Origin of the sequence: Janthinobacterium leeuwenhoeki (assembly GCF_051380795.1) — a bacterium.
Lineage (GTDB): Bacteria > Pseudomonadota > Gammaproteobacteria > Burkholderiales > Burkholderiaceae_D > Janthinobacterium.
Window position 1 is genome coordinate 1 of sequence record NZ_JBNYXT010000003.1, and the last position, 55,980, is coordinate 55,980.

At 61.1% G+C, this 55,980-nt stretch carries 55 protein-coding genes (1 of these 55 only partly in view); 21 read left to right on the top strand and 34 right to left on the bottom strand.

From position 1 onward, the window contains the following. Positions 1-516, top strand: a 516-nt coding sequence (locus ACQ4WS_RS03320) for a group II intron maturase-specific domain-containing protein (protein WP_436473648.1), incomplete at its 5' end; no start/stop codon positions are given. A gap of 57 nt (positions 517-573) precedes the next feature. On the opposite strand, the gene gluQRS is transcribed toward ACQ4WS_RS03320, so the two are convergent. The 14 genes from gluQRS to ACQ4WS_RS03390 form a co-directional block, all read right to left on the bottom strand. Further along, entirely contained in the window at positions 574-1,515 is a 942-nt protein-coding gene (gene gluQRS, locus ACQ4WS_RS03325; RefSeq protein WP_436473650.1) for a tRNA glutamyl-Q(34) synthetase GluQRS, read from the bottom strand. Positions 1,516-1,635: 120 nt separating this feature from the next. Then, entirely contained in the window at positions 1,636-2,010 is a 375-nt protein-coding gene (locus tag ACQ4WS_RS03330) for a hypothetical protein (protein ID WP_436473652.1), read from the bottom strand. Between the two features lie 266 nt (positions 2,011-2,276). Next, a complete protein-coding gene (locus tag ACQ4WS_RS03335; RefSeq protein ID WP_436473654.1) occupies positions 2,277-2,486 on the bottom strand; it encodes a hypothetical protein in 210 nt (69 codons plus the stop codon). A gap of 52 nt (positions 2,487-2,538) precedes the next feature. Beyond that, positions 2,539-2,928 carry a VOC family protein gene (locus tag ACQ4WS_RS03340; protein ID WP_436473656.1) on the bottom strand — a complete coding sequence of 130 codons (390 nt, stop codon included), beginning with the start codon at positions 2,926-2,928 and terminating at the stop codon, positions 2,539-2,541. 69 nt (positions 2,929-2,997) lie between these two features. Next, positions 2,998-3,198 (bottom strand): hypothetical protein, encoded by a 201-nt coding sequence (locus ACQ4WS_RS03345; protein ID WP_436473657.1) that lies wholly within the window; start codon positions 3,196-3,198, stop codon positions 2,998-3,000. Positions 3,199-3,255: 57 nt separating this feature from the next. Beyond that, a complete protein-coding gene (locus ACQ4WS_RS03350) occupies positions 3,256-3,678 on the bottom strand; it encodes a hypothetical protein (RefSeq protein WP_436473659.1) in 423 nt (140 codons plus the stop codon). Between the two features lie 403 nt (positions 3,679-4,081). Next, entirely contained in the window at positions 4,082-4,561 is a 480-nt protein-coding gene (locus tag ACQ4WS_RS03355; RefSeq protein WP_436473661.1) for a hypothetical protein, read from the bottom strand. Then, positions 4,558-9,567: an RHS repeat-associated core domain-containing protein gene (locus ACQ4WS_RS03360; RefSeq protein WP_436473663.1), complete on the bottom strand. Its 5,010-nt coding sequence runs from the start codon at positions 9,565-9,567 to the stop codon at positions 4,558-4,560. The genes ACQ4WS_RS03355 and ACQ4WS_RS03360 overlap by 4 nt, the downstream gene beginning before the upstream one ends. Then, positions 9,557-10,861, bottom strand: coding sequence for a DUF2169 family type VI secretion system accessory protein (locus ACQ4WS_RS03365; RefSeq protein WP_436473664.1), 1,305 nt, complete (start codon positions 10,859-10,861; stop codon positions 9,557-9,559). Before ACQ4WS_RS03365 ends, ACQ4WS_RS03360 begins: the two co-directional genes overlap by 11 nt. 2 nt (positions 10,862-10,863) lie before the next feature. Then, positions 10,864-13,005, bottom strand: a complete 2,142-nt coding sequence (locus tag ACQ4WS_RS03370) for a type VI secretion system Vgr family protein (RefSeq protein ID WP_436473666.1) — start codon at positions 13,003-13,005, stop codon at positions 10,864-10,866. A 77-nt stretch (positions 13,006-13,082) separates the two neighbouring features. Next, positions 13,083-14,135, bottom strand: a complete 1,053-nt coding sequence (gene tssG / locus ACQ4WS_RS03375) for a type VI secretion system baseplate subunit TssG (protein WP_436473668.1) — start codon at positions 14,133-14,135, stop codon at positions 13,083-13,085. After that, complete coding sequence (tssF, locus tag ACQ4WS_RS03380; RefSeq protein WP_436473670.1) at positions 14,099-15,946, bottom strand: type VI secretion system baseplate subunit TssF; 1,848 nt, start codon at positions 15,944-15,946, stop codon at positions 14,099-14,101. Before tssF ends, tssG begins: the two co-directional genes overlap by 37 nt. Before the next feature lie 78 nt (positions 15,947-16,024). Beyond that, positions 16,025-16,837, bottom strand: a complete 813-nt coding sequence (locus ACQ4WS_RS03385; RefSeq protein WP_436474091.1) for an outer envelope protein — start codon at positions 16,835-16,837, stop codon at positions 16,025-16,027. Between the two features lie 221 nt (positions 16,838-17,058). Beyond that, positions 17,059-17,232, bottom strand: a complete 174-nt coding sequence (locus ACQ4WS_RS03390; RefSeq protein WP_436473672.1) for a hypothetical protein — start codon at positions 17,230-17,232, stop codon at positions 17,059-17,061. A 43-nt stretch (positions 17,233-17,275) separates the two neighbouring features. On the opposite strand from ACQ4WS_RS03390, the gene ACQ4WS_RS03395 reads away from it, so the two are divergent. The 6 genes from ACQ4WS_RS03395 (at position 17,276) to ACQ4WS_RS03420 (ending at position 24,594) form a co-directional block, all read left to right on the top strand. Continuing rightward, entirely contained in the window at positions 17,276-18,790 is a 1,515-nt protein-coding gene (locus ACQ4WS_RS03395; RefSeq protein ID WP_436473674.1) for an ABC transporter ATP-binding protein, read from the top strand. After that, positions 18,783-19,859 (top strand): ABC transporter permease, encoded by a 1,077-nt coding sequence (locus ACQ4WS_RS03400; protein ID WP_436473676.1) that lies wholly within the window; start codon positions 18,783-18,785, stop codon positions 19,857-19,859. The genes ACQ4WS_RS03395 and ACQ4WS_RS03400 overlap by 8 nt, the downstream gene beginning before the upstream one ends. Next, positions 19,852-20,781, top strand: coding sequence for an ABC transporter permease (locus ACQ4WS_RS03405; protein WP_436473678.1), 930 nt, complete (start codon positions 19,852-19,854; stop codon positions 20,779-20,781). The genes ACQ4WS_RS03400 and ACQ4WS_RS03405 overlap by 8 nt, the downstream gene beginning before the upstream one ends. Before the next feature lie 21 nt (positions 20,782-20,802). Continuing rightward, positions 20,803-21,888, top strand: a complete 1,086-nt coding sequence (locus tag ACQ4WS_RS03410) for a BMP family ABC transporter substrate-binding protein (protein ID WP_436473680.1) — start codon at positions 20,803-20,805, stop codon at positions 21,886-21,888. A gap of 121 nt (positions 21,889-22,009) precedes the next feature. Then, positions 22,010-22,846: an HDOD domain-containing protein gene (locus ACQ4WS_RS03415; RefSeq protein WP_099379493.1), complete on the top strand. Its 837-nt coding sequence runs from the start codon at positions 22,010-22,012 to the stop codon at positions 22,844-22,846. Between the two features lie 137 nt (positions 22,847-22,983). Beyond that, positions 22,984-24,594, top strand: coding sequence for a M28 family peptidase (locus ACQ4WS_RS03420; RefSeq protein WP_436473683.1), 1,611 nt, complete (start codon positions 22,984-22,986; stop codon positions 24,592-24,594). 43 nt (positions 24,595-24,637) lie between these two features. Here ACQ4WS_RS03420 and ACQ4WS_RS03425 read toward each other — a convergent pair whose 3' ends face one another. Both ACQ4WS_RS03425 and ACQ4WS_RS03430 read right to left on the bottom strand, forming a co-directional pair. Continuing rightward, positions 24,638-25,861, bottom strand: a complete 1,224-nt coding sequence (locus tag ACQ4WS_RS03425; RefSeq protein ID WP_436473685.1) for an MFS transporter — start codon at positions 25,859-25,861, stop codon at positions 24,638-24,640. A 172-nt stretch (positions 25,862-26,033) separates the two neighbouring features. Continuing rightward, entirely contained in the window at positions 26,034-27,032 is a 999-nt protein-coding gene (locus ACQ4WS_RS03430) for an LLM class flavin-dependent oxidoreductase (protein WP_436473686.1), read from the bottom strand. Positions 27,033-27,610: 578 nt separating this feature from the next. On the opposite strand from ACQ4WS_RS03430, the gene ACQ4WS_RS03435 reads away from it, so the two are divergent. Then, entirely contained in the window at positions 27,611-28,738 is a 1,128-nt protein-coding gene (locus tag ACQ4WS_RS03435; RefSeq protein ID WP_436473688.1) for a M24 family metallopeptidase, read from the top strand. A 179-nt stretch (positions 28,739-28,917) separates the two neighbouring features. Further along, the gene (locus ACQ4WS_RS03440) at positions 28,918-29,205 is read left to right on the top strand and encodes a hypothetical protein (RefSeq protein ID WP_436473690.1); all 288 of its coding nucleotides are present in this window, start codon (positions 28,918-28,920) and stop codon (positions 29,203-29,205) included. An 18-nt stretch (positions 29,206-29,223) separates the two neighbouring features. Here the strand turns inward: ACQ4WS_RS03440 and ACQ4WS_RS03445 are convergent, their stop codons facing one another. The 5 genes from ACQ4WS_RS03445 to ACQ4WS_RS03465 all read right to left on the bottom strand — a co-directional run bounded on the left by ACQ4WS_RS03445 (position 29,224) and on the right by ACQ4WS_RS03465 (position 32,953). Continuing rightward, positions 29,224-29,649, bottom strand: a complete 426-nt coding sequence (locus ACQ4WS_RS03445) for a VanZ family protein (RefSeq protein ID WP_436473692.1) — start codon at positions 29,647-29,649, stop codon at positions 29,224-29,226. A 545-nt stretch (positions 29,650-30,194) separates the two neighbouring features. Then, positions 30,195-30,959 (bottom strand): SDR family NAD(P)-dependent oxidoreductase, encoded by a 765-nt coding sequence (locus ACQ4WS_RS03450; RefSeq protein WP_099379484.1) that lies wholly within the window; start codon positions 30,957-30,959, stop codon positions 30,195-30,197. Positions 30,960-30,982: 23 nt separating this feature from the next. Then, complete coding sequence (locus ACQ4WS_RS03455) at positions 30,983-31,504, bottom strand: TPM domain-containing protein (protein ID WP_436473695.1); 522 nt, start codon at positions 31,502-31,504, stop codon at positions 30,983-30,985. After that, positions 31,504-32,337, bottom strand: coding sequence for a TPM domain-containing protein (locus tag ACQ4WS_RS03460; RefSeq protein WP_436473697.1), 834 nt, complete (start codon positions 32,335-32,337; stop codon positions 31,504-31,506). Before ACQ4WS_RS03460 ends, ACQ4WS_RS03455 begins: the two co-directional genes overlap by 1 nt. Position 32,338: 1 nt before the next feature. Further along, the gene (locus tag ACQ4WS_RS03465; protein WP_436473699.1) at positions 32,339-32,953 is read right to left on the bottom strand and encodes a LemA family protein; all 615 of its coding nucleotides are present in this window, start codon (positions 32,951-32,953) and stop codon (positions 32,339-32,341) included. Positions 32,954-33,120: 167 nt separating this feature from the next. Between ACQ4WS_RS03465 and pyrF the strand changes: the two genes are divergently transcribed. Beyond that, positions 33,121-33,945, top strand: coding sequence for an orotidine-5'-phosphate decarboxylase (gene pyrF, locus ACQ4WS_RS03470; RefSeq protein ID WP_436473701.1), 825 nt, complete (start codon positions 33,121-33,123; stop codon positions 33,943-33,945). Positions 33,946-33,997: 52 nt separating this feature from the next. On the opposite strand, the gene sbcB is transcribed toward pyrF, so the two are convergent. Beyond that, a complete protein-coding gene (gene sbcB / locus ACQ4WS_RS03475; RefSeq protein WP_436473703.1) occupies positions 33,998-35,446 on the bottom strand; it encodes an exodeoxyribonuclease I in 1,449 nt (482 codons plus the stop codon). A 146-nt stretch (positions 35,447-35,592) separates the two neighbouring features. Here sbcB and ACQ4WS_RS03480 point away from each other — a divergent pair, with 146 nt between their 5' ends. Beyond that, complete coding sequence (locus ACQ4WS_RS03480; RefSeq protein ID WP_436473705.1) at positions 35,593-36,201, top strand: DUF5610 domain-containing protein; 609 nt, start codon at positions 35,593-35,595, stop codon at positions 36,199-36,201. A 30-nt stretch (positions 36,202-36,231) separates the two neighbouring features. Here the strand turns inward: ACQ4WS_RS03480 and ACQ4WS_RS03485 are convergent, their stop codons facing one another. The 5 genes from ACQ4WS_RS03485 to ACQ4WS_RS03505 form a co-directional block, all read right to left on the bottom strand. Continuing rightward, positions 36,232-37,197: a GGDEF domain-containing protein gene (locus tag ACQ4WS_RS03485; RefSeq protein ID WP_436473707.1), complete on the bottom strand. Its 966-nt coding sequence runs from the start codon at positions 37,195-37,197 to the stop codon at positions 36,232-36,234. 262 nt (positions 37,198-37,459) lie between these two features. Beyond that, the gene (locus ACQ4WS_RS03490; RefSeq protein WP_131688400.1) at positions 37,460-37,837 is read right to left on the bottom strand and encodes an HPF/RaiA family ribosome-associated protein; all 378 of its coding nucleotides are present in this window, start codon (positions 37,835-37,837) and stop codon (positions 37,460-37,462) included. Positions 37,838-38,033: 196 nt separating this feature from the next. Next, complete coding sequence (locus tag ACQ4WS_RS03495; RefSeq protein ID WP_436473709.1) at positions 38,034-38,699, bottom strand: DUF1345 domain-containing protein; 666 nt, start codon at positions 38,697-38,699, stop codon at positions 38,034-38,036. Between the two features lie 38 nt (positions 38,700-38,737). Further along, positions 38,738-39,988 (bottom strand): MFS transporter, encoded by a 1,251-nt coding sequence (locus ACQ4WS_RS03500; RefSeq protein ID WP_436473711.1) that lies wholly within the window; start codon positions 39,986-39,988, stop codon positions 38,738-38,740. Between the two features lie 90 nt (positions 39,989-40,078). Then, complete coding sequence (locus ACQ4WS_RS03505; RefSeq protein WP_436473713.1) at positions 40,079-41,104, bottom strand: CDP-6-deoxy-delta-3,4-glucoseen reductase; 1,026 nt, start codon at positions 41,102-41,104, stop codon at positions 40,079-40,081. A gap of 12 nt (positions 41,105-41,116) precedes the next feature. On the opposite strand from ACQ4WS_RS03505, the gene ACQ4WS_RS03510 reads away from it, so the two are divergent. From ACQ4WS_RS03510 to ACQ4WS_RS03525, 4 genes are all read left to right on the top strand, one after another. Continuing rightward, complete coding sequence (locus tag ACQ4WS_RS03510; protein WP_436473715.1) at positions 41,117-42,034, top strand: SDR family oxidoreductase; 918 nt, start codon at positions 41,117-41,119, stop codon at positions 42,032-42,034. Positions 42,035-42,117: 83 nt separating this feature from the next. Next, entirely contained in the window at positions 42,118-42,378 is a 261-nt protein-coding gene (locus tag ACQ4WS_RS03515) for a hypothetical protein (protein WP_035825355.1), read from the top strand. 198 nt (positions 42,379-42,576) lie between these two features. Beyond that, complete coding sequence (locus ACQ4WS_RS03520) at positions 42,577-42,846, top strand: hypothetical protein (protein WP_436473717.1); 270 nt, start codon at positions 42,577-42,579, stop codon at positions 42,844-42,846. A gap of 242 nt (positions 42,847-43,088) precedes the next feature. Continuing rightward, positions 43,089-43,328 carry a hypothetical protein gene (locus ACQ4WS_RS03525; RefSeq protein ID WP_029496207.1) on the top strand — a complete coding sequence of 80 codons (240 nt, stop codon included), beginning with the start codon at positions 43,089-43,091 and terminating at the stop codon, positions 43,326-43,328. An 87-nt stretch (positions 43,329-43,415) separates the two neighbouring features. Here the strand turns inward: ACQ4WS_RS03525 and ACQ4WS_RS03530 are convergent, their stop codons facing one another. From ACQ4WS_RS03530 to ACQ4WS_RS03540, 3 genes are all read right to left on the bottom strand, one after another. Next, a complete protein-coding gene (locus ACQ4WS_RS03530) occupies positions 43,416-44,132 on the bottom strand; it encodes a glycine-rich domain-containing protein (RefSeq protein ID WP_436473720.1) in 717 nt (238 codons plus the stop codon). A gap of 191 nt (positions 44,133-44,323) precedes the next feature. Next, positions 44,324-46,183, bottom strand: coding sequence for a sensor histidine kinase (locus tag ACQ4WS_RS03535; RefSeq protein ID WP_436473722.1), 1,860 nt, complete (start codon positions 46,181-46,183; stop codon positions 44,324-44,326). Between the two features lie 200 nt (positions 46,184-46,383). Next, entirely contained in the window at positions 46,384-48,150 is a 1,767-nt protein-coding gene (locus ACQ4WS_RS03540; protein WP_436473724.1) for a glutamine--tRNA ligase/YqeY domain fusion protein, read from the bottom strand. 162 nt (positions 48,151-48,312) lie between these two features. Between ACQ4WS_RS03540 and ACQ4WS_RS03545 the strand changes: the two genes are divergently transcribed. From ACQ4WS_RS03545 to ACQ4WS_RS03560, 4 genes are all read left to right on the top strand, one after another. Further along, a complete protein-coding gene (locus tag ACQ4WS_RS03545) occupies positions 48,313-48,606 on the top strand; it encodes a DnaJ domain-containing protein (RefSeq protein WP_096234166.1) in 294 nt (97 codons plus the stop codon). Positions 48,607-48,711: 105 nt separating this feature from the next. Then, a complete protein-coding gene (locus ACQ4WS_RS03550; protein ID WP_071079095.1) occupies positions 48,712-49,224 on the top strand; it encodes a hypothetical protein in 513 nt (170 codons plus the stop codon). After that, positions 49,214-50,005, top strand: coding sequence for a hypothetical protein (locus ACQ4WS_RS03555; RefSeq protein ID WP_436473726.1), 792 nt, complete (start codon positions 49,214-49,216; stop codon positions 50,003-50,005). The genes ACQ4WS_RS03550 and ACQ4WS_RS03555 overlap by 11 nt, the downstream gene beginning before the upstream one ends. Positions 50,006-50,024: 19 nt before the next feature. After that, positions 50,025-50,897 carry a hypothetical protein gene (locus ACQ4WS_RS03560; RefSeq protein ID WP_436473727.1) on the top strand — a complete coding sequence of 291 codons (873 nt, stop codon included), beginning with the start codon at positions 50,025-50,027 and terminating at the stop codon, positions 50,895-50,897. An 82-nt stretch (positions 50,898-50,979) separates the two neighbouring features. Here ACQ4WS_RS03560 and ACQ4WS_RS03565 read toward each other — a convergent pair whose 3' ends face one another. Then, the gene (locus ACQ4WS_RS03565; RefSeq protein ID WP_436473729.1) at positions 50,980-51,882 is read right to left on the bottom strand and encodes a LysR substrate-binding domain-containing protein; all 903 of its coding nucleotides are present in this window, start codon (positions 51,880-51,882) and stop codon (positions 50,980-50,982) included. 108 nt (positions 51,883-51,990) lie between these two features. On the opposite strand from ACQ4WS_RS03565, the gene ACQ4WS_RS03570 reads away from it, so the two are divergent. Further along, entirely contained in the window at positions 51,991-53,262 is a 1,272-nt protein-coding gene (locus ACQ4WS_RS03570) for an MFS transporter (RefSeq protein WP_436473730.1), read from the top strand. Between the two features lie 5 nt (positions 53,263-53,267). Here ACQ4WS_RS03570 and ACQ4WS_RS03575 read toward each other — a convergent pair whose 3' ends face one another. Next, positions 53,268-53,900 (bottom strand): hypothetical protein, encoded by a 633-nt coding sequence (locus ACQ4WS_RS03575; protein ID WP_436473731.1) that lies wholly within the window; start codon positions 53,898-53,900, stop codon positions 53,268-53,270. 177 nt (positions 53,901-54,077) lie between these two features. Here ACQ4WS_RS03575 and ACQ4WS_RS03580 point away from each other — a divergent pair, with 177 nt between their 5' ends. Further along, a complete protein-coding gene (locus ACQ4WS_RS03580; protein ID WP_436473733.1) occupies positions 54,078-54,404 on the top strand; it encodes a hypothetical protein in 327 nt (108 codons plus the stop codon). Positions 54,405-54,428: 24 nt separating this feature from the next. Here ACQ4WS_RS03580 and ACQ4WS_RS03585 read toward each other — a convergent pair whose 3' ends face one another. After that, positions 54,429-55,316 carry a LytR/AlgR family response regulator transcription factor gene (locus ACQ4WS_RS03585; protein ID WP_436473735.1) on the bottom strand — a complete coding sequence of 296 codons (888 nt, stop codon included), beginning with the start codon at positions 55,314-55,316 and terminating at the stop codon, positions 54,429-54,431. Beyond that, positions 55,313-55,980, bottom strand: partial view of a sensor histidine kinase gene (locus tag ACQ4WS_RS03590; protein ID WP_436473737.1) — the 3' portion only. The gene runs 436 nt beyond the window's last position; only the last 668 of its 1,104 coding nucleotides appear in the window; its start codon lies off the right edge, out of view; it ends in the stop codon at positions 55,313-55,315. Before ACQ4WS_RS03590 ends, ACQ4WS_RS03585 begins: the two co-directional genes overlap by 4 nt.

The following is a 55,980-nucleotide window of genomic DNA, read 5'->3' on the forward strand; positions in this document are numbered from 1 at the left end:
CTGAAGCTGCGGGTCAACCATGACAAAAGCGCCGTTGCCCGACCTTGGGCGAGGAAGTTCCTGGGTTACAGCTTCACGTGGCACAAACAGGTACGCCTGAAAATCGCTGACAGCAGTGTTAAACGATTGAAAGACAGGGTGCGCGAAATCGTCGTCGGGAATGCCTCGTGCAACCTCGACAAAACGATTGCGGCGCTTAACCCGGTGCTGCGTGGCTGGACATCGTATTTCCGTCTGACCGAGGTGAAGGGTGTGTTGGAGGATCTGGACGGATGGATCCGGCGCAAGCTGCGTTGCCTGCTCTGGCGGCAATGGAAGCGACCGGCCACCCGTAACAAGCGACTGCAAACAAGGGGGTTGGATGCGACGCGAGCACGGAAATCGGCAAGCAACGGACGCGGCCCTTGGTGGAACGCCGGAGCAAGCCATATGAACGTGGCCTATCCAAAACACTTCTTTGATGTACTAGGGTTGGTTTCGTTGCTGAATACTCAGCGACGCTTCCAGCGTGTTTAATGAACCGCCGTATGCGGAACCGCACGTACGGTGGTGTGAGAGGGCGGCTGAGGTAACTCAGCCCCCTACTCGATGGCGTTCGGGAAGTCGCGCCAGCCGCTGTGCCCAGGCGGGAATGGCTTGCCGCCAGAAGTCTTCCACGTTGTCTGCACGCACGTCGAGGCCGAGGAAGCGGGCGGCCGGCAGCAGCGCCGAGGCCAGCAGTTCGGTTGCTTGTGTTCCTGTATCGAAGGCGAGGGCGCCCGTCTGTTTCGACAGTTTTTCGCCGCTGTCGTTCGTGACGACAGGCACGTGCAGGAAGCTCGGATGGGGCAAGCCCAGCACATCCTGCAGATACAGTTGGCGCGGCGTGGAATCGAGCAAATCCGCGCCGCGCACCACCTGCGTGATGCCCTGCGCGCCATCGTCGACCACCACGGCCAGTTGATACGCCCAGTAACCATCGCCGCGCAGCACGATGAAGTCGCCCACTTCGCTGGCCAGATCTTGCTGCTGCGGACCCGCCCAGCGGTCGGCAAACGAGTACACCGCATCAGCCCCCTGCGGCAGCCGCAGCCGCAGGGCTCGCGCCGCCTTGCCCGGCGCCAGGCCGTGGCGGCAGGTGCCTGGATATACGGCGGCCCCATTTTTTGGCGCTCCCGCCTGCAAATTCGAATCCTGGATCTCCTTGCGCGAGCAGCCGCACGCATACACGAGGCCATCGTCCTGCAATTGCTTCAGCGCCGCCTCGTACAGCGGCAGCCGCCGGCTTTGCCACGTCGCCTCGCCATCCCACGCCATGCCGCAGCGCTGCAGGCTGGCCAGGATGCCTAGATCGGCACCTTCGACATTGCGGTCATAGTCCAGGTCCTCGATACGCAGCAGCCACGTGCCGCGATGCACCTTCGCATCGAGATAGCTGGCCATGGCGGCAACGAGCGAGCCCATGTGCAGGGGGCCGGAGGGAGAGGGGGCGAAGCGGCCGATGTAGGGGGCGGTGGGAGAGTTCGGAGACGGCATGCTGTGAGTGTAGGCGGTGGTGACAGGCGTTTATTGCTCAGGATGGGGAGCTTTGGCAACAGCGGCAAGTATCGTGCAGGGCGATGGGCAAGTCAAATCCTGGGCGGTTCTGGGTATTGCCTAATTGATAATCAAATGCGTAACGTTATCTTCAACATATGAAATTTCTTCTTTGCAGTAATGCGCGTCATTCAGTTCTCTGAAATGTAAATCCTTGTCGAATTTCTTGGTTCTGAACTTGTTACTGAGCAGTGCTACAACGCTCCCCTCATCTGGCCAGCCTGAAGAATGCATTGCTATCAATGAATTTCCCAAAGAAATCTCATTGAGAAGACAGATTTTTAATTTCCGAGGTAGTTTCTTCAATAAAATCAACCAACGTATCTCACTTTCTTTTGGAAAAAAAGTATCACTGTTTTTTATGAATTCTATTATTCGTTGCTGCACTTCTATAGATTTATCTATATTGATATTCGATTCACGATGATCATTCATTTTCAATCTGAGGGGTGATTTTCTGGCTATTTTGTACTGCAAGATTATGCATGATGAGGATATTTTTATGTCATGCCGTACGATAACGCTTCCCCACGAAAATTGAAATACTATTTCTGATAGTCCTTTCACCTGGCCGGGAATGCCAGACTTTCTTTGAATTTGCTTGACTAGCGATGACGCACTTACACCTTTGTCTACAGAATTATTTTCAAAGTAATGCAATATTATGTAATCTATTTCGGGGAAATTTTCTTTTATAATAATTAATTCACAACGTAATCGTCTACCCATCCATTGATATCAAAAATATACATTCCAGTCCCTGTTGTTGTGGGTTTGGTATGGAATGTATTGACAATGCTATTTATGAAATCGTTTGCTGGAGTTTTTTTCGATAATGTATTTTCTCCATTGACGAGAAGTAATCCATCAATGAAATCAAAAATATAGTTTGGGATTTCAAACTTTTTCATTCTGTCATGCGGAATTTTGAATGAGGCATCTCATATGAATTATTGCAGTGATTCAGCACGGTTCGTAGAGGCAAATATTGTTCACCATCGGATCTTCGACGTTCAGAAAACTTGCGTAAGGAGCCTTTACGTAATTGACGAAAAAAGCAGTTTTTTCCAGTCGCTCCTTGAGCGTGTCAATATTTTTCGTTGGTAAAGTGAGTAGATTGATCGTGCCACCTTTGCTACCTACGCGATGTGCTTGCTCAATGTTTGAAGGAGGCATGAATTCTATTGAGAATTTTTTGTTGGACTCGTGCGCCATCGTGAGGCGGCGACTGGTACCTGAGTCACACTGAATGATGCTATCCATCGTAATGAAAAATCCGAGATTATCAATGTAAAATTCTTTTGCTTCGTCAAAATTCAGGCAGCGTACTCCTATATTGATTGTTTTTAACATGTGATTTTTTCTGGATTTCATAGTTATCCTTGGAAGAGAGGATAAATGCGAAAAATATTACTTTTTAAATTACATAAACCAGGATTTTATTGTAAATAAAAAATTTTCACAGGCTTCATGTTCTTCTTTGAAAACGCGAAGCCCTGTCTTTATTCCTCGTTCATAGTAAAAAACCTCCCAATGTCCATTTTTTTCTCTTATGCACAGACTCTCATCCTGAGTCGGATCGCCAATCGAGAACGCATTTGATGGTATGTTCAAAATTGCCATCTCGTATCCAATATCTGAAATATTCATCTATATGGTAATCTGAATTTAATATTGGTTTTATTGATATGCGCAAAAAACTGATGTGGTTTGATTATGTGGATCGTGACAGGCGTCTATTTCCCCCCATGGCCCTGCTTGCGGCAGAACGATGCCAAACTCATCCAGAAACCAGCGTCTCAATCTTCTTGTATATTTTCCTTCGGGTTTAGACTGAAAACCATCCATGCAATTTTCCGGACCAAAATCCCAGTATTTTATGGGACCATCATCTTTCTCAAAAAAACAAATAACTATTATTCTCAATTTTTTTAGTTTGAAACTTGTTTTGTAGGCGATTACCTCCTCCTCATACTTTATCCATGCTTCCCAGCCTTGATCCATCGAGTGTAGATTTTTTCTTTTCATTCCTCTAAATAGAATGATCGATTCGTTTACAGAAAAATATCCATCTTTAAATTTAAAATCACGAATTATATTCATTGTCAATAATTTAAATTTTGTGAAATTTTATCAGTTTCTTATTTTCATCAACCAGGCTTACCCTATAGTTTTCTGATTGGGCATAAAAATAAGCGGAGAAGAAACTCGGATTTAGAAAAATACAAAAAACGTATTTCCAACTCTTTTCCTCTGAATTTTCATTAATCAGTAGATTGATTATTTCTGGCGTGATTAGTTTGGTATTCCAAGCCTTCGATAGCTTAATTTGGATATCAGTTCTATTTTTAATTTCAAACTTCATACTTGACAAAAATTTCTTATGTGGGTAAATAAGAATTTTCATTTTATTCGTCTGAGTTCTTGAAGGATGAAAATAATGCATATTGCACAATGGAAATGTTTGCGAATTTTGAATTTTCTATAATGGAGAATTTTAACTCAATTAATCTTTGTTAGTCTGGATGCCACAATTCCAGGATATTCCAATTGACGTCGTAGCTGATTGAATTGATGCTGAAGCCGAGATATTTCCCCATGGGAAATTAAATGCGGAGAACGTCTTTTTTATCTCATCAGGATCTTTGCCCAAGACTTCAGCAAGTAATTTTGTCAGACTGTTTTTGTCGGCTATTAATTGGTTTTCTGTTGTGTCATATCCATATTTTTTTGTGTTTCCTCCATCCCACGATAGCCAAACACTCGTCATGCAATAATTTTCAAAAGTAAAATTTATACCAAATTCAAATTCATTTAATTTTCCGCACGTTGATAAACTATGTACATAGGTGTTTGTTTGATTGTTTTCTATTTCAATGTTATTTTCTTCCGCAGTTTTGTTGAATTTATATTCGTTAAGTGGTGCAATTATGACGCCGCTTAATAGGAGGTAACCGTTTTTTGTGTCAAAGGATATTTTTTTCATTTTTTTAGAGAAATTATTTTCCCAGTGTCAATTAAGTTTTTTTTGTCTCTATTTTCTAAAAATAATTGTTGCGCACCTCCCGCTCCAAAATTTGGGTTATTTCTTGATATTCCCTCTGCCATGCAAGTATCTTCTTTTAATATGTAGACATGAAGTTTTTTACGCATGGGACGAACCCCTTTATGCTTGGAATTATCAGCATGTGCTACCTGTACCGCATCGTTGAATTTTCTCGCCTCACCATTTGCTAAAACTGCATCCGCCTTGGAGAAGTAATTTCCCGGTGCAGGTCCATGTGGATATAAAGTAAATAAAACAGTTCCCTTTTTTACGACAACATTACTATATATATCTTGACCTAAATATGGAAAATTAAGAGGACCTTGCCAGTTTTTTGCTTCACTAGCCGGATCACGACCTGTACATGCGTTACAAATCAGATTTTTAGGACAATTTTTGGCATTTTTCGCCAGTCCTAATGGATCAATCCACAAAATCGGGCTTGGCGCGTATTGATAGCTGTTCAGTCCACCAAGCAAGCCAACCGGATCTTGCGTCACATACCTAGCTACATCCGGATCATAGTAGCGGTAACGGTTATAAAATTGCCCCGTTTCCCGATCCTCATACTGCCCCTGAAATCGCAGCGGCTGTTCGATTTCTCCCTCGATGTGCAGCAAACGCCCCCACGCTTTGTAACGCCCGCTCCAGACCACGCTCCCTTGCGCATCCGTCAGCTCACGCGGCGTGCCCAGGTGGTCGCAGTGGTAGTGGGTGATGCGGTCGTGTGCTGCCGCGTCATCGGCTGCCGCCTGGGTATGTTGCCATACGGATATATGCAGCGCTTCGATGTCCGCTTGTTCTTGCGCAATCGCGGCTTGCAGTTCGGCGTCGTGCCGGGTGGCGGGTAAATCCCATTGCGCGACGCGCGGCAGGTGGACCGTGCTTGCCTGGCGACAGGCTGGCGAACTGATCCTGGCCAGCGGCACGAAGCTGTCCGGCTCGTACAGATATGTGACCGTTTCTTCGTGCCCAAGTTCCTGTGCCAGCGTGTCGCCATCCCAGACGAAGAAGGTGGTGGTACTACCACAGTTGGCGGGCTGGTCCTTGGTGATGTTTTGCTGCTTGCTCCAACGTGCTTCCTCTACCCGCTTGGCGATGCGGCGGCTGAATGCGTCGTAGAAATAGCGGGCGCGGTGGCGTGACTGGCGTTCCATCCTGGTGGCGTGGCTGAGACGGTTTTCGGCGTCGTATTCGAGCTTCAGATCGCTCCAGGTCGATTCCCTGCCCGGCGGATGGAAGCGCTTGCTGGTGGCATTGCCTTGCTCGTCGTAATCGTATTCCGTATCGCCATAGTTTTTCAGGACGTTGCCTGGCGCGGGTGCCTTGTCGAGCAGATTGCCTGCCGGATCGAAGGTGTAGTGTTCGGCTAGGCCCGGCTGCACGGCGGCCAGCAGTTGGCCGACGGGGTCGTAGGTATAGCTGAGTTTGCCGAGCGGGCCGGTAGCGGTGGTGCCTGTTTGAGAAATGGTGGTCAGGTTGCCTTGTGTATCGTAGTCGAAGCGGCGTTCGCGCACGGGGGCGGGCGCATCGGCGCCGCGCGCCAGGGTCATTTGTGTGAGCCGCGATTGCGGGTCGTACTGGCGCGTGGCGAGCAAGCCGCTGTTGCCCAGCTGCCGCTGCTTTTCGCGGTGCAGCTTGTCGCGTTCGACATCGACCACGGCCTTGCCTTGCCACAGCACACCATGCCAGTGGCCGGAGCCGTAGCGCAGGGTGTCGATGCGGCGGCCGTTCGGCAAGACCGTCTGGATGCGGTTGCCCAGCTCATCATAGGCGTGCGTCATGACAAAGCTGGCATCCGGCACGCGTGGGGCATTGGGCAGCCTGCCGGCATCGGGTAGGGATTGCAGAAAATATGCGCTGCACTCTTCGGTCAACTGGCCCAGCGCATCGTGGAAGAAACGCTGTTCGGCTTGCGGAGCTGAAACGGCCGTCAGGCGGCCAAGCGCATCGTAGGAGTAGCGCACCGTACCGTCCGCCGTGGTCTTGACTTGCAACAAACCGAGCGCGTCGCGCAGCAGCTGCGTGCGCTGGCTGCCGCACTCGGTGGCCGTCAGGTTGCCGGCCGGGTCATAGCCGTATTGCGTGCGCTTGCCGTCGAAGCCCGTTTCCGACGCCAGCCAGCCTTCCACGTGATACGCGAGCCGGTAGCTTTCGCCTTTGGCATTGATCAATTCCGTCAGTTGCAGTGCGGCATCATAGCGATACTGCACCGTCTGGCCGATGGCGTCCGTGCGCTCCACCGGCAAGCCCTGGCCGTTGTAGCGGTAGCGCGTCTTCTGGCCGGCGCCATCCTCTTGCAAGAGCAGATTGCCGTCTGCATCGTAGGCGTAGTGTTCCCGTGTTTTGTCTGGTGCGATGAGTCCGGTCAGGCGGCCGAGGCCATCGTACTCATAGCTGCTGACGTGGCCCATGGCATCGCGTGTAGCCGTCAATCTTCCCTGCTTGTCGTAGCTGTATTCGCTGCTGTGGCCGGAACAGTCCGTGTAGCTGGTCAGCCAGCCCTGGTGGCTGTACTGAAAATGCTTGCTGCCGCCCCTGGCGTCGACCAGTTCCACCAGTTGGCCGCCCTGGTCGTAGCGGTAGCGCGTGACGTGGCCCAGCGCATCGGTGATGCTGACGGGGCGGCCTGCCGCATCGTATTCGCGGCGTGCGGTGTTGCCCAGCGCATCCGTGAAGGCGACGGGCTGGTTCTGGCCATCGTAGTCGATGCTGCTGCTGTGTCCCTTGGCATCGGTGCTGCGGGTCAGGTTGCCGGCTGCATCGTAGGCGTAGCGGGTGGCGGCGCCGTTGGCATCGATATCGGCCAGCAGCATGCCATCGGGGTCCCATTCGCGCCGGCCCAGCGAGGCGGCCTTGTCGCCGTTCACGCGGCGCACTTCGGTGACCAGCCAGTTGGCGTCGAATGTGTATTCGAGGACGCCGCCGTTTTCCGTGACGCGGCTGGTGTCGTTGTCCAAGTAATCGACGCGCGTGTGCTCGCTGCCATCGCATGCCCGGGTGGCGATGGCGCGCGCCTGGTAACTGTTGGCCAAGCTGATGGGATGGCGCTGCGCCAGCTCCGGTTCGCTCAATGGGGAACCGCTCCAGCGGGCGCGCAGCGCGTCCAGGCTGATCCATTCCAACTCGTAACTAAAACCCGTGTAGCTGCTGCACGATGTGAGCAGGTGATGACGATAGCTGTAGCGGCGCGTGTCTCCCAGCGCATTCGACTGGCTGACCAGGTTGTGGCGGGGCGCGAAGGGCGGCTGACCATCGTTCGTCTCAACGGCATAGGCGTAGCGGACGTGGCAGAGGCGGCTGCCGTCGGGCAATACCTCGTCGATGCTGCCGATGTGGATGGCCGTTTCCTCAGCTCCACGCATGGCCTCGAGCACGCCGCCATCGTCGCTGCGCAGGCGCAGCAGCACTGCGCCCGGTTTGGCATCCATGTATCGGTCTATGTGGATGCCGCGTCCATCCCGCCCTTCGCTACGCACAAGCGCAAAGCGCTGCGTGGCGACGGGAGCGGATGGGGCCAGCATGGCGTTGACGCCGTCGTAGCCGTGCGGCAACCAGCCGCCTTCAGCGTACGCGTAGCGGTCGACGCTGCCGTCGCGCCATAGCACGGTAAAAGTGTCGGCGCCGTCGCGCGTCAGCGTAAAGCCTTCCTTGCGGCTGTCGTGCTGTTGGCCCGCTTCCAGGTGGGGCAGGCGCAGGGCGCGGCCGCTGTCATCGTGCAACACGATGCCCACATCGCACAGCGACAGGCTGGTGGTGTAGGGTGTGGACCAGCGCGCGCCCAGCAAGCCCCAGTCTTCGCATTCGGCGCCGGAACGGTAGCAGCGCGTCCAGGCGATGGGAATGCTGCGTTCGAGCGCGAAATCCGTCTGGTACAGGATTTCCTGGCCCGTGCCGAAATGCACGGGCTTGCGGCCCTTGACGGGTTTTTTCGCGGGGCCGCTATCTTTCGGGCAGCAGTCGGACGGCGGTTCCGATTTCGGCTCTTTCTTGCCCCGGCTCTTGCCGTCGTCGCCACCGTTTTTTGGGGGAGGGTTGTCGAGTTTTTGGGGCGGCTTGTCCGGTTTTTTGCCGACCAGTTTGTCCTTGACCTTGTTGATGCCCGGCGCCGCTTTTTTGCCGAGGAACTTGCTCAGTATTTTTCCGCCTGGAATCTTGCTAAACACCGCCGCTTGCAGTACTGTGTCTGCCGCATTCATGACGATGTCTGAGGCGGTATTGAGCAAGTCGGGTGTCTTGCCTGTCAATAGGTAGTCGGCCGCCTGGTCGAGTACCGCGGCAGAGGCTTCCACTGCCGTTCCACTGACAACGGTCGCCGTGCCAGCAACGGCGCCTGCCGCCGCCGCCGTTTCCATCGCAGCGGCAACGGGGGCGCCCACTCCCGTTGCCGCCACGCCCACTCCGGCGACACCCAGCACGGCGCTGCCTGTCAGGACGGCGCCGCCCGCGTCCACCATGTCTTCGGCGGCGCCATGCATGCTCTTCGAACCATGATCCTTGTAGTCTTGTGCCGCTTCCCGTATCGCCGCCTTCAGTTCCTTGAGCACGGGCTTGGCCGCCTCCGCGCCCCGCTCATAAATCTTGCCCACGGTATTGCGCGAATTCATCCATACTTCGCGCCCCATCTGCACCAGGTTGGCGCCGTTGGCGCGGTGGATGGCGCTGGCGACCTTGGTGTCGACCTGTTTGCCGACGGTGCCGCTCTTGACGCCGCCCGCCTTGCCGGCCGCGTCGCCCTTGACAGTGGGAATGGTGCTGCGCTGGTGCAGGATGACGGGTTCGCTGTGCGACTTGATGTTGGGCGAAGCGTTCTGTGCCTCCGAGAATTCACCGATGATGCTGTAGGGAAGTGGGGGCGTGCTGGAGCCGACGGGCGTCTTGCAAATGTCGGGACTGAGGCTGACGCAATAGAAGCGCGAGGCTTTGGTGACGGTTTCATTCGTCATTGTTTTTACCTTGCCCGGCCGCCTTGCCCAGTGCTTCCTGGGCCTGTTCCAGCAGTTCGATGCGGGCGATCTGTGCTGGTTCCATCAGGTGCAGCAGGCGTGACGCGACCTGGCCCGCGTCGGCCGGCACGAGGGCGCGCCAGACCAGCTCCACGCTGGCCGCCTCAGGATCGATCTGCACCGTATCGATGGCCAGGCGCCAGACGAGCAACTGGTCGTTCTTGTCCGCCAGCAGCAGGCACAGCACCTGTTGCGGCAGGGCGAAGCGCAGCACCGTGTTGCCGCGCGGGTCGATGCGGGCCGAAGGATGGTCGTGGCGGCACAGATTGGTCAGCGTGAATTGCTCTCGTCCCGCCAGGTGCGGGCATTGCTGATCGGGTGGTGTGCTGTTCCAGTAGGCAAAGTCGAAGTCTTCCGGTAGGGCGGGGACTTCCTCGGCATCCCATTTGTCCTTGACCACGATGTGGCCCGCCAGCTTGCGGCGCGGCAGCCAGCCACGGCCGATCACGGCCAGCCCCGCCGGCGGCGGCAGCTCCTTGCCGCTCGCGCCTTGCCAGAACTGGACGGCCGTGCATGGTAGTGCCAGATGGTTGACACGAGGCGCGAGCATTTCATTGATCTGTTTCGCATCCAGGTACCAGTGGCGCGCAAAGCCCCGTCCCAGCGGGTTGGCCTGGCAGGAATCGTGCGCCGCCGCGTTGCAGTCATCGGCCTCGATGCGGCATTGGCCGCCATATGCATAGGCATAGTGCAGCGGCAATTGCAGGAACGCTTCCGGTGCGGATAGTTGCCACGGGTTCGGCCGCAGCAAGCCCGCCGTGGCAATGCGGGCGCAGCCCTGCGCCAGGCGCGTCAGCATGGCTTTCTTGCGGAAGGCGCGCTCGCCACTTACTTGCAGGGTCTTGTCGATCAGGGTCTTTTTTTCTGACTGCACCTTCAGGTTGACGAGAAATTGCGGCATCGCCTGCCCGCGCGGCGCGTGCGCCACGCCATTGACGATCACGTCGCAACGCGGTTTATAGGGCGCGAAGTCGCTCTCCTGCACAGTGCCCGCCTGCGTGTCGCCACCCAGGTGCCGGTCTTCCGTGGCCAGCGGCGATGGCCGCGCCATGGGCAGCAGGCTGGCCAGGCCATCGGCGCTGCACGGCCCCATGGTGTAGCCCATGCGCGCCACCACTACGTGGAAGGCTGCGCCAAACTGGTCGACCATGTCGAACTGGCTGGCCGCGTGCGGCGTGCGGTTGTCGAACAGCAGGTTGGGGATGTTGAAATGGGCGGTGCCGGCGTCGTTCATCGTCAGCCCGGATTGTTGTCGATGTCGTCGCCATGGATCTGCACCTTCGACCTGCCGCGGATGATGATTTCATCGGCAACCAGCTCGATGCGTCCCGGCGTGATGGTGATGCTGGACGTGCCAACAGTCATCGTGTGCGAATCGGTGGCCGTGAGCGTGCTGTCGGCGCCGACGATGACGCTTTTTGCCAGGCCGATCTGCTCGGCCTGCGCCAGCACCACGGTGGTGTTCATGGCGCCGATGACGGTGGTCTGGTAGGCGGCGCCGATGGTCAGCACCTTGGCCAGGCCGATCGTTTCGTCTTTGGCCAGGGTCACCCGTTCCGAACGGTGGCCGTCGATCTGCACCTGCTCGTTGCCGCCCACGTGTTCGCGGCGGTTGTCGCCGATGTCGATGTGTTCGTCAAGGTCAACGCGCTCACGGCGGTTGTTGTGCACGGTGATGTCTTCATCGTGGCCCACCGTTTCCGTGCGGTCGCGCTTGACGTGCACGGTTTCATCGCGGTCGACAGTCTTTTTCCGGTCATTGCCGACCCAGTGCGACTCGTCGTGCTCGACTTCGATGCGCTGGTCTTTTTCCGCATGCAGCCATAGCTCTTCCGCATCCTTGCGGTCTTCGAAGCGCAAGGCGTTGGCGTGCGCGGCGGAACCCTTCTTTGACGAGCGGCTCAGCATGCCGCTTTGCGTCTTGTTGGCCGGTAGCTCCCATGGCGGCATATTGCGCGCGTTGTAGACGCAGCCGATGATGATGGGCATGGCGACGTTACCGTCAGGAAATTGCACGGCCACTTCCATGCCCACCCTGGGCAGGCTGATATGGCCGAAATTCGGTCCGGCCCAGTTCGATATCACTCTTATCCACGGCGAACTTTTGTCGTCGAAGCTTCCCAGGCGGTCCCAGTGGAATTGCACCTTTACCCGTCCGTAACCGTCCGTGTGGATTTCCTCGCCGGGCGGCCCGACGACGGTGGCCGTCTGCACGCCGTAGATTTTCGGCTCGCGGCTATGGAAGTTGCGGCCGGGGCGCCAGGGAGTGGCGCGGGGGATGCACGTAAATGTGTTGCTGTAGTGCGAAGTGGCGCCGTGCCCTTGCTGGTAGTTGTTGCTGGCGTAGTGATGCACGGACAGGATCAGGTATTCGCCAGCTGCGCTGTCGAAATGCCCGCCCAGGGTGAACCAGCGTCCCGGCTGCGCCGTGCGGTCGTTGCCCTGCGCTTCGAACAGCTGGCCCTGGGCGTCGCGCTCTTCCATGCGGCGCCGGGCCAGGGCTTCGCCATCGTCGATGTTTTTAAAACCGTAGCTGCCCGTGTTTTCATACACTTCCAGCGCGGGCACGGCGCCTTGTTTGTTCAGCGAGTCGCCGCTGGCGCGGGCGCTGCGCGGATTCTTGAAGTTAAAGCTGGCCACCGTCATCTGACTTGGTGCCATGCGCCGCACCGTGCTCCATTGATGCACGCCATCGTCTTCCAGGGAACCGGCTTGGTGCTGGAAGGGTATTTCGCTCAGATCGCCATCGATGGGCTTGCCGGTGGTGCTGTCGTCGCATAGCCACAAGGTGTGACCGTCAAGGCGGTGTTCGTAGCGGTAGTGCCAGCCCAGCTGTTCCCAATGGCGGTGCAGCAGGTTGTGGTCGCTCTCGTTGTGCTGACACGTGTAGGTGATGGCGGGGTCGGCTCCGCTGGCGGCCAGCTTGTAGTCGCGCATCAGGTAATCATCGAAGACCTTGTCCGTCAGCGCCGCCACCGTCAAGCCGTGGAAGGCGACATTGTTTTGCCGCAAGTGCAGGTGCGACAGCCACGGCTCCAGCAGCATTTCATAGAAGGCGAAGCCGCCGTCCGTGCGCAGGAAGCGGAACTCGAATACATAGCCATTGAAGTAGCGCAAGCTGCCGTCTTCGCGCACCAGTTCGATGGTCACCATCTTGCCCATCACTTTGTCGAGCGCGATGCTGGCATTATCGGACAGCACTTCCACCACATAGGAAAAGTCGCGCGACAGGCTTTCGCTGGCGGCCAGGCTGTTGGCGAGGAACTGGCTGTTGATGGGACCGTCGCCATGTGGAAACTGCAGGCGCAGCAGGCGCTGGCGCTGCATCTCGCCCGTTAATGTCGTCCATGCCGCCGTCGTATCGGGGAACTGGCTCATCGCGCATCGCTTCACGGTAGGAATCGTTGACCGACTGTAGCAATAGCGAACACTAGCGTTTTGCGCTGCCGCAAGGATCAATCGTTGATTGAGGGCATCAATTGCATTTCGTAATGCATGTCGTCGCGGTGGCGCGGTGATGCCGCATCGCCGAGGAAACTGTTGCAGCCGAGACCGCCTTGTGGCGCGGTCGTCAATGTCAGTCCCCGCACCTCGCTGGCGCGCAGCACGAGCACGATCTCGTAGCGCACCAGCGGCTGGCCGAACAGCATCAGCATGCGCCGTAGCGCTTGGCTAGCAGGGGCGCGCGGCAAAAAGCTGGCGTGCTGCTGCGCCGTGAGCGGGCCGAGGCGCAGCCGCACGGCCAGGTCGGGACGGCGGCAGCGCTCGCCGACGGTGGCGCGCTGGCCCAGTACGGCATTGGCCATGCCCAGCGCCGTTTGTTCGCGCGGCGCCAAGACGTCCATGTCCCCCGTCGACTCGTCGATATTGCAGGGCACGCCGAAGTGCTCGGTCAGGATGCGCGCCATGACGATGGACGAGATGTTGCGCTGCTGGAGCAAGCCGCTGTACAGGCCGATTGCTGCCTCGTCCTGGCCCTGCTCTTGGCCCGGCTGGCACGCGGCCAGGGCCAGCAGGCGCGACAGGAAATCCCCGCTGTGGCCAGCCTGCTCGATGCGGTATTTTTGCCAGGCCTGGTAAAAGAGGGCGACGGCGCGGCTGGAAAACAGGTCGAGAAAGGCGCGCGCGCTGGTGTCGCGTTCGCTATGCTGGTGCGCGGCAATGCGCTCCGAATAGTGGCTGGGCAAGCTGCCCTGGCAACCCAAGAGGCCCATGAAGGCGGGCGTCAGGTGGATGTGCTGGCCGTGACCGGACAGCAGCGCTTGCAGCAGGGCATCGGCATCGGCGATGCCGTTGGTCGCCAGCGCTTCGACCTGGCTGGCGGGAAAGCGCAGCGAGACGCTATTGTCGAAGCGTATGCGCTTGGCCAGCGCCGTGTGCTCGTCGATGCCGTGTTCGGCCAGCCACGCCAGCAGCAGGCGCAGCGCCTGGAAGCACTCGAAGCGCTGCGGCGCGTCGAGCAATTGCTGGATTACGCTGGCGTGGCGGCGGCGCTGCGTTCTGGGCATCGCAGGATTTCCTCGCCGCTGCGTTGGGACAGCAGCGTCAGTTGGCTAAAGCAGTTGAGCTGGCTGTTCAGGGCGAAATAGCGCTGCAGCACCTGGGCAAAAATATACAGGCTGCTGCCGACGAAGGCTTGCTCGTCGATGCCCATGCGGATGGCGATGCCGGGCATCAGGGTGGGAAACGGCGTGGTCGGCATCCACGCGCGCGTGCTGCCGTGATCGAGCGTGACGATGCCCTGGATCAGGCGTTGCGTGGTGGGCGAACGGGGCAGGTCGTACAGGCTCAGCATTTTCTGGAATTCGCCCAGGCCCGCTTGCGTCAAACTGGAATAATTGAGCGACAGGTGCGCAATCAGGCGCCAGTGGGCGCCATTGTCCGCCAGGAAACGCATGCTCGGTGAGGGCTTGCGCAGGAAGCGCGCGGGTATGCCGTCGGGCACGTCTTCGGCCAGCAGGTCGCCGCCGGGCAAGCCGTAATGCAACTGCGTGGGCAAGTCGCGGTTGCTGCACAGCAGCTGCGTCGAGACGGTGGCGCAGGCCGCGCTGCCCGGTGAAAACTGCGGGTCGATCAAACTGAGCCGCATTTCATGGCCGGGGCTGATGGCCGCCACGGCTTCGTCGCGGCGCGCCAGCCAATATTGGCCCTGCTCGCTCTGCGCGCCTTGCAGCGAGGCATACAGCGGCAAGAAGGTGCTCAGGCGCTCGCCGGCCTCATCCTTGCGCACCAGGCTGACGGTATCGATGCTGTGGATGTCGTAGGCAAACGCATGCGTGGCATCGGCCAGCAGGGCGTAGTCGGGCTCGGTATGCGTGAGGCGGATCGGCACGCCGGACTTGGCAAACAGGTTGACGACGGGCGTGCAGCCCAGCAGCAGGTTGCCGGGGCTGACGCCGGACAAGAGCCGCGCTTCGTGACTGTCGCTGCGCACGCCCTTGAGCGGCAGGTGCAAGGTGAACTGGCGGCACTGCTTCGGCAACAGGGCCGCCAGCCTGGACCAGGCGATATCGATGAAATGGAATTTTTCCGGAAAGGCGAAATACTCGGTCAGCAGGCGCAGCGCCGGGTGCGATCGGGCGGAAATGGGGATCAGCGCGTCGTCTTCCGCATAGCCGGCCGGTGCCAGCGGCGTGCCATCGACGGCTAGCCATGGGCCGTGTTCGTCCAGCGCCACGTATGCGCCCGCGCCGCGCAGGAACAGGGCGTCGAGCAGGGCCGCGCGCACGGACGGTTCGCCATCGGCAAACAGGCGCAGGCTGGCAAAACCCGGCTGATCCAGATGATAGTTGTCGCTGCCGCTGGTGAATTGAATGCTGAGCAAAGCGCTGGCGCCGCCGGGCAGGCGCAGGCCGGGCGGCGCGTCGATGATGGCTGAAAAATGCAGGCGAGAAATGCCCAGCGGCACCAGGGTCACGTCATATGCGCTGGTAAATTTGCAAGCCACTCCCTGCACCGGTTGCGAACGCAGCACTGTGCCGCGCGGGACATGCGCAAGCTGGGCCAGCTGGCCGCCGCCCGGCGCTTCGTCGGCGGCGATGCGCACGATGGAGCAGGAGGGGAAGGGCCGCAGATAGTGCGGATACAGGGTGTCGAGCAGGGAATGGGTGAATTGTGGATAGGCGTCGTCGAGGCGCTTGGCGACCCTGGCCGTGAGCAGGGCGACGGACTGGATCAGGCGCTCGATGTGCGGGTCTTCGCACGTCTCGCCGGCGATCAGCAGGCGTCCGGCCGCCTTCGGATAGCGGCTGGAAAACTCGCGCGTGTACTGGCGAAACAGGCCCAGCTCGCGCTCGTAATATGGCAATAGTTGTTCCACGGTCGCGCTCTCCGCCAGCAGGAAAGCTTCATGCTGGCATCAGGCGCGCGCGTGGGTATTGATGCGAAACAATGATTTTTAGAAATGATACTCCGCGCGTATCATCGGCGTCTTCGCCGTCTGGCCCACATTGCCCGTGGTGGCGGCCGAGTTGCCGAACTTGTTCTTCCAGTACTGGTATTCCAGGCCTACGCGGAAGGTGTTCTTGGCGCTGCCCAGGGCCGCGCCCACGTCGTACATCACTTGCATGTCGATATTCGTTTCCACCGCCGTGTCGCGTCCCACTTCATCCTTGCCTTTGGAATCGATGAGGTTAAAGAAACCTTCGAACGAGAACAGCGGCGACAGGGGAATAGCCCAGGCGCCCGCCAGCATGGCGTGCGTTTTATACGTGTAGCGGCCCGTCACTTGCGAGATGGGTGGGAAGGCGCCGCTGGGGGCGTTGCTTTCGCGCAGCAACAGCAGGCTGGTGTTGAAGAAGCCGGGCACGTCCCACATCAGGGTGGTGCCGGCCACCAGCATGCGCTTGCGCGAGTTGTAGCCGACGTCATTTTTCGTGTTGACGTCGAAGCCCAGGGTGACGCCGACGCCGCGCACGGGGCCGAACTTGATGTCGCTGCCGCGCACCTTGCCGATGTCGATGGTGTTGCGGTAGACCAGATACGCCTCCTGTGCACCGGAAGTCTTGCCCAGCGCGCCAGGGTCTTTGCTATCGGACAGCAGGAAATCGAGGTTGACGAAGTTGCTGCCGTATTTGTAGCCGCTGGCGTGCGTGATGGCAAAAATATTTTTCTTGATGTCGTCCGGATTGAACGGTTCGCGGTAATCATTGCCGGCGCGCCAGCTCAGTGCGGTATCGCTCCATTCGGCAGCCTGGGCGGTCGCGCCCACGCCGAGGGTGGTAGTAAGGCAGAGCAACAGACACGGTATGGTTTTTGGCACTTTCGGCTCCTGATGGCGGTGTTGTAAAACGGGAACTGGGGATGGCTGGACGCGTAGCCTGCACGTAGCGCTGCAATGGGATAACGCGCGCCGTTCAATCCATGATGCGAGCATCGCCGCGCCGGGCGATATGTCTTGTGCGCATAATTACTATCAATTCCTGCATATAATCATCGCACCTTCTCGCCCTTGCGGGGCAAGGCGGTTGCTGTAAAGCTGATAATTTTTTTCAAAATTGTATACAGGTGTTGTTTTTTTGCGGAAATAGAAATACGCGCCGCCACGCCCGCCCCCAAGCGCTGCGGATGCCGATACGATAGAGAGAGAGTGTTGATTTTTTCCACTGATCGACATCCCGCATACCACGCAGCGAGGCACGAAAGAACAATGACGGCACGCCTGGAATTACTCGATATCAGCAAGCGCTATCCGGCCGTGGTGGCCAATGACGGCATCTGTCTCACCGTCGCGCCCGGGCAGATCCACGCCGTGCTCGGAGAAAATGGGGCCGGCAAATCGACCTTGATGAAAATCATCTACGGCGCCGTGCAGCCCGATGGCGGCCGCATCCTGTGGAATGGCCGCGAAGTGGAAATCGCCAACCCGTCGGCCGCGCGGGCGCTGGGCATCGCCATGGTGTTCCAGCATTTTTCCCTGTTCGACACCTTGACCGTGACGGAAAACATCGCCCTCGGTTTGCCTACGGGCACCAACATGGCGGCGCTGGCGCAGCGCATCGAAGACACAGCGCGCCAGTATGGTCTGGACCTGGAACCGCAGCGCCACGTGCACACGCTGTCCGTGGGCGAATGCCAGCGCGTGGAAATCGTGCGCGCCCTGTTGGCCAAGCCGCAACTGCTGATCCTCGATGAGCCGACCTCGGTGCTGACGCCGGGCGCCGTGGAAAAACTGTTTGGCACCTTGCGCCAGCTGGCGGCCGAAGGCTGCAGCATCCTGTACATCAGCCACAAACTCGACGAGATCCGCGCCCTGTGCCACACATGCACGGTGGTGCGCGCCGGCAAGAACGCGGGCGTGTGCGACCCCTCGCAAGAATCGGCGGCCAGCCTGTCGCGCATGATGATCGGCGCCGAGCCGCCCGCCGTCACGCGCGTGGCGCGCACGCCCGGTGCTGCCATGCTGAGCGTCAGGAATTTGCAGCTGCCGAAGAGCCATCCGTTCGCCACGCAATTGACGGATATCAATTTCGACGTGCGCGCGGGAGAGATCGTCGGCATCGCGGGCGTGTCCGGTAATGGCCAGCAGGAATTGCTCGCTGCCCTGTCGGGCGAGGACATGCGCGCAGCCCCTGCCAGCATCGTCCTGAACGGCACGCCAGCGGGACGCTTGCCGCCGGGCCGCCGCCGCGCCCTGGGCTTCGGCTTCGTGCCGGAGGAAAGGCTGGGGCGGGGTGCCGTGCCCGACATGGGGCTGGCCGATAACGTGCTGCTCAGCTTGCAGACCCCCGCCACCATCCGCCATGGCTTCGTGCGCCACAAGGTCATCGCGCAGCGGGCGGCCGCCATCATCGCCCGTTTCCAGGTGAAGGCGGGCGGGCCGCAGGCGCTGGCGCGCAGCCTGTCGGGTGGCAACTTGCAGAAATACATAGTCGGACGCGAAGTCATGCGCGAACCCACCGTGCTGGTGGTGGCGCAGCCGACCTGGGGCGTGGACGTGGGCGCGGCCGCACAAATCCGCGCCGAATTGCTGGCGCTGCGCGACGCTGGTTGCGCGCTGCTGGTCGTGTCGGAAGAACTCGATGAATTGTTCGACATCAGCGACCGCTTGCTGGTAATGGCGAAAGGAAAGATTTCGCCGTCGCTGGACGTGGGCGAGGCCAGCGTGACCCTCGTGGGGCAATGGATGAGCGGGCTGTGGCCGCAGGAGGCTGCCCATGGCTAAGTTTGCCTTGCGCCTGGAAGCCCGTCCTGCACCTTCGCGCTTGATGTCGTGGCTATCGCCCGTGCTGGCCGTGCTGCTGACCGTGCTGTGCGGCGCGCTGTTGTTTATTGCGCTGGGACACGATCCGCTGGCGGGCCTGGCCGTCTTCTTTGTGGAGCCCTTGCGCGATGCGCATGGCTGGTCCGAGCTGGGCATTAAAGTCGCGCCCTTGCTGCTGATCGCCGTTGGCCTGGCCATCTGCTTTCGCGCCAACATCTATAACATCGGCGCGGAAGGGCAGCTGACCCTGGGCGCCATCTGCGGCGGCGCGGCAGCCCTGTACCTGGACGATGGCGTGGGAGGCACGACCGTCATCGGCGTTTCCTTGCTGGCCGGCATGGCGGGCGGCATGGTGTGGGCAGGCTTGGTGGCCTGGCTGCGCGACCGCTACAACGCCAGCGAAATCCTCGTCTCGCTGATGCTGGTCTACATCGCCCAATTGCTGCTCAGCTATCTCGTCTACGGCGTGCTGCGCGACCCGGAAGGATTCAATTTTCCGCAGTCGAAACTGCTCTCCGACGGTTTGCTGTTACCGATGCTGCTCAGCGACACGCGCTTGCACGTTGGCATCGTGTTTGCCTTGCTGGCTTCCCTGGGCGGCTGGTTGTATTTGTCGCGCAGCATTTCGGGTTTTCGCCTGCGCGTGGGCGGTATGGCGCCGGCCGCCGCCCGTTATGCGGGCTTTTCTTCGCGCAAGACCTTGTGGTCATCGTTGCTGATCTGCGGCGCCCTGTCCGGCCTGGCTGGCGCTTGCGAAGTGCTGGGGCCGATGGGGCAGTTGACGCCCACGGTCTCGCCCGGCTACGGCTTTGCCGCCATCATCGTCGCTTTCGTGGGGCGCTTGCATCCCGTGGGCGTGATTTTTTCCAGCTTCGTCATGGCCCTGTTTTATATCGGCGGCGAACTGGCGCAATCGCGCCTGGGTCTGCCCAGCGCGATCACGGGCGTGTTCCAGGGCATCTTGCTGTTCGCCTTGCTCGCTTGCGATGTGCTGATCCAATACAAACTGCGCTGGAGGAAACATGGATAACCTGGCCCTGACGATAGCGCCATTGATCGCCGCCAGCATCAACGCGGGCACGCCGCTGATGCTCGCCGCGCTGGGACTGCTCGTCAATGAAAAGGCGGGCGTGGTCAACCTGGGCGCGGAAGGCATGATGCTGGTCTCGGCCATCACGGGCTTTGCCGTGGCCGTCAACACGGGCAGCCCCACCCTGGGTTTTCTGGCGGGGGCGGGCGCCAGTATGCTGCTGTCCGGTTTCTTTGCCTGGCTGACCGTCTGGCTGGGCACGAACCAGTACGCGACGGGCCTGGCCTTGTCGCTGTTCGGCGCGGGCGCATCCACGTATATAGGCTTGAAGTATGTGGGCAACAGCTTGCAGAACGGCCGCTTCGGCATCCCTTTCCTGGAAGACATTCCCGTGCTGGGACCGGCCCTGTTCCGCCAGCATGCTATGGTGTATTTGTCCTTGCTGCTGTGCCTGGTTATCGCCTGGTTTTTGTACCGCACGCGGGCAGGCCTCGTGCTGCGCGCCGTGGGCGAGTCGCCAGCATCCGCGCATGCGCTCGGCTACCCCGTGCGCCGCATCCGCCTGGCGGCCGTGCTGTTCGGCGGCGCCTGCTGCGGCCTGGCTGGCGCGTTTCTATCGCTGGTGTACACGCCGCTGTGGGTCGAGGGCATGGTGGCGGGACGGGGCTGGATCGCGCTGGCACTGACCACCTTTGCCACCTGGCGCCCGGCGCGCGTGGTGGGCGGCGCCTACCTGTTCGGCGGCATCACGATTCTGACGTTCCACGCGCAGGCGCTGGGCGTGCCGATTGCCTCGCAACTGCTGTCGATGCTGCCGTATCTGGCGGCCATCGTCGTGCTGGTGCTGATCTCCAGCAATGCCAATTACATCAAGCTGAACATGCCCGCTTCGCTGGGGAAAAATTTCAATCCCGGAAATTAATCACTCACCACAAGGAAAACCATGTCGAAGAAATTACTGTGCGCCGCCGTTTGCAGTGCTGCGCTGATATCCGTCATGCCCGCCATGGCCGCCGCGCCCGCCACTGCACCGCTGAATGTCGGTTTTGTTTACATCAGCCCCATCGGTGACGCGGGTTGGACCACCCAGCATGATCTGGCGCGCAAGGAAATGGAAAAGGCGCTGGGCAACAAGATCAGCACCAGGTTTGTGGAAAACGTGCCGGAAAGCGCCGATGCGGAACGGGTGATCCGCGACCTGGCGCAAACGGGCAGCAAGTTGGTCATCACGACTTCGTTCGGCTACATGAATCCCACCTTGAAAGTGGCGAAGCAATTTCCTAATGTGAAGTTCATTCATTTGACGGGCTACAAGACGGCCGTCAACGTGGCCAACACGAATGCCCGTTTCTACGAGGGCCGCTACCTGGCTGGCGTGTTGGCCGGCAAGATGAGCAAGAGCCACGTGGCCGGTTATGTGGCGGCATTCCCCATCCCGGAAGTGTTGCAGGGTGTTAACGCCTTCACGCGCGGCATGCGCAGCGTCGACCCCAAGGCGGAAGTGAAAGTGGTGTGGGTGAATAGCTGGTTCGACCCGGGCAAGGAACGCGACGCGGCCATCACCCTGATCGGCCAGGGCGCCGACGTGGTCACCCACCACACGGACTCGACCGCCGTGGTGCAGGCGGCGGAAGAGAAGGGCAAGTATGCGATCGCCTACCACTCGGACATGAAAAAGTACGGGCCGAAGGCGCAGCTGGCCGCCGTCACCCACCATTGGGGCGAGTACTACACGAAGCAGGCGCAAGCGGTGCTGGACGGTACGTGGAAGTCCGGCAGCACCTGGGGCGGCATCAAGGATGGCATGGTCAAGCTGGAAGGCATCAACGCTGCCGTGCCGGCCGATGTGAAACAGTTTGTATTGGCGCGTGAGAAAGACTTGGTCGCTGGCAAGCTCAATCCTTTCAGCGCGCCGATCAAGGATAACGACGGCAAGGTGCGCCTGGAGAAAGGCGTGCTGGACGATGCGGCGCTGACGAAGATGGATTATTTTGTCGAAGGCGTGGCAGGGAAAGTTTCCGGAAAGTAATAGGTTTGAGTTTGAACTTGCTGTAATATTGCCGGAAACGGGAGCAGGGCCGGGACGCAGTGCGCCTTTCCGGCCCATCCACACAGCAGAGCCTGAACAGGCCCGTACCGGAGATTGACCCATGGACAGACTGGAAGTATTCAAGATTATCGCGCTGCAAGCGAGCAAGGGCGAGCTGACGTTCCCCGCCAACGTCAAGGCTACCTTGAAGCTGCAGGAAGCGCTGGACGACCCTGATTGCCATATCGAAGCGGCCGCCCGCATGGTCATGGCCGAGCCGCTGCTGTCGGCCAGGGTCGTGGCATTGGCCAACTCGGCCGCCTACAACCGTTCCGGCAATGAAATCGCGAATGTGCGCGCGGCCGTCTCGCGCCTGGGCTTTGCCACATTAAAGTCGATGGTGGCGTCTGTCATCGTGCGCCAGCTGGGCAGCCAGATTACCGACCCGCAATTGCGCGCCAAGGCGGCCAAGCTGTGGGAACACACGGCGCATGTAGCCGCGCTGAGCCAGGTGATCGCCCGGAAAGTCACGCATGTGGACGTGGAAACGGCCATGTTCGCCGCCATCGTGCACGAAGTGGGCGGCTTTTATCTGCTGTCGCGCGCCGAGGAGTATCCGGGCTTGCTCGATGACAATACCGAAGACTGGATCGAATACGGCGAAAAACTGATCGGCCGCGGCGTGCTGCGCCAGCTGCAAGTGCCGGACATGGTCTTGCAAGCCGTGGAAGGCATGTGGCATGGCGGCAGCCCGTTCCCGCCCCGCACCCTGGGCGCGACCTTGGTGCTGGCCAACGATCTGTCGCCCGTCGGCTCGCCCCTGCACCCGCCGGAAAGCGCCGCGCGGCGCCAGGCGGCGGCGAAGATCGACTTCGGCATCGGCGGCAGCACCTTGCACACCATCCTCGAGGAATCGGCCGAAGAGATCGAATCGCTGGCGGCGGCCTTGCTGGTATAAGTTACTCGGCCATGAAATCCCCGCCCTTGCCGCGGGGATTTTTTTCGTCCGCATTTTGATGCATCTTTCCCCATGGCATACAATCGCCGGCCCGGCCATCCGCCGGACTGAATGTCTCCTCTTACCCAAAGGATCTTATGCAGAAGCTGTTTTCTTCCCTCGCCTTGACTGCGCTGGCGTTTTCCGCCCACGCCGCGACCGGTTTGCCCATGGTGCAGGAAGCGCCGCTGCGCGCCCACCTGGCCTTCCTGTCCAACGATTTGCTGGAAGGCCGGGGTACGGGCCAGCGTGGCGCCGACCTGACGGTGGCTTACCTGGAAACCCAGGCGCAGATGGCCGGTTTGCGCCCCGTGCGCGGCAACAGCTACCGCCAGAGCGTGCAAATCGCCGGCGTGAAGTCGCTGCCTGCCGAGAGCAGCCTGCAAGCCGTGGCGGGCGGCAAGGCCGTGCCGCTGGCGTTCGGCCCGGACTGGGTCTGGGCCACGGGCGACTCCGTTGCCGCCCACACCTTGGACGCGCCGCTCGTGTTCGTCGGCTACGGCATCACGGCGCCGGAAGAGGGCTGGAACGATTTCAAGGGCGCCGATGTCAAAAACAAGATCGTCGTCATGATGGTCAACGACCCGCAACCGACCAGTGCCGAGCCGAACCGCTTCGCCGGCAAGGCGCTGACCTATTACGGCCGCTGGACCTACAAATTCGAGGAAGCCAAACGCCAGGGCGCAGCTGGCGTGTTGCTGATCCACACGAAACCGTCCGCCTCATACGACTGGAGCGTGGTGCAAAACAGCTGGAGCGGCAGCGAACGCTTCCAGCTGGCCGACCGCACTGCCGGCACGCCGCTGCAGGGCTGGATTGCGGAAGACGCGGCGCGCCGCTTGTTTACGGCCGGTGGCCAGGACCTGGACGCCTTGCGCGCGCAAGCGGAAAGCAAGGATTTCAAGGCCGTCGCCTTGCATGCCAAGCTGTCGGGCGAGATGAAGTCCGCCGTGCGCAAGGTAGAGCAATTCAATATCGCCGGCATGGTGCCGGGCACCGACCCGACATTGAAGGATGAAGCTGTCATTTACAGCGGCCACTGGGACCACCTGGGCAAGCAGGGTGACAAGGGCGACACGATTTACAACGGCGCCGTCGACAATGCTTCCGGTACGGCCGGCTTGCTGGCCATGGCGCAGGCAGCCGTGAAAAAGCCGGCGAAGCGCACGCAGATTTTCCTGTGGGTAGCGGCCGAGGAACAAGGCTTGCTGGGCAGCGCTGCCTACGCGGCTGACCCGCTGTGGCCTTTGAACAAGACGGCCGCCGCGCTGAACCTGGACAGCCTGAACTTTGTCGGCGCCACGCACGACATCGGCGCGCAGGGTAGCGAGCGCACGGAGCTGGGGGCCATGGCGGCCACGGTGGCCAACGCCATGGGCATGCATATCGCGCAAGCGCGTCCCGACCTGGCTGGCGGTTATTTCCGCAGCGACCATTTCAGCTTTGCCAAGGCGGGCGTGCCCGCGTTTTCCATCAATGGCGGACGCGAGTACATCAAGGACGTGGCAGCATCGAAAGCCAAGGCGGCCGCCTACGGCCCCCGCTACCATCAAGTCACCGATGAGTACGACGCCAGCTGGGATTTGTCGGGCATGACGCAGCAGGCGCAGTTCACCTTGAACCTGGGGCAAGCCGTGGCGAACGCAGCGAAGATGCCGGCCTGGAAGGCGGGCGATGCGTTTGGCAAGGCGCGCGAACAAACAAAATAAACCCGGGGTCAGACCCTCAACACCGCCAACATTAAAATTAGCGCTAACTCACCCGGGGGTCTGACCCCAGCTTTCGCTGCTCGAATCGATACTTGCTCCACACCAGCAGCAGCAATAGCGGCATGGCGCCGCCCACCATGCACAGGGCGGGCCAGCCGCCGGCGGCAAAGCTGGCGCTGGCCAAGGCCGAGCCTGCCGACGCGCCGATGAAGCCGCCTGCGATGAAGACGGTGGTCACGCGCGCGCGGGCATGCGGCGCCAGTTTATAAATGATGGATTGGTGCGTCACTTGCAAGCCCATCACGCCCATGTCCAGCAGGACGATGCCGATCAATAACAGCAGCAGCGAATGGGCGCCAAAGCCGATCAAGGCCCAGCCCGCGATGGAGGCGACGGCCAGCAGCCACGTGGCCTGGCGCGCGTAGCCGCGGTCAGCCATGCGTCCCGCCGTGTTGGCGGCAAAGGCGCCCGTGGCGCCCGCCAGGCCGAACAGGCCGATCTGCATTTCCGAATAGTGGTAGGGAGCGCCGCTGAGCAAGAAGGTCAGGCCCGTCCAGAACACGCTGAAGGTGCCCAGGCCCAGGCCCGAGAACAGGGCGCGCTGGCGCAGCAAGGGTTCCTGGCGGATGATGTCGGCCAAGGACGCCATCAGTTTGCCGTATTGCAGCTTGCCACGCGGCGCCTCGTTTGGCAGGATGCGGCGCAGCATAACGAGCAGGGCTGCGACGACGATGGCGGCCAGCACGTAGACGGTGCGCCAGCCGCCGCTGATCTGCGACACCGTACCGGACACGGTACGCGCCAGCAAGATTCCCAGCAATAAGCCCGTCATGACGGTGCCCACCATGCGGCCCCGGCTGTGGTCGGGCGCGTACGAAGCCACCATGGCCGTGACCACCATCAAGGCGCTGGACGTGATCCCCATCAAGACGCTGGCGATGGCGAAGACAATAATATTCTGACTGCTGGCAGCCAGCAGCAGGGCGCCGATCTTGGCGATCAGCATCCACGTCAGCAACTGGCGGCGGTTCAGCACGTCGCTGAGGGGCACCAGAAACACGATGCCCAGCACATAGCCGATCTGCGTGGCCGTGACCAGGTAACCCGCTTGCGGCACGCTGACGCCAAACGAGGCCGCCAGCATGGAAGTGAGCGGCTGCACATAGTAGAGGCTGGCGACGAGCACGCCGGCGGACAGGGCAAACAGCAGGATGCGGGTCGACGTCAGCAGGGCGCTGGCATCGACGGTGGATGGTGCAGATTTCATGCGATACGACTTTCTTGGAATGATGCTTTTGGATCAGCATGATAGCGGGGCTGCGCACTTCTTGCCGGACAGGGCCGGTTTTTCGGCTGGAGTGTGAACAAAAAAAATCCCGGCGATCATGCTGACGGCCGGGAAAAGGGTATACGGGGATATACCGGGGGAGAGTTAAAACTTAACCAGCGCTTGCCAGCTCGGCATGCACTTGCGCCGTGATTTCATACGAGCGCAGCCGGTGCTGGTGCTCGAAGATTTGCGAGGTGATCATCAGCTCGTCGGCACCCGTTTCGGCGATGAAGGCGGCCATCTTCGCCTTGACGGTGTCCGGCGCGCCGATGGCTGTGCAGGACAGGACGGAGTCGAGCATGGCGCGTTCCTGCGGGCCCAATTGCTCCAGGTAGCCGGGTACGGGCGGCTGCAGGCGCGACGGGCGACCCGTGCGCAGGTTGACGAAAGCCTGTTGCATCGACGTGGCGCGTAGGTGCGCCTCGGCATCCGTGTCGGCGGCAAACACATTGAAGCCCAGCATCACGTAGGGCTTTGCCAATTGTTTTGACGGCTTGAAATGTTCGCGGTAGTAGGCCACGGCTTGCAGCATCATTTGCGGCGCGAAGTGTGACGCGAACGCATATGGCAAGCCCAGGTGGGCGGCCAGCTGGGCGCCGAACAGGCTGGACCCCAGTATCCACACGGGCACTTTCGCGCCTTTGCCGGGCACGGCCAGCACGCGCTGGCGGGGCTCGTCGGACATATAGTCGATCAATTCCAGCACGTCTTGCGGAAACTGCTCCGCGTCGGACTGCAGGTCGCGGCGCAGGGCGCGCGCCGTCGTCTGGTCGGAGCCGGGCGCGCGGCCCAGGCCCAGGTCGATGCGGCCCGGGTGCAGCGCTTCCAGGGTGCCGAACTGTTCCGCGATGACCAGCGGAGAGTGGTTCGGCAGCATCACGCCGCCCGCACCCACGCGGATGGTTTTCGTGCCGGCCGCCACATGGGCGATGACGACGGCCGTGGCGGCGCTGGCGATGCCGGGCATGCCGTGGTGTTCGGCCAGCCAGTAGCGGTGGTAGCCCCAGCTTTCGCCGTGCTGCGCCAGGTCGAGCGTGTTCTTGAACGACTGGCTGGCGTCGCTGCCTTCGGCGATGGGGGCCAGGTCGAGTATGGAAAATGGAATCATGGTAGCGATATCGGGACGTGGTGGAAAATCACAATGGACGATTTGTCTATCCCCTGCCGCTGGCAGGGTCACGTATGACAGCGTGGCGGGGAAGACAGGCTGTGCACATGATAATGCGAATCGGGAATTTGCGTACTGATCGGTAAAAAACTCGTATCGATGCGAAATCGGTGTGGGCGATGCCAGACCCTGTACGCGATGAAAGCCAGCCGGGAGAAACAGCTGCCACAGGTGCCGCTGAGCAAGCGCTTCGGCCAGCTCGCCTGCCGCGATTGTCCGTCTGCCAGCACGACGCGGGGTATTCCGAACATGATTCATTTTGAAAAAGCAGCTGCGGCTGACCCTGCCGATGTACACGGCCTTGCTGATCGAGCTGGCGAAATAGCCGCTTGCAAAAACAGAAGGAAGTCATAGACTGCAAGCCTGAATCAGTCCGGGCGCCGAACTTTTTATGCGTGTGCTGGTCTTACGTTTCCATGTAGGAAGGGAGCAGCTATGCATGAACAACAGGACGCCCGGCAGGCGCCAGGCAATGCAGGCGGAGTAGTGTCGCGTCGGATCTCGCACGAGGGGCGGTCATGAACTGGCCGCTGGAACTGGAAGTGGCGCACAAGCTGGCGCAGATGCGGGGCTGGCTGGAAGATCAGCGTGCCGGTGCCCTGCGCTTGCGCGGCGTGGACTGGTTTGCGTGGGCCACGGCGGGCGCGTCGAACAGCCATTGCCATACGGCCGAGTGCGGCTGCGCGGAAGTGCTGGTGACGCGCAACGCCGCCTACATCCTGACGGACGAAGCCGAAGCCATGCGCATGCGCGAGGAAGAAGTGCGCGGACCATGGACGTGGCAAGTATCGCCCTGGATGCAGCCGCAGTTATCTGAGTTGCGCGAGCATTTCGTGCAGCATGTGGCCGGCGGCGCGCCTGTCCTGTCAGACCGGCCAGGATTGCACGAACGCAGCCTGCCCGTGGCCCTGCGCGAAGAGCGGCTGGTGCTGCTGGAATCGGAGCAGCAGCGTTACCGGCAGGTGGGGCAGTTGGCAGCCGGCGCGGCCGCGGATGCGCTGCGTCAGGCCCGTCCCGACTGGAGCGAGCTGGAACTGGCTGCCGCCTGCGTGCGCGAGCTGTGGCTGCGGGGCTTGCAAGCCGTGCATGTGCTGGTCAGCGGCGAGGACCGCCAACACCGTTATCGGCGCGCGCCGCTGGCGCAGGTGGTGCTGGGCAAGCAAGCCGTGCTGGCCTTGTGCGCGCGGCGTTTTGGCCTGTGCGCCAGTCTCAGCCGTCAACGGCGCTTCAGCCCGGCGCAGCATCGCGCCGACGGCGCGGCGGTAGTCATGGATGATGCCGATGCGGCCATGCTGGCGCTGGAAGCGGTGGCGCTCGACGCTTGCGAAACGGGCAATGCGCTGAGCATGGTGTATCACGCGCTCGACAGTGCTTACGCGTATGCAGGCCAGCCCGACACGGTGCGCACCAGCCGCCAGGGCGGCATCCATGGCTACCTGGCGCCTGAAGTAGCGGCCGGCGCGCACACGGAAATCATCCTCAAGCGGGGCATGGCGCTGGCCTTCCACCCCAGCCTGCCTGGCAGCACGGTGGAAGACACGTTCTTGCTCGACGGCAGCCAATTGCACAACCTGACGCACGACCCGGCCTGGCCCTCGGCCGTGGTGCAGGGGCGCACTCGGCCGTTGACCCTGGCGCTGGATTGAGCCTAGCCGTCTGCGAGCGCGAGCCGCCGTACCGCCTGCGGCTTTGTAGGGATGTTCGGCACCCGTCATTGTCGATTGAGCCAGATCAAGCGTCTCATTGCTGTGCTTGGTATAAACGATGTTGGTAACCACTAGGTCGTGCGCACGCACGTTTCCTCAATATTGAATCGGGAGAAAAAATGTCATCTGGCCCTACCGCAAAACTGATCGATGAGTTGGTGCTGGCCATAGTCGGCACTGCGCACGATGCCCGTGCGCGCCATGTCCTGGCCCAGGCCGTGCATGGCCTGGTGCGGCTGGCGCGCTCGGAACAGTTGCTCGACATGCAGCGCGACGCGGCACGCGCCATGGGGGCAGGCAGCCGGCGCGAAACGCGCGCCCTGATGCGGCGTCTGGGCAAGCCCAGCGCGTGCGGCCAGGGACAGTTGCGGCTGGCATTGCAGGATAACGTAGCCGATCGCGCCTGACGGGCGGGCTACCCCCGGTCAGGCTTCGGGCAGCGGCGCGTCCTTGCCAAGGGCGGCGGCGACCATTTTCGGCCAGAGGAAATACAGCGGCAGGCAGACCGCGGCGGCGGCCGTGATATCGACCACCCAGTCGCTGACGGCGCCACGGCGGTACGGCAGGAAACTCTGGATGAATTCATCCAGCGCGCCCATGGCCGCCACCATCAGTACCGACAGCAGCGCGCGGCGCGCCATGCCGCCGCGCGTGCCGCTGAACAGGATCAGGGCCAGCACGCCATAGCCGAAGGAATGCAGCACGCCGCCCGACGCATATTGGCCCACGTCAGCGCGTATGCCGGGGATGTCGCCGATCAAAATCACCAGCGAGTACAACACCAGGGCCGTGCGGTAGCGCAGGCGTGCGTGGCGGTCGGCAAAACAGAGTTCGAGCAAGGGTGCAGGCATGATGCGTCAGGACGGTGGAAAGGCAGTCACAATATCATGCGCCTGGCGGGCCGCCGTGTTTTTGCGCAAGAGCTAGTCGTGCAGGCAAAAAAAGGCCCGCGGGGAGGCGGGCCAAAAACCCAAATGAGTGGGTCAAGAGTTGAGAGTTGCTCGGTACTTATCATGTCGCGCGCCTTGCCGGCGCCCGCCACGGTCATGAAAGGGGAGTGGTGTGCCATCGCGGCACACCTGTCTGTAGTCAGGCATATCGGTTGCCTGTACAGCAGATGAAGCAAGTATAAAGGGCGAAGATGACGGGCTGATGACACGCCGCAACATTTTTTTGCGGCAGGCGCAATGACCGGGAAGATTATGGGATATGGCCAGAATGGCCATGTTTCAGGAGTGACAGCGAAAAAAAAGCCCGCTGGTGAAAGCGGGCTTAAAACTATTTTCTTGGAGGAGAATAGTGGAGACAGGTGCATTATGCTGCGTTGCACGATATGTGTCTAATGATCTTTTTAGATATGCATTATTCTTTTTTGATATAACTGCCTTGTCTGCTCTCACTCCTTCACGGCCACCGTGTAGTTGAGCGCCATGCGCCCGCCATCGACATAGATGGTCTGGCCCGTCATGTAGGTGGCGTCGTCGCTGGCCAGGAAGGCGGCGATGCCGGCCACTTCTTCCGGCTCGCCACAGCGGCCCAACGGCGTGCGCGACAGGATCGTGTGGCGCGCTTCCGGGCTCGACAGCACCGCCTGCTTGGCCAGTTCCGTCAGGATGGTGCCCGGTCCGATGCCGTTCACGCGCACGCCGTGCGGTGCCAGGTTCAGGGCCATGACCTTGGTCAGCTGGTTGATGGCGCCCTTCGACACCACATACGGCACCTGGTTCGGGATCGCCAGTTCCGCATTCACGCTGGACATATTGATGATGCAGCCGCTGTTGCGCTTGACCATTTCGCGCGCCACGGCCTGGCCGCACAGGAACATCGATTTCAGGTTGATGCGCATGACCCGGTCGAAATCGTCTTCGCAGACGTCGAGGAAATCGGCCGCGTGCGTGACGCCCGCATTGTTGACGAGAATATCGATGTGGCCGAACTGCGCCAGGGTTTCCTTCAGCATGGCATCGACGTCCGCCTTCTGGCTGACGTCGGCGCAAAAGAAACGCGCCTGCGGGCCGAGGGCGGCGGCCGCCTGCGCGCCTTCTTCCTTGATGTCAACCAGCATCACTTGCGCCCCTTCGGCGATCAGGCGGGTGGCGCAAGCCAGGCCGATGCCTTGCGTGGCGCCCGTGACGATGGCGGTTTTATTGATTAGTTTCATGTAATCGCCTAAGCGGGCAGGAATCAGAGGAGGATGGGTTCGTTCGGCAACTGGTTGCCGCGCGTGCCATCGGCAGGGAAGTGGCTTTGCAACAAGGTGTTCAACTGCTGCAAGGCATCGAGGGTGCTGTCGTGGTAATTGCCGTCCTTGAACCCTTGGGTCATGGTGCGGCACACGCCTTGCCATTGTTCCGGCGTGACGCACCGGCCTACGTTGCGGTCGGCCACGATATCGACCTGGTGCTCGGCCAGGTTGATATAGATCAGCACGCCAACGTTGTCTTCCGTATCCCACACGCCATACTGGGCGAACAGTTCGCGCGCCCGCTCGCGGTTGCTCACGCCCTGGTAAGCCATGCCCGGCGCCAGGGCCGCTTCGACGATCAGGCGCACTTCCGCCTGGTGCATCGCTTCACCGTCGGCGATGGCCGTTTCGATGGCTTTCAGGGTGCGTTCAGGAAACGCCTGGCGTGCCGTCGCCGGCGTGCCACGCAAATGCTTCAAGGCGCGTCCGCAGCGTTGTCCGAATGTCAGTCGTTTCGTCATTACCAATCTCCCGAGGCGCCGCCGCCGTCAAAACCGCCGCCGCCGCCACCGAAACCACCGCCGCCACCGCCACCGCCAAAACCACCACCGCCGCCGAAGCCGCCGCCACCGCGGTTGTTCAGCGCCTGGCTCAAAATGCTGCCCAGCACGACGCCGGTGGCGCCGCTGGACCAGTTGCTGCCGCGCTGCAAGCGGGTAGGCCCGCCGCGCGAGCGGAACAGGGTCAGCACGACGAGAAAGCCGAAGAACAGCAGCGGCAGCCAAAAGGTCATGCCGCCCGCTTCCACCGTGGCCGGCGCTTGTTGTTGGGCCGGGGCGGGGAATTGCTCCTGGTTCAGCAGGGTGGCAATCGATCCCACGCCGGCCACCAGGCCGCCGTAATAGTCGTTTTGCTTGAAATGCGGCGCGATCACGTCTTGCAGGATGCGTTTCGATTGCGCATCCGTCAGCACGCCCTGCACGCCACGGCCCGCTTCGATGCGCAGGCGGCGCAGCGACGACGGGTTGTCTTTTGCCACCATCAGCAGCACGCCGTCATCGACGCCCTTGCGGCCCAGCTTCCAGGCATCCGTCACGCGGATGCTGTATTGCTCGATGGCTTCCGGTTCCGTGCTCTTGACCAGCAGCACGGCGATCTGGCTGCCCGTCTTGGCTTCGTAATCGGCCAGCACGCCTTCCAGCGCCGCTTTCTGCTTGGCGTCGAGCATGCCGGCGTTGTCCGTCACGCGCGCCGCCAGCGGCGGCACGGGCGGCAAGCCCTGTGCGCTTGCCGGCGGCATCGTCCATAACAGCAGCGCCGTCGCCAGCGCCGCCAGAGAAGACCAGGCTTTCATCTTATTTGCCAAAGTTGACGGCCGGTGCAGTCGAGATGGCTTTTTCATTTTCCACCGTGAACGATGGCTTGACCTTGTAGCCGAAAACCATGGCCGTCAGGTTGTTCGGGAAGCTGCGCGCGTGCACGTTGTAATCTTGCACGGCGGTAATGTAACGCTGGCGCGCCACGGTGATGCGGTTTTCCGTGCCTTCCAGCTGCGACTGCAAGTCGCGGAAGCTGGTGTCGGCCTTCAAGTCAGGATACTTCTCGGACACCACCATCAGGCGCGACAGGGCCGACGACAGCTGGCCCTGCACTTGCTGGAATTTCTCAAACGCGGCCGGGTCATTCAGCACTTCGGGCGTGATCTGGAAACTGGTGGCGGCGGCGCGCGCCTTGGTCACCGCTTCCAGCGTTTCGCGCTCGTGTGTGGCATAGCCCTTGACGGTGTTGACCAGGTTGGGGATCAGGTCGGCGCGGCGCTGGTACTGGTTGACCACTTCGCCCCAGGCTGCCTTGGTGGCTTCATCCTTGCTCTGGAAGTCGTTGTAGCCGCAGCCCGTCAGGACGCCGGCCAGGACGGTGACGCTCAGCGCCAGGCGCAGCCATTTGGTGAATTGATTGGTGATTTGCATGATGGGTTCCGTGCGTAATGGGGGAGGTGAGGCAAATATACCTGAAACGGCGTGCAATGTCGGTTTAATAAGCGCTGGCCGCCGCTCCCGACTGCCTTGAGACGCCGTGGCAAGCCTGCGCCGCGTTACAATACGGGGTTTGCAACTGAATATAGAGAAGGTGTGCCGTGAATTTCATCAATAAATTATCCGCCGCATGGACGGCCAATAATTCCCTGCTGTGCGTGGGCCTCGACCCCGACCTGGCGAAACTGCCGGCCGAACTGCGCGATCTGCCCGATGGAATCACCACCTTTTGCACGCGCATCATCGACGCCACGGCCGATCTGGCCTGCGCCTTCAAGCCGCAGATCGCGTATTTCGGCGCGCTGGGCGCGGAAAAACAGCTGGAAGACATCTGCCGCTACGTGCGCGAGAACTACCCGCATATCCCGCTGATCCTCGACGCGAAACGCGGTGACATCGGCGCCACGGCCACGCAATACGCGCGCGAAGCGTTCGAGCGCTATGGCGCCGACGCCGTCACCGTGAACCCCTACATGGGCGAGGACTCGCTCGACCCTTACCTGGCGTGGCAAGACCGCGGCGTGATCATCCTGTGCCGCACCTCGAACCCGGGCGGCTCGGACCTGCAATTCCTCGACACGGACGGCGTGCCCCTGTACCAGCGCGTGGCGCGCCTGGTGGCCGAGAAATGGAACAAGAATGGCCAGTGCGCGCTCGTCGTCGGCGCCACCTTCCCTGAAGAACTGGCGCAAGTGCGCGCCATCGTCGGCGACATGCCGCTGCTGGTGCCCGGCATCGGCGCCCAGGGCGGCGACATCGCCGCTACCGTCGGCGCGGGCCAGACGGCGAATGGCATGGGTATGATGATCAGCTCTTCGCGCGCCATCATCTACGCCACGCCGCAGGCGGGCGAAGACTGGGCCGACGCGGCGCGCCGCGTGGCCATTGAAACGCGCGATGCGATCAATGCGCATCGTTCGGTTTAAAAAACCCACACCCTAAAGCTGGGGTCAGACCCGCAGGGTCTGACCCCGGGTTTTAATCCCTCTGTGGCGCGACGATTTCCGCATAGTCGTACAACTCTCCCAGAATTTCCTCGCCCCGCTCATCCACCGACTCCGACAGCACGTCGATTTCCGTAAACAGCATCTCGATGGTGCGGGCCCCGCCGTCGCCGTCGAACAATCGGGCGGCGCGGTGCTGTTCCCAGCGCAGGCTTTCCGCTTCGCTCAGAGTGTGCGGGAAATTGCGGGCGCGGTAGCGGAACAGCAATTCCTGCAGGCGCTCGTCGGCAAACGAGGGGCGGGCCGTGGCCAGCTTGGCCGGCGTGTCGCGGCGCAGCGATTCGAGCAGGCGGCGGTCGTCGTTGCTGACGAAACCATTGTACAAATCTTCATCCACGTCCAGCGCCGCATGCGCGCCCGGGCGCTGGAACACTTCGGCCCAGGTCGCATCCATGTTTGGCGCCGTGGCGGCCAGCTGCGCGTTGACCTTCGCCGCGTCCAGATCGATGCCCCATTGCGCGGCCATGGCCGGCGACAAGGTCTTTAAATTGCCGACCAGCATGGGCGACTTGTTCAGGTGCACGCTTTTCACGGGCAGGCGCGTCATGCCTTCCGGCATGGCGTCCTTGCGCGTAAACAATCGCGTGCGGATGGTGTCGGCATCCAGCGCGAACAGTTCGCGCGGGTCGTAGGCGCAATCCCAGACGAGGATTTCATTTTTGTTGCTCGGATGTGTGGCCAGCGGCCAGACGACGCCCAGGCAGCCCCGCTCGGCGGGGAACATGCCCGACACGTGCAGGAAGGGCTGGCGCTCGCCGGCGGCCAGGTGCATGCCCATTTCGCTGGCGACCTTGTCCTTCTTGTGCAGGGCCAGGCAAAATTCGAACAGTTTCGGCTGTTTCTGCTTGATCAGGCGGGCCAGGGCGATGGTGGCGCGCACGTCGGACAGCGCATCATGCGCCGCTTCGTGGACCAGGCCATTGGCCTTGCTCAAGTGTTCCAGCTTAAAACTGGTCTGGCCATCGTCACGCTTCGGCCATTCGATGCCTTCCGGGCGCAGCGCGTGCGTCATGCGCACCACGTCGAGGATGTCCCAGCGGCCGCAATGGTTTTTCCATTCGCGCGCATACGGGTCGATCAGGTTGCGCCAGAACAGGAAACGCGTGACTTCATCGTCGAAACGGATAGTGTTATAGCCCACGCCGATGGTGCCCGGTTCCGAAAAGGCCGCTTCGATGGTGGCGGCGAACTGGTGCTCGGGCACGCCCAGCTGCAGACATTGCTGCGGCGTGATGCCCGTGATCAGGCACGATTGCGGGTCGGGCAGGAAATCATTGGCAGGCTGGCAATACAGCATGATCGGTTCGCCGATCTCGTTGAGGTCCGCATCCGTGCGGATGGCGGCGAACTGGGCCGGGCGGTCGCGGCGCGGCTGGGCGCCAAAGGTTTCGTAGTCGTGCCAAAGGAAAGTCTGGGTAGTCATTGATGGTCGTTGCTTAATTGGTTATCTGGGCCGCTCAAGGAGTCGCTGCTACAGTTTTCTGAAAACCTGCCGATACTACATGAGAGCATGGTCATCATCGCGTTTCCCGCATGGTGGCATATATTGCCCGTTCAAGGAGGTCTATCGTGTCAATTCCCATCGCCGCAAGCGGCAATTCCACCCCTTCCGTGACTTCCGTCAGTACGGGCGTTGCCGGCAAGGACGATAAAGTCCAGCACGGCGTCAAGACTGAAATGAGCGTGAGTGACCGCAGCAAGCTGCAATTGAACGCGTCCATCATGCAGGCCTCGCTGAACGTGTCGATCGGTTCCGAGAACGAGCCGCTGGCGCTGCTGTACAAGACGGCCATCACCAACATCAATGAAGCGCTGAAGGGCCAGTACGGCGAGGACGCGATCCAGAACGAGGCTTCGCAGGATAACAGCGCCGAAGCGACGGCGAGCCGCATTGTATCGCTGTCGACGGGATTTTTTGATGCCTACAAGAAACAGAATCCCGGCATGGACGACGATACGGCCCTGAGCAAGTTCATGGACACCATCAGCGGCGGCATGGAAAAAGGCTTCAAGGAAGCGCGCGATATTCTGGGCGGCTTGAAAGTGTTGCAAGGCGATATAGCCGGCAATATCGACAAGACGTATGCGCTGGTGCAGAAGGGCTACGCGGATTTCATCGCCGCGCACAGCAGCAAGAAGGATGACGCGGCCAAGCCGGCCGACAGCAAGGCTGCCTGAACAATATTACGCCGGAAGCGCCTGAGAATATCAGGTGCTTACGCGGTTGCGGCCCGATGCTTTGGCGCGGTAGAGAGCCGCGTCCGCCGCCGCGATCAACGCTTCGTCGTCCTGTTCCGCCGCCAGACTGGCCACGCCGAAGGAACCCGTGATGTGCGGCAGCGCGCTGCGCATGTCGGCGAAGATGACGGCGTGCTGCATGCGTTCGCACAGGCGCTCGGCCACCCGCAGGGCCACGTGTTCGTTGGTATCGGGCAAGATCACCATCATTTCCTCGCCACCATAGCGCACGGCAAAATCCGTGGGTCGCAGGGCTGCGCCCAGCACTTGCGCGGCGATGCGCAATGCCTGGTCGCCCGCCTGGTGGCCGTGCGTGTCGTTGAAACGCTTGAAATGGTCGAGGTCGATCATCACCAGCGACAGGGGCGATGCGCTGGCGTGGGCCGTGACGATCATGTTTGGCAGCAAGTCGGTCAGCCAGGCGCGGTTGTACAAGCCCGTCAGGCTGTCGACCATCGACAGCTGGCGGTAGAATTCGCCCAGCTTCTGGCGGCGGCGCAGCAGGGCATTCGCGGCGCGGATGCGGAAGGACAGCAGGCGCAGCAGGTTGCGCGCCAGGCCGTTCGATTGCTCGATCAATTCCCAGACGATGGCCGCGTCGATTACCAGCAAGTCGGTTTCTTCCAGGGCGGAAATGGCGGCCAGGTTGCTCGCTTCATCGAGCACCGATTGTTCGCCCACGCTTTCGCCGGGCAAGACCTTGCTGACGGTGCCGTCATCCATGCCCGTGTGGATGTCGGCGGCCACGGCCAGCGAACCGCGCAAGACGATGTACAGACTGGCGCCATGTGTGTCGGCAATGGCTTCGCCCGCTTCGAGGCGCATGACGGGGCAGGGCGCCAGCATGGCTGCCGTGTTGCTGTCCGCTCCATCGCGAAATAACTGTAAATCGCCGATGTTGCAGCCTGAAGCGCCGAAGTTGCCGATCTGTTCCACAATCACACTTTCAAAAATCCGGCGCGCGCGAGCAGGGGGCCGGTAGCTTCATGATAGCGTAAAGCGGCCTTGGCTGTAACGGCAAAGGCTTGCCTGATGTCACTTACTGTGAGAAATACGACAATTATTTCATTGTCGCGTTAATAATCTGGAATGCTTGCTTTTGTGCCATGGATGTTGCTGCAAGCGAAAGGTGGGGCAGATGTGCAAAGGCAGCCTTGAACGGCTGCCTCAGTCTCTGGAAATCCTGCGGGTTGGGGAATTACTCGGCGGTTTCTTCCGCTTCGGCCGTATCGATCACGGCATTTTTGCCGGTGGCATGGCGCTTGCTGTCTTGCAGGCGGCCCAGGGCGCTATCGATGGCGCGTTTCAGTTTGTCCGTGGCGCCGGCAACGGCTTGATGCACGGTGGCGTTCTGTTCGGTCACGGCAATCGGCTGATAGCCAGCAACGCGTGCTTCCATGACGCAGCGGATATCGTCGGCGCCGCCTTTGGGGCCATTCGTATCGCTGATGTGAACTTCGATGCGGGTCAGGTTGTCGCGGAAGCGGTTGAGTGCGCTTTCAAGTACGGATTGCACATGTTCGTTCAGTCCAGCGGTGTTGGCGATGGTGCTGTCGGTATGAATATTGATTTGCATATGCTTACTCCTGTCAATTCAAAAAAAACCCATCTCAGGCGTGCTGCGGCCTGGTTGCTGCCTCATGCACAGGACCTCTGTGCATGGAACTTATCTTACTCCTCTTTCCAGTATTTCAAGAGGGTGCGCACGATTAAGATGAGCTTAACCCTTCAGTTAGGTCAAGTTTCCCTACAGAATTCTTTTTCCCAGTTGCTTACCCATTAATGAGGCCGGCGGCAATATTGATCGACAGCCCCAGCACGACCAGGTTGAAGAAAAAGCTCAGCACGGATTGTCCCAGCACAATCTGCCGCATCATGCGCGTCTGCACGCAGACGTCCGACGTTTGCACGGCCACGGCGATGGTGAAGGCGAAATACAGAAAATCCCAGTAATCGGGGTTTTGTTCGTCGTCGGGAAACTTCAGGGGGCGTAGTGTGGGGTCGGCCTGGTAGTACAGGTGGGCATAGTGGAAGCAGAACAGGGTGCCGACGAGGAACCAGGAGCCGACCAGGGTCAGGATCGTCAAGCCGTAGTGCAGCGCGCGCTCGTCCGGCGCCAGGTCTTTCATCGAGGATAGCTGCGAGACGATGGCCACCAGGCTCATCACGGATGCGATGGACAGGGCCGACAACACCGTGGTGGCCCGCTCATCCTGGCGCGCCGCCATCGCCTTCACCTTGTGGTGGTTGGCGCGCATCATCATCCAGGCCATCGTCGCCAGGTAGAACCAGACGGCCACGTTCCACGCCGTCAGCAAACGCGTCATCTGTTGCCAGGATGCGGGCAGCAGCAGGCCGGCCGCCACGCCGATGGCCGTGGCCATGCTCAGGTGGGGGCGGCTGCGGATGAAGCTGTGGAACGCGAGCGTGATTTTCATGGTGCGGGTTCGTCAGTGGCGATAGCGCATCTTAGACCTTATGTGTTTGCGGCGGTGGCCGTCCTGGCGGCCGCTTCCTTCTCGTGGTGGGGGAAGCGGTCCATGCGCGACAGCACGGGGAACAGTACGGCCCAGATGCCCGTCACGGCCAGGGTGGCGGCGCCGCCGAAGAGCACGGCGCGCACCAGGCCGAACCAGCCGGCCGTCAAGCCCGATTCGAATTCGCCCAGCTCGTTCGAGGCGCCGATGAAGACGGCATTCACGGCGCTGACCCGGCCACGGATATCGTCTGGCGTCTCGAACTGCACCAGCAGGTGGCGGATGTAGACGCTGACCATGTCGCCGGCGCCCATCAGGAACAGCGCCGCCAGCGCCAGCGGGAAATAGCTGGTGCTGCCCAGCACCAGCGTGCCCAGGCCGAAGACGGCCACGCCGCCGAACATCCAGGCGCCCACGCGGCGCGTGATGGGAAAGATGGCCAGCGCGATCGAGCACAGGGCGGCGCCGGCGCCGGGCGCTGTGCGCAGCAAGCCCAGGCCGCTGGGGCCGATATGCAGCACGTCATGCGCAAGCGCCGGCAACAGGGCCGTGGCGCCGCCGAACAGCACGGCAAACAGGTCGAGCGAAATGGCGCCCAGCACGATGGGTTTCGACCTGACGAAGCGCAAGCCTTCGAGCAGGGTATGCCAGCTGACGGGTTCGCGTTTCACCACTTGCGGCGCGGGCGTGGTAGCGCGCATCAGCAGGACGGATGCGACCAGCAGCGCGGACGAGATCAAATACACCACCTTGGGGCCGAAGTAATACAGCAAACCGCCCAGGGTGGGCCCGAGGATGATGGCCACGTGCGAGCTCGACGAGCTGAGCGCGACGGCGCGGCTGAAGTGTTGCGTGGGCACCATGTTCACCAGCACGGCTTGCGTGGCCGGCATCATGAAGGCGCGCGCGCTGCCGAACAGCACCAGCACGGCAAACACGGGCCAGACCATGGAAATATTGCTTAACGTAAACGCCAGCAGGGCCAGCGCGCACGCCAGTTGCGCCGCCAGGCACCAGGCGATGATGTTGCGGCGGTTGTAGCGGTCGGCGACGTGGCCTGCGGGCAAAATCAATACCAGGAAGGGCGCGAATTGCGCCAGGCCGATCAAGCCCAGGTCGAACAGGCTGCCCGTGATCTGGTACACCTGCCAGCCGATGGCCACGCTTTGCATCTGCACGGCCACCGTGCCCAGCACGCGGGCGGACAGGTAACAGGCGAAGTTGCGGTGACGCAGGATGGCGAGAGACATGAAATTTCCAGGGAACAGCGCGGTGGCAGGAGGCAGACTGGCGGCGGCGGGTGCCGCGCCAGCCGCACCCCGCTGTCTGGAAGGTGATGCTTACTTGGCCAGGTCGGCTTCCGTGGTGAAGGCGTCGGCGTAGAATTCGTCGGCCGGCAATTGGCACAGTTGCACGAAATCGCGGTTGGCCGACTCGACGACGATGGGCGCGCCGCAGGCATACACCTGATACGCGGACATATCCGGCAAGTCGGCGATGACGGCCTGGTGCACGAAGCCCGTGCGGCCTTCCCACGCGTCTTCCGGCAGGGCGTCCGAGACGACGGGCACATAGGTGAACTGCGGCAAGTCGGCGACCCACTGGCGGCACAGCGCATCCATGTACAGGTCGTGCGGACGGCGCGCGCCCCAGTACAGGGTGATCGGGCGTGGGGATTGCTCGTTGATCATGTGCTCGACGATGGCTTTGAGTGGGGCAAAGCCCGTGCCCGAGGCCAGCAGCACGACGGGCTTGTCGGAATCTTCGCGCAGGAAGAAAGTGCCCATCGGGCCTTCGAAGCGCAGGATGTCGCGCTCTTTCATGCTGCCAAAGACCTGGTCGGTGAACAGGCCGCCCGGCATATGGCGGATGTGCAGGCTCACGGGGCCGCCATCGGCGGGCGCGCTGGCCATGCTGTAGCTGCGGCGCTTGTTGTCGCGCAGCATGATTTCGATATACTGTCCGGCGCGGTAGTTGAGGCGCTCGCTGGCTGGCAACTGCAGGGTCAGCACGACGACGTCGGGGGCGACTTTTTCGATGCTGGTCACGCGCGACGGCATTTTCTTGATCGGGTAATCGCTGCTGCCCGCCACTTCGCGCGCCTGCACCACCAGGTCGCCCTGGGGCACGGCGCAGCACAGCAGCGAGTAGCCGGCCGCCGCTTCATCTTCCGTCAGGGAGCGGGCCTGGTATGGCTTATGCTGTACGCTGCCGGACACGATTTTGCCCTTGCAGGAACTGCAGGCGCCGCTCTTGCAGCTATACGGCAGGCCGACGCCGGCGCGTATCGCCGCCGACAGGACGGTTTCGTCCGCTTCGCAGCTGAATTGGTGGCCGCTGGGCTGAACAGTAATTTGAAAAGTCATACAATCCTTGAGATGAAAAATATGTTAATGCACTCTTTGCGCAAGCCGTCAGGCTTGCCGCGCCTGCTGATCCTGGGCTGCGGCGACGTCGGCATGCGGCTGCTGCCCCTGCTGCGCGCGCGTTTTCGCGTCTTTGCCGTCACCAGCCAGCCAGCGCGCTGCGCGCAGCTGCGGGCGGCTGGCGCCGTGCCCATCGTAGCCAACCTCGACGACCGCGCCAGCCTGCAACGGCTGGCGGGACTGGCGACCATGATCGTGCACCTGGCGCCGCCCCGGTCGTCGGGTTTGCAGGATCAGCGTACGCGCAATCTGGCCGCCATTTTACCCGAGCATGCACGCATGGTGTATGTGAGTACCAGCGGCGTGTATGGCGATTGCGCCGGCGTCTGGGTCGATGAAACGCGGCCGACGGCGCCAGCGAATGCGCGCGCGAAGCGGCGCGTGGATGCCGAACAGGTCTTGCGTGGCTGGGGCGCGCGCCGTGGCGCCAGCGTGGCCATCCTGCGCGTGCCCGGCATTTATGCGCACGACCGCCTGCCGTTGAAACGCTTGCGCGAGGGCACGCCAGCCCTGGCGGCAAGCGACGATGTCTACACCAACCATATCCATGCCGATGATCTGGCGCGCATCATCGAACGGGCCTTGTGGCGGGGCAAGCCGGGACGCGTGTATCACGCCAGCGATGACAGTGAACTCAAAATGGCCGAGTATTTCGATGCCGTGGCCGACACGTTCGGCTTGCCGCGCCCGCCGCGCCTGCCCCGTGCCGAGCTGCAGCAAGTGGTCACGCCGATGCTGCTGTCGTTCATGTCCGAATCGCGCCGCCTGCACAATGTGCGCCTCAAGCGCGAGCTGGGCGTGCGCCTGCGCTACGCGCGCGTGGCCGATGCCTTGCAGTCGCTGTCTGCCGACGGCGCCGGCATCGGGTAAAATGGCCGGTTATCTGCGCACTTTCCTGGGCCGGCGCGCAGCGCGCCGTTCCGGTGGTGCGCCATTCACTTAAGGAATACCGCATGAGCACCCTCACTTACGAAGAATACCTGGACGAGGTCACCACCGTCCTGACGGAACTGTACGACCTCGACGACGAGGCCGCGATCAAGCTGGTCGTGGCGGCGCAGGATGCCGAATTTTTTGTCCCGCACGATGCGCATGAGGAAATGCGTACCGCCGAACAAGCCAAGAAGGATGCGGTCACCCTGTTCGAGCGCAAGCAGAATCGCCAGCAAACGCAGGAAAAACAGCAGCAGCGCGTGCGCCAGCAAAAGAAATAAGTACGGGGCACTGGGCTTCTGGCCGTCAGGCCGTGGGGCAGCATGGGCTTCGGCGCAACACCGCGGCCGTGCCTTTGATGCAGCGCAAACGCGTCATGGCGCGCTGGCGATATGGTGAGCAATGTCGCCACGCGTCCGGGCTCTTGTGGCGGGCTCTACAGTTAGCGCGACGCTGTTTCCCGTCAGCAGGAGCGAGTCATGCGAGCTACAAGTCACCCCAGCAAGGAAGAAGTGCGCGCCTACATGCGCCGGCGCGAACGTGCGCTGCTGCCGCCGTCGCCGCCCGATGAAATCCGCCGGCAATTGGCCTGCGACCGCGCGGATGCCTTCCCCGGCACCTGCCTGACGGCCACGCCGGCCGGCGTGGCCGCGCAAGGTTGGCATTTTTCAGCGGAAATGGCCCGCCTGAGCACCCTCATGACCATAGCCTGGTTCATGCATAGCGGTGTTGCTCATCGTAAAAATTGATGACGTGCAGCAAATTTTTCCGATTTGAGTTATCCTCTAGCACATTCCAAGTGCGTCAATTCTCTTCAATTATCACAATTTTGCTTTAAGTTACGCAAAAATCAACAATAGCGTGTATTATATTGTTTGTGGCGTAAAGGCCGCATAAGTGATGGCGCTTTTTAGTGTGTTTACCATGAATTATTGCAGAAGAGACATTCGGTTTCTTTTTGCCTTAATACAACAAGTACGGATTTTCGATCATGTCTCTCAAACAAATTACCTCTTTGCCTACCTACAACCCGAATCGCGTCCTCGACGCGATCATCGACAAGCTGCAGCTGAAAAATGATGCTGCCCTGTCGCGAGCTCTGGAAGTGGCGCCGCCGGTCATCAGCAAGATTCGTCACAACACCTTGCCGATCGGCGCCACGATCCTTATCCGCATGCATGAAATCAGCGATTTCAGCATTCGGGAATTGCGCGAGTTGATGGCTGCCTAAGAGCGCCCGACAGACGGCAAACTGAGATGTGCCGTCTGGGTAAGTCAGGCTTGCCGCGTGCGGCAGCCACAGCTGTTTTCCGCTTTTCTATTGCGGGTCGCGGTTCAGTACCGGACGATCGATATAGAAACGCCCCATTTCCAGGCCAGGCGTGGACGACTTGACCACCGCTGCGCTCAGTGAGGCCGGCGCGCTGGAAAATGCGGTGCTGGCAGCCCCGGTCGCGCGGCCCGAATACGCTGTCGCCTGCACCGCCGCACTGGAAAACGCCGTTTGCACGGCCCGGCCCGAGTAGGCCGTCGCCTGTACCGCTGCGCTGGAAAATGCTGTTTGCACAGCCCGGCCCGAATACGCGGTCGCCTGCACGGCTGCACTGGAAAACGCCGCCTGCACGGCGCGTCCCGAATACGCCGTTTCTGCGCGGATATAATCTTCCCCGAACGTTTGTTCATACAATTGCTTCATGCGCTCGCCCACGCGGTGGTGCGCCGCTTCGTCGTCTTCGCCGCGCAGGCCGATGTACGGGAAGTGATGCAGGAAGTAACCGAACACCTGTTCGCAGTCCGCCGCATATTTCAGGGTATCGAGGATGTGGTAGTGCCAGAAGGTATCGACGTCCATCAAAGGCGCAGTTTCCTCTTCCGGAAACTGTTTCATCAGGATCAGGAAGCGGCGGTATTCGAATTCCACCGCATTCGCCTTCTCGAGACTCCATCCTTCGCCTGACTCCCGGTGCATCAGCTTGACCTTGATCGCGTCCAAATTCAAATCGGCAATTGCCTTGAAACTGTCGTTCGTATCCATGAATGTCCTTTAGTAAAGAGCGTTGTGGGAAATACGGTGAAACAGGGGGGGGAAGGGGTGGGTGTGTACTCCTTGCAAGTAGTCGAGGAATGCCTGGCCCTTGGTGGTCAGGCGCTGAGTTGTTCTACATCAATATTGCATCTAATTGCGAAATATGCAAGCTGAGCTTGCTTGATGCGGGCGCGCGCCTGTCAGCCGCTGGCCCGGCTTTCTTCCTGGTAGGGAAACGCTGTCGCATCCGCGCCCAGCGGCACGCTGACGTGCACGCTCATGCCGGCGCCCGGGCTGCTTTCGATGTAAAAAGTACCGCCCAGCAACTTGATGCGTTCCTCGATGCCCACCAGGCCAAACGAGCCCAGCTTGTTGCGCCCGTCGATGGCTGCGCCCACGCCGTTGTCGCTGATGCTCATCGACACCGTATCGCAGCACTTTTCCAGCTTGATTTGCACGCGGCTGGCATTCGCATGCTGGGAAATATTGCTGAGCGACTCTTGCAGGATGCGGAACAGGGCCGTCGCGCATTGATCGCTGAGGTAAATGTCGTCATGGCTTTCGCTCACTTCGCAGGCGATGCCCGTGCGCTGGCGAAATTGCGCCACCTGCCATTCGACGGCTGCGTTCACGCCCAGGTCCAGCACGGTAGGGCGCAAGTCGTTGATGATTTGCCGCACGCTCTTGATGGTGGCGTCGATCTGCTCCAGGGTCGAGCGGGCGCGGGCGTTCAGGCGCGGGTGGCGGCGCTGCGTGCGCGAGGCCAGCATGTCGGCGTCGATACGCAGCACCAGCAGGTTCTGTCCCAGGTCATCGTGGATCTCACGCGCGATGCGCTTGCGCTCTTCTTCCTTGATCTGGTCGGCGTGGGCCGCCAGGCGGCGCAGTTTCTGGTGCGACAACTGCAGGCGGATCTGGCTGGCGCGCAATTCCTCCGTCATGCCCGTGGCCATCTGGATGGCGCGCCGGCGCGACGACGCCAGGGTATGGAACAGCATATATAACAGCATGGTGCTGGCAAAGCCGATCAGCAGGGCCAGCCACGGCAGGAAGGTTTCGAAGCGTGTATACAGGTCGCTCTTGCGCACGCTGAACAGCGCTTGCCACATGCGGCCATTGTGTTCGATCAGCAGCGTGCTGCTCAGGTAGCGGCCCGAGTTGCCGGGTTGCCACCATGGCGCATGCATGCCCGCCGCCGCGCTGTCGAAGATGGGGCGCATGTCGTGCGGCAATGGCAGCGGCAAGTTCGGCTGTTCTAGCGCCTGCGGGTCGATATCGAACAGGGTCAGGCGGACGTTGCGTACCGGCATGTCGGCCAGCGCGCTGCGCATCATCGACACCAGGTCGTAGCCGATGCCGACGGAACCCTGGTAAGCCATGCGCCGCTGCTCCACCGTGCCGGTCGGCATGCCGTAGCGGTACACGGGCAGGCGCATGGCCATGCCCGTCAATTGCGGCCGGTCGTCCATCGGCACGGGCATGCCGGAATTGCTGATGTGCCCGGAATCGCGCGACTGCGCCAGCATTTCGGCGATCAGGGGGCGCGAGGCGATGTCATAGCCATACTTTTCCGGCGCGGTGGCGATCGGCTCGATGTACATCAGCACGGAATAATAGTCGCGCGGGCCGGGCGGATGGATGGCAAATGCCGGATAGCCATCGCGCCCGGCTGGATAGTCGCGCAGCATGGCCGCTTCGAAGCCGGCGCGCTGCGTCTCGTCGAGTTCCTGGCTGTAATTGATGTTCATCACGCCCGGGTAGTTCTGTTGCAGGGCAATATTTGCCACGTAGCGGTGGAGTTGCTCGCGGCTCACGTGTTCGTTGGCGTGGAACAGGCTGGCTGTGCCGCGCAGCAGGTTGGTATACGACCTGATGCGCGATTCGATGTTCTTCTGGGTATTGCGCGCCAGATTGTTGAACAGGTCCCTGGCATCTTTTTCGATCAACCGCGAGGCGGCCATGTAGAGCAGCAGGCCCATCATCATCGACATCACAAAGCCGAGCAGCCACAGCGGTCTTTTTTCAGCAGATAAGGAGTGTTCGCCGGCAGTAGAAGACATTGCCATCCGCATCAGGAAGAGGAATCGGGTGCCGCCTGCAGGCGGTGGCTAGACTGCGTTGTACAAGCACTATTAAAATTGCAAATTGCTCAATAGCTGCATAATATACAAAATTATCGTTATTGTAGTCAACAGGCAATATTTCTCGCTGAAACGAAAAAAAACCGCCGCAGCGGTTTTTTTGTGAGCAACATGACGGCTTATTTTGCCGGCTGCCAGCTGTCTTTCAGGGTGACGACGCGGTTGAAGACGGGCTTGCCAGGCTGGCTGTCGACCCGGTCGGCCGCAAAATAACCATGGCGCTCGAACTGGAAGCGCTGTTCCGGCAAGGCCAGTTCCGCGCCCGGTTCCAGCCACGCTTGCACCACTTCCTTGGCCAGCGGGTTCAGGGCCAGCTTGAAGTCCTTGCCGCCTGCGTCCGGCTGCGGGTCGGTAAACAGGCGGTCGTACAGGCGTACTTCGGCGGGAATGGCTGTCGGCGCGCTGACCCAGTGCATATTGCCCTTGACCTTGTAATTGGCGCTGCCTTCCGTGCCCGATTTGCTGTCCGGGAAGTAGGTGCAATGCACGGCGATGACCTTGCCGTCCGCATCCTTGTCAAAGCCCGTGCACTCGATCACGTAGCCGTAGCGCAAGCGCACCTTGCTGCCCGGCTTGTCGTCGATTGGTGGGTACAGACGGAAATAGCCTTTATTCGGCACTTCCATAAAGTCGTCCTCCTCGATCCACAGCTCGCGCGAGATGGGGAAGGTGCGCAAGCCACGCTCGGGGAAGTGCGGGTGCACGGGCGCCGTGCATTCCACGCTTTCGCCTTCGGGGAAATTATCGATGATCAATTTCAACGGACGCAGCACGGCCACCGTGCGCGGCGCTTTCGGATCCAGATCTTCGCGCAAGCAGCCTTCGAGCACGCTGTAGTCGATCCAGCCGTCCGATTTCGTCACGCCCGTGCGTTCGCACATCAATTGAATCGCTTCCGGCGTGTAGCCGCGGCGGCGCATGCCTACCAGGGTCGGCATGCGCGGGTCGTCCCAGCCGTCGACGATTTTTTCTTCCACCAGCTGGCGCAGTTTGCGTTTGCTGGTGACGATGTAGGTCAGGTTCAGGCGCGAGAATTCGAACTGGCGCGGCACCGGTTGCTGGAAGAAGCCGCCGGCCGACAGGGTTTCCAGCAGCCAGTCGTAGAACGGGCGGTGGTCCTGGAATTCCAGCGTGCAGATCGAATGCGTGATGTTTTCCAGCGCGTCCGAGATCGGGTGCGTGTAGTCGTACATCGGATAGATGCACCAGGCGTCGCCCGTGCGGTGGTGATGCGCATGGCGGATGCGGTAGATGGCCGGGTCGCGCAAGTTCATGTTCGGCGAACTCATGGCATCTTCGCTCATCTTCGCGCGCAGGATGTGCTCGCCATCCTTGAATTGGCCCGCCTTCATGGCGCGGAACAGGCTCAGCGATTCGTCGCGCGGACGCTCGCGGAATGGCGAATTCTTGCCCGCCTGGCCGAAATTGCCCCGGTTGGCGGCCATGTCTTCGGCGCTCTGGCTGTCGACATAGGCAAAGCCGGCCGTGATCAGGTACTCGGCCATCGCGTACAGCTGGTCGAAGTAGTCGCTCGCGTAGTGCAGGTGGCTCTGGCCATCGGCATGCTTCGGTTCCCAGTCAAAGCCCAGCCATTTCACGCTGTCCATGATGGTGTCGACGTATTCTTGCTCTTCCTTCGCCGGATTGGTATCGTCGAAGCGCAGGTTGCACTGGCCGGCGTAATCGCGCGCCAGGCCGAAGTTGACGCAGATCGACTTGGCGTGACCCACGTGCAGGTAGCCGTTCGGCTCCGGCGGAAAACGCGTGATCACCTGGGGCAAGCCGGGACGCACGTGGGCGCCGGCAGCCAGGTCGGCTTCGATGATGTTACGCAAGAAATTGGGCGCCAGCGCTGGCGCGGCGGTATTCGGTTTATCGTTGCTCATTGATCAATGCGGAAGAGTGACAGTAAAAAGCATTTTACCGTACCGCAAGCGCTTTATAAGCACGTATTTGCCCCCATATCCCAGCATGCAAGCGACGCGGGCGCCGTTCTATAGGATAATCTGCCTTTAATTAGCCAACAAATCGTGACCCCGGAGCCATTTATGGAAAATTTGTATAACGTCCTCGGTGTCGCGCCCAATGCCAGCGACGATGAAATCAAGAAGGTTTACCGTTCGCTGGCCATGCGCTTCCACCCCGACCGCAACCAGGCCCCCGGCGCCGAGGCGCGCTTCAAGAGCGTCACCAAGGCGTATGAAATCCTGGCCGACCCGGTCAAGCGCGCCGAATACGACCAGAGCGTGAACCACCGCATCATCATCGATCCGGAAGCGGAAGCGTATGCCCTGTGGTGCGGCGTGTTCCGCCTGCATGGCACCGTCCTGCCGGCAGATTAAGCCTGCTGGCGGCTGGCCGGCCAGCCCGGATGATTTGAAAAACAACAAACAATGGTGCTTTTGCTTTTATGTAAAAGTACCGCGCATCACATTGGAAAGCACAGCATGAGAAGAGTACACCCTGAATTCGCGTATCAGTCGCGCGAGCTGGAAGGCCAGATCGACGGCATCCTTGGCGACCCGCCGAACCGCAAGAACTACAAAAGCATGGTCGACGCGCTGGTAAGCGAGTACGCCAGCGGCGGCGGCATCGAAGACGTGAACATGCTGGCCTTCGCGCTGGTCGACCACATCACCTTCAGCGACCCGAAAGGCTTGCTGGCCGAAAGCGAAGACTACGAGTTCGGCGACCCCGCCCGCGTGTTTTCCATGGCCGCGTGCGCCGCGCCGGAAGCGGCGAAGATGTACGCCGCCATCGAAGAGAGCTTCCCCGACCTGGCGCGCCAGGCCATCATCACGGCCTTCTTGCACAAGAATCCGCGCCTGTGGGACGACGACGACCAGTCGCTCGACCAGCTGGCCGCCAATGACGACGGCGACGACGAGCACGACGAAGACGAAGCCACCGACGATTTCGCCCAGATGTTTGACCAGGATGGAGATGACCATGGCCGATAACAAGGATGAACAAAAAAGCAACCTGCCCGCGCTGACCAAGCAGGTCATGGAACTGGTGCTGTCCGGTTCGCTTGGCCACGCCGAGCAGGCGTTTGCGGACGCGGCCGACCAGTATGGCGACCTTGCCGTGGTGGAAGTGCTGAGCGCCATCCCGCCGCAAGTGACGGCCCTGCACCTGGCCGGCTTTGACGGCGGCAAGATGTCGCTGGCCACCTTGCTGGTGCCGCCGAAAGCCTGGGCCGACAGCCTGGCCTTCATCGCCGCCACCTGGAGCGACGACCAGATCGAGGATGATCCGGAACGCATCGCCGAGTCGCTGTTCGCGCACATCCACGGCGTGGTGTTTTCCACCGACGACGCCGAGCGCCGCCGCGAGCTGCTGCTCGAAGCGTCCGCCACCGACTGGGGCGCCACGGCGTTCGCCATCCTGTTCTCGATGGCGCCGAAGGAAATCCTTGAGGTGGCAGGTGAAATCGTCATCAAGGGACCGTATGTGACGGGCGTGACCTCGTCCGACAACGACGTCGTGCCGCTGGCCATCGAGCTGGCGCAAGCGAATGAAGACGGCTGGGATCGCTCGCTGTTTGAACTGTTCCCCGACTTCCGCCACAGCGCCGACCTGGCCGACGCGGAATACTCGGACGACCCGGACGAAGAACCGACCATGTTGCAGCGTAGTACCAAGGAATTGCTGTACCGCCTGCGCAAGCAAGTGCCGAGCACGCGCAGCGCGCCGCGCTCCAGCACGCGCCGCAGCCTGGGCACCGGCATTTTCTCGTAATGAAAGCAGGGAACGTCTAATGCTGCCAGCAATTGTTGTAGAGAATCTTCCGCGCCTGGTGCGCGCCATCAAACTGTTGCCGGGCGACCCGCGCGAGGACGCGGCGCTGGACCTGGCCGATGAATTGACGGGCATCACGGCCATGGTGGCCGAAAAGTTCACGAATGAACGCACGGCCGACGGCATCCAGAAAGCGCTGTACCTGACGGTGGGCGGCGTGTCGCTGGGTCTGGAGCAGGCCGTCACGCATGAAGGCGATCAGGCCGCGCTCGATTTCCTCGTCGAGCACGGCGCCGAGCACGCGTTCCAGGTGGGCTTTCGCCTGATCAAGGAATTGTCGCAGCTGCCCGAAGACGCCCTGGTCGGCGAGTACGACCAGGACCCCGTCTACCTTGCGCGCCGTTTGCGCGAGCTGTTCATCGATATTTGCCAGGCTGACCCGAACCAGAACTGGGCCGGTTATGAAAAGTATGCGGTGCAGCTGCAACAGCGCAAGGAAGTGCAAGCCGTCGTGCGCCTGGCAGGCTGGTTGCGCCGCCACCATGACAACGGCCCCGTCAGCGACAGCGACTTGAATGCCGAGGGCGTCATCGCCTTGGCCATCATCTTCGCCATCGAAGGCGGCGGGCGCATCATCGCGCGCACGGGTCAAAAGGAGTTTGAACGTTTTGTGCGTTCCGTGCGCAAGAACAAGCCCGACTTCGAAGAAGGCTGGGCCGCCCTGGTGGCCAAGGTGCCCGTGCAGCACCATCCCGTGTTGCTTGACCGTATCGCCTCGTATCGGCGCAGCTGCACCGTCGTGCATAAAATCCTCACGCGGGCCAGTATGAAGAGCCTGTTCGAGGACCTGGAAAATTATGCGGGTTCGGAGCTGGACGCGGATTATTCGTAATCCAACGCTGTTGTCGGATTACGCGGCGGCTTCGCCGCCGCTAATCCGACCTACAACTCAACGTAGGCCGGCACGCGCCGGCCTATTCTTTTTCTTCCTGCGCCGCTTCCTCGGCCAGTTTCACGAATGCCGCCACCAGCGGCGACGTTTCTTCTTCCCGTTGTGCCAATAACAAGCTGGTGGTCGCCTGCGGGTCGGCGATGGGGCGGTAGCACACGCCATCCATGCGGATGCGGTCGAACGAGGCGGGCAGCACGGAAATGCCGCAGCCGGCCGCCACCAGGCCGATGATGGTCGATGCCTCGCCCGCTTCCTGCGCCACCTGAGGCACGAAGCCGGCCGCCTTGCACAGGCGAAAGATCTGCGGATAAATCCCCGTGCCCGCATCCTTGGGATACATCACAAAACCTTCGCCCGCCATGTCGGCAATGGCAATGGCGTCCTTGGCCGCCAGCGCGTGGGCGACAGGCAGCACGAGAAATAGCGGGTCTTGCCGTAGTTGCGTCAGCTTGATATCCGATGGATACGTGGTTTCCGGCGGACGCACGAAACCCAGGTCCATCGTCCTGCCCGAGATCGCTTCGAGCTGATGCAGGGTCGCCATTTCGTGCAGGGTCAAGGTGACGTGCGGGAATTGCTGGCGGTAGCGGTTGATGACGGTAGCAAAATACGGCGTAAACGGCGTGGAAAACGTAAAACCGATGCGCAACTCTCCCGCCTCGCCCCGCTGCGCCCGGCGCGCCGTGACGGCCGCCTGTTCCGACAGGGCCAGGATGCGCCGCGCATCATCGAGGAACAGCGCACCTGCCTGCGTCAGGCGCACGGAGCGCTTGTTGCGCTCGAACAACTGCGCACCCAATTCCCTTTCCAGCGCCTGGATTTGCTGGCTCAGCGGCGGCTGGCCGATGTGCAGGCGCTCGGCCGCGCGCGTGAAGTGCAACTCCTCGGCGACGGCGACAAAGTAACGCAGGTGGCGCAGTTCCATGTTTGTCCAGTAATCGTTTTAAAGTATGAGTTGGGCCTTGAATATATATTGGACGATATGAGTTGGCAATCCTAAGATGAAGACTCGCTTCCTCTACGAAACACGGCCATGTCTGATTCATCGCTCGCTTTTGCTGCCCATTCCGCTTCTCCTTCCACGCCAGTTCCCGCTCCGCGTACAGCCATCGCCAAGGGTTCCGTCGAATTCAAGCGCAGCAACCGCGCCCTGTTCTTTGGCGGCTTTTCCACCTTCAGCTTGCTGTATTGCATCCAGCCCCTGTTCCCGCTGCTGTCGCAGCAGTTCCATCTGACGCCGGCGCAAAGCAGCTGGTCCTTGTCCGTCTCCAGCGGCTTGCTGGCCATCTCGCTGGTATTGCTGAGTGCCGTCTCGGACAGGGTCGGGCGCAAACCGCTGATGGTGGCGTCTATGTTTTCCGCCGCAATACTCACCATTTTGTCCGCCTTCGCGCAGGATTATGGGCAGCTGCTGGCGATCCGCGCCGCGCTGGGGGTGGCCTTGGGCGGCATGCCGGCCGTGGCCATGGCCTATCTGGGCGAAGAAATCGAGGGGCCATCCCTGGGCCTGTCGATGGGTCTGTATATTGCGGGCAGCGCGTTTGGCGGCATGTCGGGACGGCTGGTGGCGTCCATGCTCAGCGATTTCCTCTCGTGGCGCTGGGCCCTGGGCGTGCTGGGCGTGGCTGGCGTGCTGGCGGCGTTTGAATTCTGGCGCAGCCTGCCCGCATCGAAGAATTTCGTGCCGACAACCCGCGGCTGGAATGCCTTGCCGCACGCGATAAAACAGCATTTTTCCGATCAGGGCTTGCCGTGGCTGTTTTGCCTGGCGTTCGTGCTGATGGGCTGTTTCGTCAGCCTGTATAACTACATCGGCTACCGCCTGCTGGCCGCGCCATTCGGCTTGCGCCAGAGCACGGTCGGCTTGCTGGCCTTGTTGTACCTGATCGGCATCTTCAGTTCCGTCTGGGCGGGCCGCCTGGTGGACCGGCTGGGGCGCCGGGGCGTGCTGTGGATCATGCTGTCGCTGATGCTGTCCGGCATTTTATTGACCCTGTTCGATTCCCTGCCGCTGATCGTCATCGGCATGGCGCTGGCCACCTTCGGCTTCTTTGCCTCGCATTCGATCGCCAGCAGCTGGGTCAGCCGCCGCGCCCGCGCGCCGCAGGCCCTGGCCTCGGCCTTCTATCTGCTGTTCTATTACCTGGGATCGAGCCTGATCGGTTCCGCCTCGGGCATGATGTGGGGCTTCGACGGCTGGACGGGCGTGATCATCATGCTGAGCCTGTGCCTGGGCGGCGGCGTGTTGATCGCCTTGCGCCTGCGTCATTTGCAGCCGCTGGGCGCGCGCGTAGCGGTGGGCTGAAGCGGCTATTTTGGGCAGTTGCCGATCATCGTTTCCCCATTCTTGCCTGCGCCCGTGGTCACGCACAAGGTGCCCAGCGCGTTGGTAATTTTATACGTGCGGCTGCCCCTGGCCGCATTCGCGCCCACTTCCTCGATTTTTGACGCTTCATACCATTTTGGCGGCACCGCCGCGTAGGCCTCGGCAAAGCCTTGCTGCATGCGCTTGAACGCGGTGTCATCCAGTTTTTGTTCTCCCCGCTGCGGGAATTCCTTGCGTAAATCCTTGTCGATCTTGCCCACGTCGCGCTTGGCTTGCGCCAGGATGTCGGCTGCGCTGGGCGGCGTGACGAGTGTGATCGCTTCTGGCATTGCTGGCGCTGGCGCCTGCTCGACGGTGGGAGGGGGCAGAGGGCGGCTGATGGGCACTGGCCCCGGCAGGCGCGGCACTCTTGCGGCGGTTGTGCTGGGTAGCGGTATGGGCTGGGGCGGCGCCGGGGCGGTGTAGCGCAGCCAGGTGATGGCCGGGCCCCGCGGCAGGTTTTCGTCCGCGATAGTGCGGGGCCGCGACTGCAAGACAATATATGCCAGCCCCGCGTGCAGCAGGACGATCAGCAGCAGGCCGGGAGCGCGGCGGGGCAAGGTTGGCAACGAGGTCATGGATGGCTTGGTGGTTCAGGTACGCCAATGTATCTGAAGGATTTGATAATTATCTAAAATGTCACACGTGCTTACAAAAAAGTGCCACATGGAAATTTCGCTGCCATGGCCGTGAGCGGGGAACTCTGTACCAGCTTGGCGATCCAACCCCGGAGACCACGCGAACAGGAGATCATCATGATGCAAGCAAAAGAAGTGGCACGGCGTTTTGGTGCCATTGAACACGCGATCGGCCAGGCGGCCCAGCTGTGCGGCAAGCAGCAGGGCATGCCGATGGACTTGAAGGACTGTATCAAGCAGCTGGACCAGCAAAAGAGCACCGTGCGGCAAGCCATCGACACACAAGACGATGCGCGCATCCGCCAGGCCGTCGAGCAGATGGAGTCCCTGGGTGACCGCGCCAAGCGGGCGTGCGGCACGGCATCCAGCGTGACGCCGGAAATGAAGAGCGCCGTGCTCAAAGTGCACGATGAATTGTCGGACTTGAAGCACCAGCTGCATTGAGTACTTTTAGGTGTTGTAACCGTTTTACATCTGGCGGAACAGATGGGCATATAAAGGGCTGACGCGCAGTTGCGCCGGGTGCTGGCGCAGGGTCAGCGACAGCTTGCCCGCCTCGTCGCGCACGGCCGTGGCGATGGCGCTGGCGTTGACGATGGTACCCCGGTGGATTTGCCAGAATTGTTGCGGGTCCAGCTGGGGCAAGAGTTCCTTCAGACTCGTGCGTATCAGCGCTTCGCTGTCCTGACACACGACGTTGATGTATTTGTCCAGCGCTTCGAAATACACGACGTCGGCCAGGGCGATCATGCGCACGCTGTTGCCGACGGCGGCCCGTATCATTTGCAGGCGCGGCGCGGGCGGCAGCATGGCTTGCAGCTGGCTCAGCAGGAGGGCCATGTTGTCGTCGCTGGCGGACCCGGCTGCCGGCGCCATTGGTTGCACTGTCGCGGCTGGCGCTGGCGCCGCCGTTGGCGCGGCTGTTGCCGTAGCGCTGCCGTTGCCGTTGCTGCTGCCGCGCAAGCGCTGTTGCAGGCGTTCCACCGTCTTGCCCAGGCGCGTATCGTTGACGGGTTTCAAAACGTAATCGGCGGCCGCCTGCTCGAAGGCGGCCAGTGCATATTCATCGTAGGCGGTAACGAACACGATGTGGGGGAAGGGGATGCCGTCCGGCCACTGTTCTGCCAGCTCCTCGGCCGCTTCCAGCCCCGTCTTGCCTGGCATCTTTATGTCGAGAAATAGGATGTCCGGCTGCAGCGCCAGGCCTTGCCGCAAGGCTTCCACGCCGTTGGGGCAGGTGGCGACGATGTCGAGTTCCGGCCACAGCCGCTGCAAGGCGTGCGCCAGGGCGGCGGCGAGGATGGGTTCGTCTTCGGCGATCAGGGCGCGTGGCGCGTGTGGGCTGTGTTGGCTCATGCGAGGGGACTCGTGATGGTGGTTGGAAGGGGGAGTGTCAGGCGGGCGGTCGCGCCTGCCGGATGGTTGGCGGCCAGAAACAGGCTGGCGGCATCGCCATGCATGCCGCGCAAGCGTTCGCGGATATTCGCCACGCCCAGGTGGGTGCCCTTGCTCTGGCCCGGATGATCGAGGCCCAGGCCATCGTCGCTGACGGTGAGAAGCAGCACGCCGCCGTCGGTGGCGGCCTGCACGTGGATATGGCCGCCTTCGATCTTCGGTTCCAGGCCGTGCTGGATGGCGTTTTCCACCAGCGGCTGCAGCAGCATGGGGGGCACCTTGATCTGGCGCAAAGCCTCGGGCAAGTCCAGCGTAAAGCGCAGGCGCGCGCCCATGCGAATTGACATCAGGCCCAGGTAGGCTTGCATCAGGGAAAATTCCTGCTCCAGGGTGGTGGACTCGGCGCGCGAGGAAGAGAGGGTGGCGCGCAAATACTGGATCAACTGGTCGAGCAGCAGCTGGGCGCGCTCCGGGTCAAAGCTGATCAGGCCCTGCAGGTTGGCCAGGGTGTTGAACAGCATGTGCGGCTCGATCTGCGCCTGCAGCAATTGCAGCTGTGCCTGCATGGCTTGGCGCGCCACGGATTCGGCGCGGGCCTTTTCCTGGGCGGCCTCCATTTGCAGGC

Coding starts and splice junctions, on each gene's coding strand:
- ACQ4WS_RS03450 (WP_099379484.1), bottom strand. CDS start 30,959: ATGAAACTAATCAATAAAACCGCCATCGTCACGGGCGCCACGCAAGGC.
- ACQ4WS_RS03350 (WP_436473659.1), bottom strand. CDS start 3,678: ATGAATATAATTCGTGATTTTAAATTTAAAGATGGATATTTTTCTGTA.
- ACQ4WS_RS03360 (WP_436473663.1), bottom strand. CDS start 9,567: ATGACGAATGAAACCGTCACCAAAGCCTCGCGCTTCTATTGCGTCAGC.
- ACQ4WS_RS03395 (WP_436473674.1), top strand. CDS start 17,276: ATGACGGCACGCCTGGAATTACTCGATATCAGCAAGCGCTATCCGGCC.
- ACQ4WS_RS03575 (WP_436473731.1), bottom strand. CDS start 53,900: ATGACCTCGTTGCCAACCTTGCCCCGCCGCGCTCCCGGCCTGCTGCTG.
- ACQ4WS_RS03545 (WP_096234166.1), top strand. CDS start 48,313: ATGGAAAATTTGTATAACGTCCTCGGTGTCGCGCCCAATGCCAGCGAC.
- ACQ4WS_RS03580 (WP_436473733.1), top strand. CDS start 54,078: ATGATGCAAGCAAAAGAAGTGGCACGGCGTTTTGGTGCCATTGAACAC.
- ACQ4WS_RS03560 (WP_436473727.1), top strand. CDS start 50,025: ATGCTGCCAGCAATTGTTGTAGAGAATCTTCCGCGCCTGGTGCGCGCC.
- sbcB (WP_436473703.1), bottom strand. CDS start 35,446: ATGACTACCCAGACTTTCCTTTGGCACGACTACGAAACCTTTGGCGCC.
- ACQ4WS_RS03565 (WP_436473729.1), bottom strand. CDS start 51,882: ATGGAACTGCGCCACCTGCGTTACTTTGTCGCCGTCGCCGAGGAGTTG.
- ACQ4WS_RS03490 (WP_131688400.1), bottom strand. CDS start 37,837: ATGCAAATCAATATTCATACCGACAGCACCATCGCCAACACCGCTGGA.
- ACQ4WS_RS03455 (WP_436473695.1), bottom strand. CDS start 31,504: ATGACGAAACGACTGACATTCGGACAACGCTGCGGACGCGCCTTGAAG.
- ACQ4WS_RS03540 (WP_436473724.1), bottom strand. CDS start 48,150: ATGAGCAACGATAAACCGAATACCGCCGCGCCAGCGCTGGCGCCCAAT.
- ACQ4WS_RS03440 (WP_436473690.1), top strand. CDS start 28,918: ATGTCATCTGGCCCTACCGCAAAACTGATCGATGAGTTGGTGCTGGCC.
- ACQ4WS_RS03500 (WP_436473711.1), bottom strand. CDS start 39,988: ATGTCTCTCGCCATCCTGCGTCACCGCAACTTCGCCTGTTACCTGTCC.
- ACQ4WS_RS03570 (WP_436473730.1), top strand. CDS start 51,991: ATGTCTGATTCATCGCTCGCTTTTGCTGCCCATTCCGCTTCTCCTTCC.
- gluQRS (WP_436473650.1), bottom strand. CDS start 1,515: ATGCCGTCTCCGAACTCTCCCACCGCCCCCTACATCGGCCGCTTCGCC.
- ACQ4WS_RS03410 (WP_436473680.1), top strand. CDS start 20,803: ATGTCGAAGAAATTACTGTGCGCCGCCGTTTGCAGTGCTGCGCTGATA.
- ACQ4WS_RS03430 (WP_436473686.1), bottom strand. CDS start 27,032: ATGATTCCATTTTCCATACTCGACCTGGCCCCCATCGCCGAAGGCAGC.
- ACQ4WS_RS03530 (WP_436473720.1), bottom strand. CDS start 44,132: ATGGATACGAACGACAGTTTCAAGGCAATTGCCGATTTGAATTTGGAC.
- ACQ4WS_RS03335 (WP_436473654.1), bottom strand. CDS start 2,486: ATGAAAAAGTTTGAAATCCCAAACTATATTTTTGATTTCATTGATGGA.
- ACQ4WS_RS03520 (WP_436473717.1), top strand. CDS start 42,577: ATGCGAGCTACAAGTCACCCCAGCAAGGAAGAAGTGCGCGCCTACATG.
- ACQ4WS_RS03510 (WP_436473715.1), top strand. CDS start 41,117: ATGAAAAATATGTTAATGCACTCTTTGCGCAAGCCGTCAGGCTTGCCG.
- ACQ4WS_RS03460 (WP_436473697.1), bottom strand. CDS start 32,337: ATGAAAGCCTGGTCTTCTCTGGCGGCGCTGGCGACGGCGCTGCTGTTA.
- ACQ4WS_RS03340 (WP_436473656.1), bottom strand. CDS start 2,928: ATGTTAAAAACAATCAATATAGGAGTACGCTGCCTGAATTTTGACGAA.
- ACQ4WS_RS03465 (WP_436473699.1), bottom strand. CDS start 32,953: ATGCAAATCACCAATCAATTCACCAAATGGCTGCGCCTGGCGCTGAGC.
- ACQ4WS_RS03400 (WP_436473676.1), top strand. CDS start 18,783: ATGGCTAAGTTTGCCTTGCGCCTGGAAGCCCGTCCTGCACCTTCGCGC.
- ACQ4WS_RS03515 (WP_035825355.1), top strand. CDS start 42,118: ATGAGCACCCTCACTTACGAAGAATACCTGGACGAGGTCACCACCGTC.
- ACQ4WS_RS03525 (WP_029496207.1), top strand. CDS start 43,089: ATGTCTCTCAAACAAATTACCTCTTTGCCTACCTACAACCCGAATCGC.
- ACQ4WS_RS03585 (WP_436473735.1), bottom strand. CDS start 55,316: ATGAGCCAACACAGCCCACACGCGCCACGCGCCCTGATCGCCGAAGAC.
- ACQ4WS_RS03495 (WP_436473709.1), bottom strand. CDS start 38,699: ATGAAAATCACGCTCGCGTTCCACAGCTTCATCCGCAGCCGCCCCCAC.
- ACQ4WS_RS03425 (WP_436473685.1), bottom strand. CDS start 25,861: ATGAAATCTGCACCATCCACCGTCGATGCCAGCGCCCTGCTGACGTCG.
- ACQ4WS_RS03405 (WP_436473678.1), top strand. CDS start 19,852: ATGGATAACCTGGCCCTGACGATAGCGCCATTGATCGCCGCCAGCATC.
- ACQ4WS_RS03435 (WP_436473688.1), top strand. CDS start 27,611: ATGAACTGGCCGCTGGAACTGGAAGTGGCGCACAAGCTGGCGCAGATG.
- tssG (WP_436473668.1), bottom strand. CDS start 14,135: ATGCCCAGAACGCAGCGCCGCCGCCACGCCAGCGTAATCCAGCAATTG.
- ACQ4WS_RS03420 (WP_436473683.1), top strand. CDS start 22,984: ATGCAGAAGCTGTTTTCTTCCCTCGCCTTGACTGCGCTGGCGTTTTCC.
- ACQ4WS_RS03535 (WP_436473722.1), bottom strand. CDS start 46,183: ATGTCTTCTACTGCCGGCGAACACTCCTTATCTGCTGAAAAAAGACCG.
- ACQ4WS_RS03345 (WP_436473657.1), bottom strand. CDS start 3,198: ATGGCAATTTTGAACATACCATCAAATGCGTTCTCGATTGGCGATCCG.
- ACQ4WS_RS03330 (WP_436473652.1), bottom strand. CDS start 2,010: ATGAATGATCATCGTGAATCGAATATCAATATAGATAAATCTATAGAA.
- ACQ4WS_RS03370 (WP_436473666.1), bottom strand. CDS start 13,005: ATGAGCCAGTTCCCCGATACGACGGCGGCATGGACGACATTAACGGGC.
- ACQ4WS_RS03365 (WP_436473664.1), bottom strand. CDS start 10,861: ATGAACGACGCCGGCACCGCCCATTTCAACATCCCCAACCTGCTGTTC.
- ACQ4WS_RS03355 (WP_436473661.1), bottom strand. CDS start 4,561: ATGAAAAAAATATCCTTTGACACAAAAAACGGTTACCTCCTATTAAGC.
- ACQ4WS_RS03555 (WP_436473726.1), top strand. CDS start 49,214: ATGGCCGATAACAAGGATGAACAAAAAAGCAACCTGCCCGCGCTGACC.
- ACQ4WS_RS03505 (WP_436473713.1), bottom strand. CDS start 41,104: ATGACTTTTCAAATTACTGTTCAGCCCAGCGGCCACCAATTCAGCTGC.
- ACQ4WS_RS03415 (WP_099379493.1), top strand. CDS start 22,010: ATGGACAGACTGGAAGTATTCAAGATTATCGCGCTGCAAGCGAGCAAG.
- ACQ4WS_RS03550 (WP_071079095.1), top strand. CDS start 48,712: ATGAGAAGAGTACACCCTGAATTCGCGTATCAGTCGCGCGAGCTGGAA.
- ACQ4WS_RS03445 (WP_436473692.1), bottom strand. CDS start 29,649: ATGCCTGCACCCTTGCTCGAACTCTGTTTTGCCGACCGCCACGCACGC.